51 protein-coding genes and 3 pseudogenes (2 of these 54 running past the window's edge) are annotated in these 57,671 nt (G+C 58.0%); 36 read left to right on the top strand and 18 right to left on the bottom strand.

Annotated elements, in window-relative coordinates; all coding sequences use genetic code 11:
* The 3 genes in view from recF to dnaA are tightly spaced (at most 39 nt apart) and all read right to left on the bottom strand, a layout consistent with a single transcriptional unit that may run on beyond the window.
* A protein-coding gene (gene recF, locus I5S59_RS02785) for a DNA replication/repair protein RecF (protein WP_128322021.1) crosses the window boundary here: on the bottom strand, positions 1-775 show its 5' portion. Its footprint begins 329 nt before the window's first position; 775 of the gene's 1,104 nt are visible here — the first part of the coding sequence; its start codon is at positions 773-775; its stop codon lies off the left edge, out of view.
* 19 nt (positions 776-794) lie between these two features.
* Complete coding sequence (gene dnaN, locus I5S59_RS02790) at positions 795-1,898, bottom strand: DNA polymerase III subunit beta (RefSeq protein WP_197875308.1); 1,104 nt, start codon at positions 1,896-1,898, stop codon at positions 795-797.
* Between the two features lie 39 nt (positions 1,899-1,937).
* A complete protein-coding gene (gene dnaA, locus I5S59_RS02795) occupies positions 1,938-3,443 on the bottom strand; it encodes a chromosomal replication initiator protein DnaA (protein WP_197875309.1) in 1,506 nt (501 codons plus the stop codon).
* Positions 3,444-4,023: 580 nt separating this feature from the next.
* Between dnaA and rpmH the strand changes: the two genes are divergently transcribed.
* The 21 genes from rpmH (at position 4,024) to glmS (ending at position 24,252) form a co-directional block, all read left to right on the top strand.
* Positions 4,024-4,158: a 50S ribosomal protein L34 gene (rpmH, locus tag I5S59_RS02800; RefSeq protein WP_002551315.1), complete on the top strand. Its 135-nt coding sequence runs from the start codon at positions 4,024-4,026 to the stop codon at positions 4,156-4,158.
* Positions 4,159-4,171: 13 nt separating this feature from the next.
* Positions 4,172-4,576, top strand: coding sequence for a ribonuclease P protein component (rnpA, locus tag I5S59_RS02805; protein ID WP_164897205.1), 405 nt, complete (start codon positions 4,172-4,174; stop codon positions 4,574-4,576).
* Positions 4,569-4,814, top strand: coding sequence for a membrane protein insertion efficiency factor YidD (gene yidD, locus I5S59_RS02810; protein WP_075226616.1), 246 nt, complete (start codon positions 4,569-4,571; stop codon positions 4,812-4,814). The genes rnpA and yidD overlap by 8 nt, the downstream gene beginning before the upstream one ends.
* Positions 4,815-4,816: 2 nt before the next feature.
* A complete protein-coding gene (yidC, locus tag I5S59_RS02815) occupies positions 4,817-6,499 on the top strand; it encodes a membrane protein insertase YidC (protein WP_197875310.1) in 1,683 nt (560 codons plus the stop codon).
* Between the two features lie 83 nt (positions 6,500-6,582).
* Entirely contained in the window at positions 6,583-7,953 is a 1,371-nt protein-coding gene (mnmE, locus tag I5S59_RS02820) for a tRNA uridine-5-carboxymethylaminomethyl(34) synthesis GTPase MnmE (RefSeq protein WP_197875311.1), read from the top strand.
* 516 nt (positions 7,954-8,469) lie between these two features.
* Positions 8,470-10,362 (top strand): tRNA uridine-5-carboxymethylaminomethyl(34) synthesis enzyme MnmG, encoded by a 1,893-nt coding sequence (mnmG, locus tag I5S59_RS02825; protein WP_197875312.1) that lies wholly within the window; start codon positions 8,470-8,472, stop codon positions 10,360-10,362.
* Positions 10,359-11,003 (top strand): 16S rRNA (guanine(527)-N(7))-methyltransferase RsmG, encoded by a 645-nt coding sequence (gene rsmG / locus I5S59_RS02830; protein WP_197875313.1) that lies wholly within the window; start codon positions 10,359-10,361, stop codon positions 11,001-11,003. Before mnmG ends, rsmG begins: the two co-directional genes overlap by 4 nt.
* Before the next feature lie 18 nt (positions 11,004-11,021).
* Positions 11,022-11,813, top strand: coding sequence for a ParA family protein (locus I5S59_RS02835; protein ID WP_128322013.1), 792 nt, complete (start codon positions 11,022-11,024; stop codon positions 11,811-11,813).
* A 9-nt stretch (positions 11,814-11,822) separates the two neighbouring features.
* A complete protein-coding gene (locus tag I5S59_RS02840; RefSeq protein WP_197875314.1) occupies positions 11,823-12,695 on the top strand; it encodes a ParB/RepB/Spo0J family partition protein in 873 nt (290 codons plus the stop codon).
* A gap of 149 nt (positions 12,696-12,844) precedes the next feature.
* Complete coding sequence (locus I5S59_RS02845) at positions 12,845-13,252, top strand: F0F1 ATP synthase subunit I (protein WP_128322011.1); 408 nt, start codon at positions 12,845-12,847, stop codon at positions 13,250-13,252.
* A 16-nt stretch (positions 13,253-13,268) separates the two neighbouring features.
* Positions 13,269-14,138 (top strand): F0F1 ATP synthase subunit A, encoded by an 870-nt coding sequence (gene atpB / locus I5S59_RS02850; RefSeq protein ID WP_128322010.1) that lies wholly within the window; start codon positions 13,269-13,271, stop codon positions 14,136-14,138.
* A 143-nt stretch (positions 14,139-14,281) separates the two neighbouring features.
* Positions 14,282-14,539 carry a F0F1 ATP synthase subunit C gene (atpE, locus tag I5S59_RS02855; protein WP_002555987.1) on the top strand — a complete coding sequence of 86 codons (258 nt, stop codon included), beginning with the start codon at positions 14,282-14,284 and terminating at the stop codon, positions 14,537-14,539.
* Positions 14,540-14,596: 57 nt separating this feature from the next.
* Positions 14,597-15,067, top strand: coding sequence for a F0F1 ATP synthase subunit B (locus tag I5S59_RS02860; protein ID WP_038616140.1), 471 nt, complete (start codon positions 14,597-14,599; stop codon positions 15,065-15,067).
* A gap of 12 nt (positions 15,068-15,079) precedes the next feature.
* Complete coding sequence (locus I5S59_RS02865; RefSeq protein ID WP_038616138.1) at positions 15,080-15,616, top strand: F0F1 ATP synthase subunit delta; 537 nt, start codon at positions 15,080-15,082, stop codon at positions 15,614-15,616.
* Positions 15,617-15,637: 21 nt separating this feature from the next.
* Complete coding sequence (gene atpA / locus I5S59_RS02870) at positions 15,638-17,182, top strand: F0F1 ATP synthase subunit alpha (protein WP_038616135.1); 1,545 nt, start codon at positions 15,638-15,640, stop codon at positions 17,180-17,182.
* 50 nt (positions 17,183-17,232) lie between these two features.
* A complete protein-coding gene (atpG, locus tag I5S59_RS02875) occupies positions 17,233-18,093 on the top strand; it encodes a F0F1 ATP synthase subunit gamma (RefSeq protein ID WP_107024412.1) in 861 nt (286 codons plus the stop codon).
* Between the two features lie 27 nt (positions 18,094-18,120).
* Complete coding sequence (gene atpD / locus I5S59_RS02880; RefSeq protein ID WP_128322009.1) at positions 18,121-19,497, top strand: F0F1 ATP synthase subunit beta; 1,377 nt, start codon at positions 18,121-18,123, stop codon at positions 19,495-19,497.
* 44 nt (positions 19,498-19,541) lie between these two features.
* Positions 19,542-19,958 carry a F0F1 ATP synthase subunit epsilon gene (locus I5S59_RS02885; RefSeq protein WP_128322008.1) on the top strand — a complete coding sequence of 139 codons (417 nt, stop codon included), beginning with the start codon at positions 19,542-19,544 and terminating at the stop codon, positions 19,956-19,958.
* 125 nt (positions 19,959-20,083) lie between these two features.
* Positions 20,084-21,451, top strand: coding sequence for a bifunctional UDP-N-acetylglucosamine diphosphorylase/glucosamine-1-phosphate N-acetyltransferase GlmU (gene glmU, locus I5S59_RS02890; protein WP_197875315.1), 1,368 nt, complete (start codon positions 20,084-20,086; stop codon positions 21,449-21,451).
* Positions 21,452-21,637: 186 nt separating this feature from the next.
* Positions 21,638-22,417 (top strand): DeoR/GlpR family DNA-binding transcription regulator, encoded by a 780-nt coding sequence (locus tag I5S59_RS02895; RefSeq protein ID WP_197875316.1) that lies wholly within the window; start codon positions 21,638-21,640, stop codon positions 22,415-22,417.
* A complete protein-coding gene (glmS, locus tag I5S59_RS02900) occupies positions 22,417-24,252 on the top strand; it encodes a glutamine--fructose-6-phosphate transaminase (isomerizing) (RefSeq protein WP_197875317.1) in 1,836 nt (611 codons plus the stop codon). The genes I5S59_RS02895 and glmS overlap by 1 nt, the downstream gene beginning before the upstream one ends.
* A gap of 338 nt (positions 24,253-24,590) precedes the next feature.
* Here the strand turns inward: glmS and I5S59_RS02905 are convergent, their stop codons facing one another.
* From I5S59_RS02905 to I5S59_RS02925, 5 genes are all read right to left on the bottom strand, one after another.
* The gene (locus I5S59_RS02905) at positions 24,591-25,913 is read right to left on the bottom strand and encodes a hypothetical protein (protein WP_197875318.1); all 1,323 of its coding nucleotides are present in this window, start codon (positions 25,911-25,913) and stop codon (positions 24,591-24,593) included.
* 190 nt (positions 25,914-26,103) lie between these two features.
* The gene (locus I5S59_RS02910) at positions 26,104-27,129 is read right to left on the bottom strand and encodes a phosphotransferase enzyme family protein (protein ID WP_197875319.1); all 1,026 of its coding nucleotides are present in this window, start codon (positions 27,127-27,129) and stop codon (positions 26,104-26,106) included.
* Positions 27,126-28,415: an aspartate aminotransferase family protein gene (locus tag I5S59_RS02915; RefSeq protein ID WP_197875320.1), complete on the bottom strand. Its 1,290-nt coding sequence runs from the start codon at positions 28,413-28,415 to the stop codon at positions 27,126-27,128. The genes I5S59_RS02910 and I5S59_RS02915 overlap by 4 nt, the downstream gene beginning before the upstream one ends.
* A complete protein-coding gene (locus tag I5S59_RS02920; RefSeq protein ID WP_197875321.1) occupies positions 28,408-29,718 on the bottom strand; it encodes an amino acid permease in 1,311 nt (436 codons plus the stop codon). The genes I5S59_RS02915 and I5S59_RS02920 overlap by 8 nt, the downstream gene beginning before the upstream one ends.
* A 123-nt stretch (positions 29,719-29,841) precedes the next feature.
* Positions 29,842-30,597 carry an SDR family NAD(P)-dependent oxidoreductase gene (locus I5S59_RS02925; protein ID WP_197875322.1) on the bottom strand — a complete coding sequence of 252 codons (756 nt, stop codon included), beginning with the start codon at positions 30,595-30,597 and terminating at the stop codon, positions 29,842-29,844.
* A gap of 156 nt (positions 30,598-30,753) precedes the next feature.
* Here I5S59_RS02925 and I5S59_RS02930 point away from each other — a divergent pair, with 156 nt between their 5' ends.
* The 5 genes from I5S59_RS02930 to I5S59_RS02950 all read left to right on the top strand — a co-directional run bounded on the left by I5S59_RS02930 (position 30,754) and on the right by I5S59_RS02950 (position 36,859).
* Complete coding sequence (locus I5S59_RS02930; protein ID WP_197875323.1) at positions 30,754-31,818, top strand: AraC family transcriptional regulator; 1,065 nt, start codon at positions 30,754-30,756, stop codon at positions 31,816-31,818.
* 444 nt (positions 31,819-32,262) lie between these two features.
* The gene (locus I5S59_RS02935; RefSeq protein ID WP_197875324.1) at positions 32,263-33,669 is read left to right on the top strand and encodes an NAD(P)/FAD-dependent oxidoreductase; all 1,407 of its coding nucleotides are present in this window, start codon (positions 32,263-32,265) and stop codon (positions 33,667-33,669) included.
* Between the two features lie 11 nt (positions 33,670-33,680).
* Complete coding sequence (locus tag I5S59_RS02940) at positions 33,681-34,028, top strand: cupin domain-containing protein (protein WP_197875325.1); 348 nt, start codon at positions 33,681-33,683, stop codon at positions 34,026-34,028.
* Between the two features lie 108 nt (positions 34,029-34,136).
* Positions 34,137-35,309, top strand: a complete 1,173-nt coding sequence (locus I5S59_RS02945; protein ID WP_232239574.1) for an amino acid permease — start codon at positions 34,137-34,139, stop codon at positions 35,307-35,309.
* A 62-nt stretch (positions 35,310-35,371) separates the two neighbouring features.
* On the top strand, positions 35,372-36,859 hold the full coding sequence (locus I5S59_RS02950; RefSeq protein WP_197875556.1) for a PucR family transcriptional regulator: 1,488 nt from the start codon (positions 35,372-35,374) through the stop codon (positions 36,857-36,859).
* Between the two features lie 279 nt (positions 36,860-37,138).
* Here the strand turns inward: I5S59_RS02950 and I5S59_RS02955 are convergent, their stop codons facing one another.
* The 6 genes from I5S59_RS02955 to I5S59_RS02980 all read right to left on the bottom strand — a co-directional run bounded on the left by I5S59_RS02955 (position 37,139) and on the right by I5S59_RS02980 (position 41,096).
* The gene (locus I5S59_RS02955; protein WP_197875327.1) at positions 37,139-37,699 is read right to left on the bottom strand and encodes a cytochrome P460 family protein; all 561 of its coding nucleotides are present in this window, start codon (positions 37,697-37,699) and stop codon (positions 37,139-37,141) included.
* A gap of 62 nt (positions 37,700-37,761) precedes the next feature.
* Positions 37,762-38,052 carry a DUF2790 domain-containing protein gene (locus tag I5S59_RS02960; RefSeq protein ID WP_197875328.1) on the bottom strand — a complete coding sequence of 97 codons (291 nt, stop codon included), beginning with the start codon at positions 38,050-38,052 and terminating at the stop codon, positions 37,762-37,764.
* A gap of 116 nt (positions 38,053-38,168) precedes the next feature.
* Positions 38,169-38,999 (bottom strand): AraC family transcriptional regulator, encoded by an 831-nt coding sequence (locus I5S59_RS02965; protein ID WP_197875329.1) that lies wholly within the window; start codon positions 38,997-38,999, stop codon positions 38,169-38,171.
* Between the two features lie 20 nt (positions 39,000-39,019).
* Positions 39,020-39,934, bottom strand: coding sequence for a YeeE/YedE thiosulfate transporter family protein (locus tag I5S59_RS02970; RefSeq protein ID WP_332262051.1), 915 nt, complete (start codon positions 39,932-39,934; stop codon positions 39,020-39,022).
* A gap of 21 nt (positions 39,935-39,955) precedes the next feature.
* The gene (locus I5S59_RS02975; RefSeq protein ID WP_197875330.1) at positions 39,956-40,450 is read right to left on the bottom strand and encodes a YkgB family protein; all 495 of its coding nucleotides are present in this window, start codon (positions 40,448-40,450) and stop codon (positions 39,956-39,958) included.
* A 130-nt stretch (positions 40,451-40,580) separates the two neighbouring features.
* A complete protein-coding gene (locus I5S59_RS02980; protein WP_197875331.1) occupies positions 40,581-41,096 on the bottom strand; it encodes a carboxymuconolactone decarboxylase family protein in 516 nt (171 codons plus the stop codon).
* Positions 41,097-41,259: 163 nt separating this feature from the next.
* Here I5S59_RS02980 and I5S59_RS26625 point away from each other — a divergent pair.
* Positions 41,260-41,473 (top strand): annotated as a pseudogene (locus I5S59_RS26625) (LysR family transcriptional regulator); the annotation flags it as partial.
* A gap of 100 nt (positions 41,474-41,573) precedes the next feature.
* Here the strand turns inward: I5S59_RS26625 and I5S59_RS26630 are convergent.
* Positions 41,574-41,729 (bottom strand): annotated as a pseudogene (locus tag I5S59_RS26630) (diguanylate cyclase); the annotation flags it as partial.
* 37 nt (positions 41,730-41,766) lie between these two features.
* Between I5S59_RS26630 and I5S59_RS02995 the strand changes: the two are divergent.
* The 5 genes and pseudogenes from I5S59_RS02995 to I5S59_RS03015 form a co-directional block, all read left to right on the top strand.
* Positions 41,767-41,991: pseudogene (locus I5S59_RS02995) on the top strand (IS30 family transposase); the annotation flags it as partial.
* Positions 41,992-42,529: 538 nt separating this feature from the next.
* Positions 42,530-43,684: a non-hydrolyzing UDP-N-acetylglucosamine 2-epimerase gene (gene wecB, locus I5S59_RS03000; RefSeq protein WP_197875334.1), complete on the top strand. Its 1,155-nt coding sequence runs from the start codon at positions 42,530-42,532 to the stop codon at positions 43,682-43,684.
* A complete protein-coding gene (gene nrfB, locus I5S59_RS03005; RefSeq protein ID WP_197875335.1) occupies positions 43,681-45,855 on the top strand; it encodes a cyclic di-3',5'-guanylate-activated glycosyltransferase NrfB in 2,175 nt (724 codons plus the stop codon). The genes wecB and nrfB overlap by 4 nt, the downstream gene beginning before the upstream one ends.
* A complete protein-coding gene (locus I5S59_RS03010) occupies positions 45,852-48,827 on the top strand; it encodes an NfrA family protein (RefSeq protein WP_197875336.1) in 2,976 nt (991 codons plus the stop codon). Before nrfB ends, I5S59_RS03010 begins: the two co-directional genes overlap by 4 nt.
* A complete protein-coding gene (locus I5S59_RS03015; protein ID WP_197875337.1) occupies positions 48,827-49,672 on the top strand; it encodes a DUF4434 family protein in 846 nt (281 codons plus the stop codon). Before I5S59_RS03010 ends, I5S59_RS03015 begins: the two co-directional genes overlap by 1 nt.
* 280 nt (positions 49,673-49,952) lie before the next feature.
* On the opposite strand, the gene I5S59_RS03020 is transcribed toward I5S59_RS03015, so the two are convergent.
* Entirely contained in the window at positions 49,953-51,857 is a 1,905-nt protein-coding gene (locus I5S59_RS03020) for a diguanylate cyclase (protein WP_197875338.1), read from the bottom strand.
* A gap of 385 nt (positions 51,858-52,242) precedes the next feature.
* Between I5S59_RS03020 and I5S59_RS03025 the strand changes: the two genes are divergently transcribed.
* The gene (locus I5S59_RS03025) at positions 52,243-53,181 is read left to right on the top strand and encodes an autotransporter domain-containing protein (RefSeq protein ID WP_232239550.1); all 939 of its coding nucleotides are present in this window, start codon (positions 52,243-52,245) and stop codon (positions 53,179-53,181) included.
* 56 nt (positions 53,182-53,237) lie between these two features.
* On the opposite strand, the gene I5S59_RS03030 is transcribed toward I5S59_RS03025, so the two are convergent.
* Both I5S59_RS03030 and I5S59_RS03035 read right to left on the bottom strand, forming a co-directional pair.
* The gene (locus I5S59_RS03030) at positions 53,238-54,293 is read right to left on the bottom strand and encodes a c-type cytochrome (protein WP_197875339.1); all 1,056 of its coding nucleotides are present in this window, start codon (positions 54,291-54,293) and stop codon (positions 53,238-53,240) included.
* A 10-nt stretch (positions 54,294-54,303) separates the two neighbouring features.
* Positions 54,304-54,909 carry a c-type cytochrome gene (locus tag I5S59_RS03035; RefSeq protein ID WP_232239551.1) on the bottom strand — a complete coding sequence of 202 codons (606 nt, stop codon included), beginning with the start codon at positions 54,907-54,909 and terminating at the stop codon, positions 54,304-54,306.
* 381 nt (positions 54,910-55,290) lie between these two features.
* Between I5S59_RS03035 and I5S59_RS03040 the strand changes: the two genes are divergently transcribed.
* The 3 genes from I5S59_RS03040 to I5S59_RS03050 all read left to right on the top strand — a co-directional run.
* Positions 55,291-56,562: an OmpP1/FadL family transporter gene (locus I5S59_RS03040; RefSeq protein ID WP_197875559.1), complete on the top strand. Its 1,272-nt coding sequence runs from the start codon at positions 55,291-55,293 to the stop codon at positions 56,560-56,562.
* 58 nt (positions 56,563-56,620) lie between these two features.
* Positions 56,621-57,289 carry a DUF3313 domain-containing protein gene (locus I5S59_RS03045; protein ID WP_197875340.1) on the top strand — a complete coding sequence of 223 codons (669 nt, stop codon included), beginning with the start codon at positions 56,621-56,623 and terminating at the stop codon, positions 57,287-57,289.
* Between the two features lie 121 nt (positions 57,290-57,410).
* On the top strand, positions 57,411-57,671 hold the beginning of the coding sequence (locus I5S59_RS03050) for an alkyl/aryl-sulfatase (RefSeq protein ID WP_128325714.1). The gene runs 1,761 nt beyond the window's last position; only the first 261 of its 2,022 coding nucleotides appear in the window; its start codon is at positions 57,411-57,413; the stop codon falls past the right edge of the window.

Here is a 57,671-nt window from a genome sequence, read left to right on the forward strand (position 1 = left end):
GCAAATCAGCGCGTTGAGGTCCGGCCTGGGTATGGCCCATGTGCTGATCACGTTGCAAGGAGGAGGCGAGTACTTCACTGAGTTCTCGATCCTTGTCCCAGCCACGGTAGTAACTCAGGGTCAGCCCTTCGAGTTCGACCAAATCGCTCAGGGTTTGCTCGAAGACTGGCTTCAAGGCCTTGATGTAATTTCGGCGGTATTCATCTATTTCAGCACTGGCCAGGCAGAGTTCCCGGTCCCAGGCCGCTTGTGAAACAGCGTCAAGTGTACCATGCCGCAACCATGAGTTCCGCTGCCGCAAAGCCTTCTGCAGGCGTTGCCATGTGGCCATAAAGCGTGGTTCCACGTGGAACACACCCCAATCCAGGAACTGTCGGCGAATTTTCGGCGCACCTTCGAGCAGCCGAAAGCTGTCCGGGTTGATCAATTGCAGTGGCAGAATCTCTGCCAATTGCGCAGCGCTGCGAGCATTCTGCCCGTCGATGCGAATGGTGAATTCACCTTGCCGGTCCCGCGAAATGCCCAGGTTGCTTGAACCACCTTCGCTGAGTTCGACCTGACCGAACACGGTACAAGCCAACTGCTCGTACTGGATTACGGGGGTGAGCCGAGTACTGCGAAAGGAACGGGCCAGGCCTAACAAATGAACAGCTTCCAGCACGCTGGTTTTGCCACTGCCGTTGGCGCCGTACAAGATATTGATGCGGGGGGAGGGAGAGAAGGTCACCGGGTGCAGGTTACGCACCGCGGTGACTGAAACACGACTGAGGGACATCTAGAGTCTGCTGGACAATTTACAGGCGCATCGGCATGACAACGTAAGCGGAGTCGTCATTGCCAGCTTCCTGCAGCAGCGCACTGCTGTTGGAATCCGACAGGATCAGGCGAACTTGCTCGGTAGTCATGACGCCCAGAACGTCCAGCAGGTAGCTGACGTTGAAGCCGATCTCCAGCGAACTACCGTTGTAGTCAACGCTGATTTCTTCTTCTGCTTCTTCCTGCTCAGGGTTGTTCGCCTGGATCTTCAGCTGGGCATTGGCCAACTGCAAACGAATACCGCGGTACTTCTCGTTCGACAGAATGGCGGTACGGCTGAATGCCTCACGCAGCGCCTGGCGATCACCCACTACCAACTTGTCACCACCTTTAGGCAGTACGCGCTCGTAGTCCGGGAACTTGCCGTCGACCAGCTTGGAAGTGAAGGTGAACTCACCAGTAGTCGCGCGAATGTGATGCTGGCCCAGTACGATGCTGACCATACCATCCGGCTCGGTGAGCAGGCGCGCCAGCTCCAGGATACCTTTGCGCGGCACGATGACCTGATGGCGATCGGCCTGGCCAATGTCGGCGCTCATCGAGCACATAGCCAGACGGTGACCGTCGGTGGCGACAGCACGCAGGGTGTTGGTGGACACTTCCAGCAGCATACCGTTGAGGTAGTAGCGCACGTCCTGCTGGGCCATGGCGAAGCTGGTGCGTTCGATCAGGCGACGCAGGCGGCTTTGCTCAAGGTTGCAGGTCAGCGAGCCCGGGCCTTCCTCAACCGTCGGGAAATCGTTGGCTGGCAGCGTAGACAGGGTGAAACGGCTACGACCGGCCTTTACCACGATCTTCTGTTCGTCGAGCTTGATGTCGATCAGCGCGTCGTTCGGCAAGCTCTTGCAGATATCCATCAGCTTGCGTGCAGGCACGGTGATCTCGCCTGGCTCGGCAGGCTCTTCCAGTTGAACACGGCCAACCAGTTCCACTTCCAGGTCAGTACCGGTAAGCGACAGTTGCTGGCCCTGAACAACCAACAGTACGTTGGAAAGTACCGGCAAGGTCTGGCGGCGCTCAACGACGCCTGCGACCAGTTGCAGGGGTTTCAACAAGGCTTCGCGTTGAATGGTGAAATGCATGGTCTAGTCCCTTGCCTTAATAAGCTGCGCTGACGTTAATCACGTCGTCAGCGTCCGCAGCAGGTTCTTGTAGTCCTCGCGGATATCCGCGTCGGATTCCTTGAGTTCGTTGATCTTACGGCACGCGTGCAACACGGTAGTGTGGTCGCGGCCGCCAAAGACATCACCAATTTCCGGCAGGCTGTGGTTGGTCAGCTCTTTGGAGAGTGCCATGGCCACTTGTCGAGGCCGTGCCACTGAACGCGAGCGACGCTTGGACAGCAGGTCGGAAATCTTGATCTTGTAGTACTCGGCAACGGTGCGCTGGATGTTATCCACACTCACCAGCTTGTCCTGAAGTGCCAGAAGATCCTTGAGCGATTCACGAATCAGCTCGATGGTGATGTCGCGTCCCATGAAGTGAGAGTGCGCGATGACACGTTTCAATGCGCCTTCAAGTTCACGGACGTTGGAGCGAATACGCTGGGCAATAAAGAACGCGGCGTCATGAGGCAGATCGACCTTCGCCTGGTCGGCCTTCTTCATCAGGATCGCAACGCGTGTTTCCAGTTCGGGTGGCTCGACCGCCACGGTCAGGCCCCAACCGAAACGCGATTTCAGTCGTTCTTCCAGACCTTCGATCTCTTTCGGGTAACGGTCACTGGTAAGAATGACCTGCTGACCGCCTTCGAGCAGGGCGTTGAAGGTGTGGAAAAACTCTTCCTGCGAACGCTCTTTGCGGGCGAAGAACTGAATGTCATCGATGAGCAGCGCGTCCACCGAACGGTAGAAACGCTTGAACTCGTTGATAGCGTTCAGCTGTAGCGCCTTGACCATGTCGGCAACGAAACGCTCGGAATGCAGGTAAACCACTTTTGCATTCGGGTTCTTCTTGAGCAGGTGGTTACCCACAGCGTGCATCAAGTGCGTTTTACCCAAGCCTACACCGCCATAAAGGAACAGCGGGTTATAGCCATGCTTGGGGTTGTCGGCAACCTGCCAGGCAGCCGCGCGGGCCAACTGGTTGGATTTACCCTCGACGAAGTTCTCGAAGGTAAAGGTACGGTTCAGGTAGCTGGTGTGCTTGAGCGCACCTTCGACCTGCACGGTACGTTGTTCGGTACGACCACTGGGTGCCGGCGCAGGCGCGGACTCGCCCATCGAATCGAAGCTGTCCCGCGAAGGCGCTTGCTCGACTTCAGCTGCGACGGGCGCAGCCACGGGAGCGGCAACCGGCTCGTTGACCACCGCCGCCTGTGCCTGGGATGCAGCAACAGCGGCAGCCAGCGGTGCGTTAGGGGCGGCACGGGGAGCCGAGCTGCGTCGACTGCCTATTAATAAGGAAAGGGCGGGCGCGATGCCGTTGCCATGTTCCCCGAGCAGCTCGAGCAAACGGCTGAGGTATTTTTCATTGACCCAATCGAGAACGAAACGGTTGGGCGCATAGACGCGCAACTCGTCGCCTTCGGCTTCGACCTGTAGCGGACGGATCCAGGTGTTGAATTGCTGGGCAGGCAGTTCATCGCGCAGAAGCTCCACGCACTGCTGCCAAAGTTCCACTGACACGGATATCCCCTGAGTTGAAAGCCGGTGAGGCAAAAACAAGCCCCCATTGTACCGAGCAGCCGCGCAGTTATCCACATGCAGGTGCGTTGAGGGTGGCGATAAATCAGCAGCTTAGTGACCAAAATGACCTTGCTGTGCTGTGAATAAGCTCTGTGGATAACCACGCCTGAGGTCTTTGCACAACTGGGGGTCGAAATCGGTGGATAACCGACCTGTGGATAACCATCGATTTGATCCACAGCTTTTCCGAGGCTTCGACACAGCCAGAGCACCTCTTCTCGACAACCTTTCAGTTCTCTGTACATTACGTGAATAAAGGCCTGTAGCGTTTTATCCACAGATATCTGCTGCTTAAGTTTTATAAGTTTTACAGAAAAGCTTTAAATAATTCCTCTCTCTTTTTTTATGTTTAAGCGTGTGATGGTCCTCCGCCGTGAGGCCCCAACCTGAAACGGCGAGTTTCCCGTCTATAAGGAAAAGCTGGTTGGAAATTGACCTATGGCTGCGCTTTCTCTAGAATCGCCGGTCTCTTAAAACGGGGGCCATTCCGGCCCGTTGTCGACGAACCAGGTAACACGCCATGAAACGTACTTTCCAACCAAGCACCATCAAGCGCGCTCGCACTCACGGTTTCCGTGCCCGTATGGCCACCAAGAACGGTCGTGCCGTTCTGTCGCGTCGCCGTGCCAAAGGCCGTAAGCGTCTGGCAGTTTGATTTTTCGGCACTGGTGGTGAGTCAGGACTTCAGTCGGGAAAAGCGTCTGCTTGTTCCCCGACACTTCAAAGCGGTCTTCGACTCCCCAACCGGCAAGGTCCCAGGGAAAAACCTGCTGCTCCTTGCCCGCGAGAACGGTCTTGATCACCCCCGCCTGGGGCTTGTGATCGGGAAAAAGAGCGTCAAGCTCTCCGTTCAACGCAATCGCCTGAAACGCCTGATGCGCGATTCGTTTCGCCTGAACCAGCACTTGCTTGCAGGTTGGGATATCGTGATCGTCGCGCGCAAAGGGTTGGGCGAGATTGAAAACCCAGAATTGCACCAACATTTTGGCAAGCTCTGGAAGCGCCTCGCACGCAGTCGGCCCGCTCCAGTGGTGAACACCGACTCTGTGGGGGTAGACAGTCAAGATGCGTAAACTGGCACTCGTTCCGATCCAGTTTTACCGTTACGCCATTAGTCCACTGATGGCCAATCACTGTCGTTTCTACCCCAGTTGCTCCTGTTACGCATTGGAAGCCATCGAAAATCATGGCCTACTGCGTGGTGGGTGGCTAACCGTTCGTCGCCTGGGGCGTTGTCATCCGTGGAATGCCGGCGGTTTTGACCCGGTTCCGCCAGCTCCCTCTTCCCGTTCTTCTTCGATAGCCGAGTAATCATGGATATTAAACGCACGATCCTGATCGTCGCCCTGGCAATCGTGTCCTACGTCATGGTCCTTAACTGGAACCAGGACTACGGCCAGGCTGCCCTGCCGACTCAGAATACTGCTGCCAGCAACGTTAGCCCGGCATTGCCGGACACCGCGCAGGCCGGCAACACTGGCGCCAGCGCCGATGTGCCGAGCGCCAACGCTGAATCCAGCCCAGCCGAACTGGCTCCGGTTGCCGTCAGCAAGGACCTGATTCGGGTCAAAACTGACGTTCTCGACCTGGCTATCGATCCAAACGGTGGTGACATCGCCCAGCTGATGCTGCCCAAGTACCCACGCCGTCAGGATCATCCGGACATTCCGTTCCAGCTGTTCGACAACGGAAACGAGCGTACTTACCTGGCGCAAAGCGGCCTGACCGGTACCAACGGTCCGGATGCACGGTCGGCCGGTCGCCCGCTGTACGCCGCCGATCAGAAAAGTTATCAACTGGCTGATGGTCAGGACCAACTGGTCGTCGACCTCAAGTTCAGCGACAACGGCGTCAACTACATCAAGCGCTTCAGCTTCAAGCGCGGTGAGTACGACCTGACCGTTACCTACCTGATCGACAACCAGAGTGCACAGCCGTGGACCGGTAACCTGTTCGCGCAACTCAAGCGCGATGCAAGCTCCGATCCTTCCTCGAGCACTGCTACAGGTACCGCGACTTACCTGGGCGCCGCCCTGTGGACAAGTTCAGAACCCTACAAAAAAGTGTCGATGAAAGACATCGACAAGGGAAATCTGAAAGAAAATGTTTCCGGTGGTTGGGTAGCCTGGCTGCAGCACTACTTCGTTACCGCCTGGATTCCAAACAAGTCTGACAACAACATTGTCCAGACCCGTAAGGACAGCCAGGGTAACTACATCATCGGTTTCACTGGCCCGGCGCTGAACGTAGCCGCTGGTGCCAAAGGCGAAACCAGTGCCATGCTGTACGCCGGTCCGAAGATCCAGGACAAGCTCAAAGAGTTGTCCCCAGGCCTGGAACTGACTGTCGACTACGGCATTCTGTGGTTCATCGCCCAGCCGATTTTCTGGCTGCTGCAACATATCCACAGCCTGCTCGGCAACTGGGGCTGGTCGATCATCGTCCTGACCATGCTGATCAAGCTGCTGTTCTTCCCGCTGTCTGCCGCCAGCTACAAGTCGATGGCGCGCATGCGTGCCGTGGCACCGAAACTGGCAGCCCTGAAAGAACAGCATGGCGATGACCGGCAGAAAATGTCGCAAGCCATGATGGAGCTGTACAAGAAAGAGAAGATCAACCCACTGGGCGGCTGCCTGCCGATCCTGGTGCAGATGCCGGTCTTCCTCTCGCTGTACTGGGTGTTGCTGGAAAGCGTCGAGATGCGCCAGGCGCCATGGATGTTCTGGATCACCGACCTGTCGATCAAGGATCCGTTCTTCATCCTGCCGATCATTATGGGCGCGACCATGTTCATTCAGCAGCGTCTGAACCCGACACCGCCGGATCCGATGCAGGCCAAGGTGATGAAGCTGATGCCGATCATCTTCACCTTCTTCTTCCTGTGGTTCCCGGCTGGTCTGGTGCTGTACTGGGTTGTGAACAACTGCCTGTCGATCGCACAGCAGTGGTACATCACCAACAGCATCGAAAAGGCTGCCAAGAAAGCCGCTGCATAACGGGTTAGCCAGCTAACCTGTGGATAAACGCCCCCTCGTGGGGCGTTTTGCTATCTGTCGTTTTTGTCGTGAGGCTTCCGAGCATGAACACTGTGCGTGAAACCATTGCCGCCATCGCTACCGCCCAGGGACGTGGGGGCGTGGGGATCGTGCGGCTTTCCGGTCCCCTGGCCGCGCAAGCCGGGTTGGCCATCTGTGGAAAAGCGCTGACACCGCGGCATGCCCATTACGGGCCGTTCCGTGCCGATGACGGCCTGGTGCTCGATGAAGGCATTGCGCTGTTTTTCCCTGGGCCAAACTCCTTCACCGGTGAAGATGTGCTCGAGCTGCAGGGCCACGGAGGACCGGTGGTGCTGGATATGCTCCTGCAGCGCTGTGTACAACTTGGCTGCCGTCTGGCGCGGCCGGGCGAATTCAGTGAGCGCGCATTCCTCAATGACAAGCTCGACCTGGCGCAGGCCGAAGCAATCGCCGACCTGATCGAAGCCAGTTCGGCACAAGCGGCGCGCAATGCCTTGCGCTCGCTCCAGGGCGAATTTTCCCGCCGTGTGGATAACCTCACCGAAAAACTGATCAGCCTGCGGATCTACGTGGAAGCGGCAATCGACTTCCCCGAGGAAGAAATCGACTTTCTCGCCGATGGTCACGTGTTGAGCATGCTCGATGATGTCCGCAGCAATCTATCCACAGTGCAGCGTGAAGCCGGGCAGGGTGCGTTGTTGCGCGATGGCATGACAGTTGTGATCGCCGGTCGGCCGAATGCCGGCAAATCGAGTCTGCTCAATGTACTGGCCGGGCGTGAGGCTGCCATAGTCACTGATATCGCCGGCACCACCCGGGACATCCTGCGTGAACATATCCACATCGATGGCATGCCGTTGCACGTTGTCGACACTGCCGGCCTGCGCGATACCGACGACCATGTGGAAAAGATTGGCGTGGAGCGCGCGCTCAAGGCCATCAACGAAGCTGACCGGGTGTTGCTGGTGGTTGATTCGACGGCGCCGGAGGCCAGCGATCCCTTTGCACTGTGGCCGGAGTTTCTCGATCTGCGCCCGGATCCTGCCAAAGTTACGCTGATTCGTAACAAGGCCGACCTCAGTGGTGAGACGGTCGCCATGGAGCAAAGTGCAGATGGCCACGTCACCATTACCCTCAGTGCCAAGGATGCCGACATGGGCCTTGAGCTGTTGCGCGAGCACCTGAAGGCCTGCATGGGTTACGAACAGACCGCTGAAAGCAGCTTCAGCGCGCGCAGGCGCCACCTGGAGGCATTGCGCCAGGCCAGCACGCACCTCGAGCACGGTCGAGCGCAATTGACCCTGGCAGGTGCCGGTGAACTCCTTGCCGAAGACCTGCGTCAGGCTCAGCAAGCCTTGGGCGAAATTACCGGCGCCTTTAGTTCCGACGACTTGCTGGGTCGGATCTTCTCCAGCTTCTGCATCGGCAAGTAAGCGTCTTTATCCACAGCCAGGTCTGCAATGGACCTGGCTGCTGCCCTTTCCCCTGAGTTTTTCTCCCCCTGCCAGGACAACCCACGCGTTGATCCTGCGTACCCGCCTGCGCGTCTGTCCACAATTCTGTGAAATAAGCCCTGTGGAAAACCTGGCTTCAGCTCCGTTGATAACTAACCCTCAAAGCTGGAGATAAACTCGGCTGTGGGTAAGTAGGCATTTCATCCACAGGCTTAAAGCGCTTATCCAGAACGCTCATGGCCGGTAGACCACAGGGTTTTGAACCTCTGTACATACCGTAGATAAAGGCCTGTAGAGCTTTATCCACAGAAAGGTAGGTGCATAAGAATAAACATAAAAACAAAGCTTTAATAAATTTCTCTCTTTTAATTTCTATTGCTCACCACTCATCCACAGGCTGGTTAAATTTTGTGCAAAAGGTTCCTATAGAGGGGGGTAAGTCCCTATACTGGTGCGTTATCCCTATCTATTCCCGAAACAGGCACGAGGTGCGTGGTGGATTTCCCTTCCCGTTTTGAAGTGATCGTCATCGGCGGCGGCCATGCCGGTACCGAGGCTGCGCTTGCGTCTGCTCGCATGGGCGTAAAAACCCTGCTGCTGACCCATAACGTGGAAACCCTCGGTCATATGAGTTGCAACCCGGCTATCGGTGGCATCGGCAAGAGCCATCTGGTCAAGGAGATCGATGCGCTCGGCGGCGCCATGGCGCTGGCTACTGACAAGAGCGGTATCCAATTCCGTGTTTTGAACAACCGCAAAGGCCCGGCAGTGCGCGCTACCCGCGCCCAGGCCGACCGCGCCATCTACAAGGCGGTTGTGCGTGAAATTCTCGAGAACCAGCCCAACCTGTGGATATTCCAGCAGTCCTGCGATGACCTGATCGTCGAGCAGGACCAGGTACGCGGTGTGGTGACTCAAATGGGTCTGCGTTTCTTCGCCGACTCCGTGGTACTGACCACCGGTACTTTCCTCGCTGGACTTATCCACATCGGTTTGCAGAATTACTCCGGCGGTCGCGCCGGTGATCCGCCCGCGATCGCCCTGGCCCATCGTCTGCGAGAATTGCCGCTGCGCGTAGGCCGTCTGAAAACCGGTACGCCGCCGCGTATCGATGGGCGCTCTGTGGATTTCTCGGTCATGACCGAGCAGCCGGGCGATACCCCGATTCCGGTGATGTCGTTCATGGGTGACAAAGCCATGCACCCGCGGCAGGTCAGTTGCTGGATTACCCACACCAACGCGCGTACCCACGAGATCATCGCGTCGAACCTGGATCGTTCACCGATGTACTCCGGGGTTATCGAAGGTATCGGCCCGCGCTACTGCCCGTCGATCGAAGACAAGATCCATCGCTTTGCCGACAAGGAAAGCCACCAGGTGTTCATCGAGCCGGAAGGCCTGAACACTCACGAGCTGTACCCGAACGGGATATCCACATCCTTGCCGTTCGATGTGCAGCTGCAGATCGTCCGTTCGATTCGCGGCATGGAAAACGCGCACATCGTGCGCCCGGGCTACGCCATCGAGTACGACTACTTCGACCCGCGTGACCTCAAGTACAGCCTGGAAACCAAAGTGATCGGCGGGCTGTTCTTCGCCGGCCAGATCAACGGCACCACCGGCTACGAAGAGGCCGGTGCGCAAGGTTTGCTCGCCGGTACCAACGCCGCACTGCGTGCGCAGGGCCGCGAAAGCTGGTGCCCCCGCCGCGATGAGGCGTACATCGGCGTGCTGGTCGACGACCTGATTACCCTCGGTACCCAAGAGCCGTACCGGATGTTCACTTCGCGCGCCGAATACCGGCTGATCCTGCGTGAAGACAACGCCGATTTGCGCTTGACCGAAAAAGGCCGTGAGCTGGGCCTGATCGACGACGAACGCTGGGCGGCGTTCAGCGCCAAGCGCGAAGGCATTGCCCTGGAAGAGCAACGGCTGAAATCCACCTGGGTTCGTCCGGACACCGCACAAGGCCAGGCGATTGCCGAGAAATTCGGCACGCCGTTGAGCCATGAATACAATTTGCTCAACCTGCTGACCCGTCCGGAAATCGACTACGCTGGCCTGATGGAAGTGACCGGCGGTGCCGAAATCAATCCACAGGTCGCCGAACAGGTCGAGATCAAGACCAAGTACGCCGGTTACATCGACCGGCAACAGGACGAAATCGCTCGCCTGCGTGCCAGCGAAGACACTCGCCTGCCTGAAGACATCGACTACAGCGGTATTTCCGGCCTGTCCAAGGAAATCCAGAGCAAACTGGGTCAGACCCGGCCCGAGACCCTGGGCCAGGCTTCGCGTATTCCCGGCGTGACCCCGGCAGCGATTTCCCTGCTGCTGATTCATCTGAAAAAACGCGGCGCTGGCCGCGAGTTGGAGCAAAGCGCTTGAGTTCTATGGTCACCCCTCAACACGCCGAAGAGTTGTCCACAGGTGCCCGCCAGCTGGGTGTTGAGCTGAGCGAGGCGCAACACGCGCAATTGCTGGCGTACCTTGCCCTGTTGATAAAGTGGAACAAGGCTTACAACCTGACCGCGGTGCGCAATCCGGACGAAATGGTCTCCCGTCATCTGCTCGACAGTTTGAGCGTGATGCCGTTTATCCACAGCGCGCGCTGGCTGGATGTCGGCAGCGGTGGCGGTATGCCGGGTATTCCCCTGGCCATCCTGCATCCGGAAAAGCAAGTCACCGTGCTTGACAGCAATGGCAAGAAAACCCGCTTCCTCACGCAGGTAAAGCTTGAACTGAAACTGGACAACCTGACAGTTATCCACAAGCGGGTCGAAGAGTTCCAACCTGAGCTGCCGTTTACCGGAATTGTTTCCCGGGCTTTCAGCAGCATGGAGAACTTCACCAACGGGACGCGCCACCTTGGCGACGAGCAGACGCAGTGGCTGGCAATGAAAGGGCTGCATCCTGCCGACGAGCTGGTAGCATTGCCGGCAGATTTCAGAGTAGATAGCGAGCAGGCCTTGACCGTTCCGGGTTGCCAAGGCCAGCGCCATCTGCTGATACTGCGCCGCACGGCATGATTGGGAACACAAGCAAGAATGGCTAAGGTATTCGCTATCGCGAACCAGAAAGGTGGTGTGGGCAAGACCACCACCTGTATCAACCTCGCAGCATCGCTGGTTGCGACCAAGCGACGCGTGCTGCTGATCGATCTCGATCCACAGGGCAACGCCACCATGGGTAGCGGTGTGGATAAACACGTCCTGGAGCATTCGGTCTACGACCTGCTGATCGGTGAATGCGATCTGACCCAGGCCATGCACGTCTCCGAGCACGGTGGTTATCAACTGCTGCCGGCCAACCGCGACCTGACGGCGGCTGAAGTGGTGCTGCTGGAAATGCAGATGAAGGAGAGCCGTCTGCGCACGGCACTGGCGCCGATCCGGGAAAGTTACGACTACATCCTGATCGACTGCCCGCCGTCGCTGTCGATGCTGACCCTCAACGCCCTGGTGGCTGCCGATGGCGTCATCATTCCGATGCAGTGCGAGTACTTTGCACTGGAAGGCTTGAGTGACCTTGTGGATAACATCAAGCGCATCGGTGAGCGCCTGAACCCTCAGCTGAAGGTCGAAGGCCTGCTGCGGACCATGTACGACCCGCGCTTGAGCCTGATCAACGATGTTTCTGCGCAACTCAAGGAACACTTCGGCGACCAGCTGTACGACACCGTGATCCCACGCAACATCCGCCTGGCCGAGGCACCGAGTTTCGGCATGCCGGCACTGGCGTATGACAAGCAATCGCGTGGCGCTCTGGCTTATCTGGCCCTGGCCGGGGAACTCGTACGCCGTCAGCGCCGTCCATCACGCACTGCACAAACAACTTAAGGAATCCGTATGGCCGTTAAGAAACGGGGTCTCGGACGTGGGTTGGATGCACTGCTCAGTGGTCCTACCGTCAGCGCGCTCGAAGAGCAGGCTGTGAAGGTCGACCAGAAAGAACTGCAACACCTCCCGCTCGACCTGATCGAGCGCGGCAAGTACCAGCCACGTCGGGACATGGACCCGCAAGCGCTGGAAGAGCTGGCTCACTCGATCAAGAATCAGGGCGTGATGCAGCCGATCGTGGTCCGCCCGGTTGGCGAGAACCGCTTTGAGATCATCGCCGGTGAACGCCGCTGGCGCGCGAGCCAGCAGGCGGGCATGGAAACCATCCCGGCCATGGTCCGCGATGTGCCCGATGAGGCTGCCATTGCCATGGCTCTGATCGAGAACATTCAGCGCGAAGACCTCAACCCGGTGGAAGAGGCGATCGCCCTGCAGCGTTTGCAGCAGGAGTTCCAGCTCACTCAGCAGCAGGTTGCCGATGCTGTGGGTAAGTCGCGGGTGACCGTGGCCAACCTGCTGCGCCTGATTTCATTGCCGGAAGTGATCAAGACCATGCTGTCGCATGGCGATCTGGAGATGGGCCACGCCCGGGCACTGCTTGGCCTGCCGGATGAGCAGCAGGTGGAAGGGGCGCGTCATGTTGTCGCACGTGGTCTCACCGTGCGCCAAACCGAAGCACTGGTTCGCCAGTGGCTCAATGGCAAGCCGGAACCGGTCGAACCAGCCAAACCCGATCCGGACATCACCCGCCTTGAACAGCGGCTGGCAGAGCGTTTGGGCTCGTCAGTACAGATACGCCACGGCAACAAGGGCAAGGGTCAGTTAGTTATCCGCTACAACTCGTTAGATGAGTTGCAAGGCGTGCTTGCTCACATCCGCTGAAACAATTGCTTTTGTAGCGCGCAGTCGGAAATCACTACCCGGCAGTTGAATAGGGGTTAATCCGCCCCTATACTCTGCGCGCATTTTGTCGGCACAAATTATGCCAAGTCATAGCTGACTGGTTGGTCGACTTTCGAGGAGCAGTTTTGATGGAAACCCGCACGCCAAACCGCTTGCCTTTCCATCGCTGGGCAGTTTTCCCAGTACTGCTGGCTCAGTGTGTTGTGTTTTTGCTCGCAACTTTGGTGGTGTGGCAGTGGCACGGGGCGGTCAGTGGATATTCAGCACTCTGCGGAGGGTTGATTGCCTGGCTGCCTAATGTGTATTTCGCCTGGAAGGCGTTCCGTTACACGGGGGCCAGGGCGGCGCAGGCTATCGTCAAGTCGTTTTACGCTGGCGAAGCAGGCAAATTGATTTTGACGGCAGTGCTGTTTGCACTGACGTTTGCAGGAGTGAAGCCATTGGCGCCGCTAGCAGTATTCGGCGTCTTTCTGCTGACCCAGTTGGTCAGCTGGTTCGCGCCCCTGCTGATGAATATAAGACTTTCGAGACCTTAGGGCGTTTGAGGCAACCATGGCAGCAGAAACCGCTTCGGGCTATATCCAGCACCACTTGCAGAACTTGACCTTCGGTCAACTACCAGACGGCGGTTGGGGCTTTGCCCATTCCGCAGCAGAAGCCAAAGCAATGGGCTTCTGGGCTTTCCACCTGGATACCCTGGGTTGGTCGGTCGCATTGGGTCTGCTTTTCGTATTCCTGTTCCGTATGGCAGCAAAAAAGGCGACCTCCGGTCAGCCTGGCGGCCTGCAGAACTTCGTTGAAGTGCTGGTTGAGTTCGTTGACGGCAGCGTCAAGGACAGCTTCCACGGTCGCAGCCCGGTGATCGCCCCACTGGCGCTGACCATTTTCGTCTGGGTCTTCCTGATGAACGCCGTCGACCTGATCCCGGTCGACTGGATTCCTCAGCTGGCCATCCTGATCTCCGGTGATCCGCACATTCCGTTCCGCGCGGTCTCGACCACCGACCCGAACGCGACCCTGGCCATGGCCTTCAGCGTGTTCGCCCTGATCATTTTCTACAGCATCAAGGTCAAGGGTATCGGCGGTTTCATCGGCGAACTGACCCTGCACCCGTTCGGCAGCAAGAACATCTTCGTTCAGATCCTGCTGATTCCGGTCAACTTCCTGCTTGAATTCGTCACCCTGATCGCCAAGCCAATCTCGCTGGCACTGCGTCTGTTCGGCAACATGTATGCCGGCGAACTGGTGTTCATCCTGATTGCCGTGATGTTCGGCAGCGGTCTGCTGTGGCTGAGCGGCCTGGGTGTGGTGCTGCAATGGGCGTGGGCTGTGTTCCACATCCTGATCATCACCCTGCAAGCGTTCATCTTCATGATGCTTACCATCGTCTACCTGTCGATGGCTCACGAAGATAACCATTAAGACCGCCTGGCGTGTCTGATGACCCTTTCGCAGGTACTGGGGAGGGTCGAAAAAGTCCGCAAGGGCAGCTGTACCAAACGATTTTGTTTTACCGCTTCAAACTAAAAAACCTAACCAATACGACGTAAAAGTCGGGAGGAAAGATGGAAACTGTAGTTGGTCTTACCGCTATCGCTGTTGCTCTGCTGATCGGCCTGGGTGCCCTGGGTACCGCCATTGGTTTCGGCCTGCTGGGCGGCAAGTTCCTGGAAGGCGCTGCTCGCCAGCCAGAGATGGTTCCAATGCTGCAAGTTAAAATGTTCATCGTTGCCGGTCTGCTCGACGCCGTAACCATGATCGGTGTTGGTATCGCTCTGTTCTTCACCTTCGCTAATCCTTTCGTTGGTCAACTCGCTGGCTAATCACTCGGATTTCCGAGTGGTTTGGTGTGTTGGACAAAGAACGAGCGAGGTGTTGGCGTGAACATTAATGCAACCCTGATTGGCCAGTCCGTTGCGTTCTTCATCTTTGTACTGTTCTGCATGAAGTTCGTGTGGCCTCCGGTCATCGCGGCATTGCAAGAACGTCAGAAGAAGATCGCGGATGGACTGGACGCTGCCAACCGAGCAGCTCGCGACCTGGAGTTGGCCCAAGATAAAGTGGGTCAGCAACTGCGCGAAGCGAAGGCTCAGGCAGCTGAAATCATTGAGCAAGCCAAGAAACGCGGTGCTCAGATCGTCGAGGAAGCCCGTGATCAGGCCCGCGTCGAAGCTGACCGTGTGAAGGCTCAGGCTCAGGCCGAGATCGAACAGGAAATTAACGGTGTCAAAGACGCGCTGCGCGCCCAAGTGGGTAGCCTGGCCGTTGACGGTGCTGAAAAGATCCTTGGCGCCACAATCGATCAAAACGCGCATGCGGAGCTGGTTAACAAACTGGCCGCTGAAATTTAAGCGAGGGCGATCATGGCAGAACTGACCACGTTGGCCCGACCTTACGCTAAGGCTGCCTTTGAGCATGCCCAGGCCCATCAGCAACTGGCCAATTGGTCAGCCATGCTCGGCCTGGCTGCTGCGGTGTCGCAAGACGACACCATGCAGCGCCTGCTCAAGGCCCCGCGACTGACGAGCGCAGAAAAGGCCGCCACTTTTGTTGAAGTGTGCGGTGACAAGTTTGATGCACAGGCAAAGAGTTTCATCCAAGTTGCCGCGGAAAACGAACGTCTCCTGCTGTTGCCGGAGATTTCGGCGTTGTTCGAGCTGTACAAGGCCGAACAAGAGAAATCCGTGGACGTGGAAGTCACCAGTGCTTTTGCGTTGAACCAAGAACAGCAAGACAAACTCGCCAAGGTTCTCAGTGCACGGCTCGACCGGGAAGTGCGCCTGCAAGTGTCGGAGGATGCCAGCCTGATCGGTGGCGTCGTAATCCGCGCCGGCGACCTGGTTATCGATGGCTCAGTCCGCGGCAAAATCGCGAAACTGGCCGAAGCATTGAAATCTTGAGTTTGAAGGGGCAGCAGAGCAATGCAGCAACTCAATCCTTCCGAAATTAGTGAAATCATCAAGGGCCGCATCGAGAATCTCGATGTAGCCTCTCAAGCTCGCAACGAAGGTACTGTCGTCAGCGTTTCTGACGGCATCGTGCGGATTTACGGTCTGGCCGACGTCATGTACGGCGAAATGATCGAATTTCCAGGCGGCGTCTACGGTATGGCCCTCAACCTGGAGCAAGACTCCGTTGGTGCGGTAGTACTGGGCGCTTACGACACCCTCGCTGAAGGCATGAGCGCCAAGTGCACCGGCCGCATCCTCGAAGTTCCAGTTGGTAAGGAACTGCTGGGTCGCGTTGTCGACGCACTGGGTAACCCAATCGACGGCAAAGGCCCGCTGGGCAACACCGAGACCGACGCGGTCGAGAAAGTTGCTCCGGGCGTGATCTGGCGTAAGTCGGTAGACCAGCCTGTACAGACTGGCTACAAATCCGTCGACGCCATGATCCCAGTCGGCCGTGGTCAGCGTGAGCTGATCATCGGTGACCGTCAGATCGGTAAGACCGCCATGGCGATCGACGCCATCATCAACCAGAAAGACTCCGGTATTTTCTGTGTTTATGTTGCTGTCGGCCAAAAGCGTTCCACCGTTGCCAACATCGTTCGCAAGCTGGAAGAAAACGGCGCCCTGGCCAACACCATCGTGGTTGTTGCCAGTGCTTCGGAATCCGCCGCACTGCAATTCCTGGCGCCATACGCCGGTTGCACCATGGGCGAGTTCTTCCGTGACCGCGGTGAAGACGCGCTGATCGTATACGATGACCTGTCCAAGCAGGCCGTTGCCTACCGTCAGATCTCCCTGCTGCTGCGCCGTCCACCAGGACGTGAAGCGTACCCAGGTGACGTGTTCTATCTCCACTCCCGTCTGCTGGAGCGTGCATCGCGCGTTTCCGAAGAGTACGTCGAGAAGTTCACCAACGGTGCTGTAACTGGCAAGACCGGTTCCCTGACCGCACTGCCGATCATCGAAACCCAGGCTGGCGACGTTTCCGCGTTCGTTCCGACCAACGTGATTTCCATCACCGACGGTCAGATCTTCCTGGAATCGGCCATGTTCAACTCGGGCATCCGCCCTGCAGTTAACGCCGGTGTTTCGGTATCCCGTGTGGGTGGTGCCGCTCAGACCAAGATCATCAAGAAGCTCTCCGGTGGTATCCGTACCGCTCTGGCTCAGTACCGTGAACTGGCAGCATTCGCCCAGTTCGCTTCTGACCTGGACGAAGCCACCCGTAAGCAACTCGAACACGGTCAACGTGTAACCGAGCTGATGAAGCAGAAGCAATACGCTCCAATGTCCATCGCGGACATGGCGCTGTCGCTGTATGCCGCTGAGCGTGGGTTCCTGACCGACGTTGAAATCGCCAAAGTCGGCAGCTTTGAACAAGCGCTGATTTCCTACTTCAACCGTGATCACGCCGAACTGATGGCGAAGATCAACGTGAAGGGTGACTTCAACGACGAAATCGACGCTGGCATCAAAGCCGGTATCGAGAAGTTCAAGGCCACCCAAACCTGGTAAGCCGCAGCGGGGGCTTTGCAGCCCCCGCTTGCTAACCTGATAGGTGTTACATGGCAGGCGCAAAAGAGATTCGCAGTAAGATTGCGAGCATCAAAAGCACGCAAAAAATTACCAGCGCCATGGAAAAAGTGGCGGTCAGCAAAATGCGCAAGGCTCAAATGCGCATGGCTGCTAGCCGTCCTTATGCGGAGCGTATCCGCCAGGTTATTGGTCATCTGGCCAACGCCAACCCGGAATACCGCCACCCGTTCATGATCGATCGCCCTGTAAAGCGCGTCGGTTATGTTGTGGTGAGCAGTGACCGTGGTCTGTGTGGTGGCTTGAACACCAACCTGTTCAAGGCCCTGGTCAAGGACATGGCGGCCAACCGCGAGCAAGGGATCGAGATCGATCTCTGCGTAGTTGGTAGCAAGGGTGCGGCGTTTTTCCGCAGCTTCGGCGGCAACGTCGTTGCAGCAATCAGCCACCTGGGCGAAGAGCCGTCGATCAATGATCTGATCGGCAGCGTCAAGGTTATGCTGGATGCTTACCTGGACGGTCGTATCGATCGTCTGTCCGTGGTATCGAACAAGTTCATCAATACCATGACTCAAACTCCAACGGTCGAGCAGTTGATTCCGTTGGTGGCAACCCCGGATCAAGAACTCAAGCACCACTGGGACTACCTCTACGAACCTGACGCCAAAGAGCTGCTGGACGGCCTGATGGTGCGTTACGTGGAGTCGCAGGTCTACCAGGCGGTGGTCGAGAACAACGCAGCTGAACAAGCTGCCCGGATGATCGCGATGAAGAACGCCACCGACAACGCCGGTGATTTGATCAGCGAATTGCAGCTGATCTACAACAAGGCGCGTCAGGCTGCGATCACCCAAGAGATCTCGGAAATCGTCGGCGGCGCTGCCGCGGTTTAACGGTTCAAATATTCAGAGGATCCAGCTATGAGTAGCGGACGTATCGTTCAAATCATCGGCGCCGTCATCGACGTGGAATTTCCACGTGACAGCGTACCGAGTGTCTATAACGCGCTGAAAGTAGTTGGCGCGGAAACCACCCTGGAAGTTCAGCAGCAGCTGGGCGACGGCGTGGTTCGTACCATTGCGATGGGTTCCACCGAAGGCCTGAAACGCGGCCTGGACGTAAACGACACTGGCGCAGCGATCTCGGTACCGGTCGGTAAAGCGACCCTGGGCCGTATCATGGACGTCCTGGGTAACCCAATCGACGAAGCCGGCCCGATCGGTGAAGAAGAGCGCTGGGGCATCCACCGTGATGCACCTTCGTTCGCTGACCAGGCAGGCGGCAACGACCTGCTGGAAACCGGCATCAAGGTTATCGACCTGGTTTGCCCGTTCGCCAAGGGTGGTAAAGTCGGTCTGTTCGGTGGTGCCGGTGTAGGCAAAACCGTAAACATGATGGAACTGATCCGTAACATCGCCATCGAGCACAGCGGTTATTCCGTGTTCGCCGGTGTGGGTGAGCGTACTCGTGAGGGTAACGACTTCTACCACGAGATGAAGGATTCCAACGTACTGGACAAGGTTGCTCTGGTATACGGCCAAATGAACGAGCCACCAGGAAACCGTCTGCGCGTAGCGCTGACCGGCCTGACCATGGCTGAGAAGTTCCGTGACGAAGGTAACGACGTTCTGCTGTTCGTCGACAACATCTATCGTTACACCCTGGCCGGTACTGAAGTATCCGCACTGCTGGGCCGTATGCCTTCGGCAGTAGGTTACCAGCCGACTCTGGCCGAAGAGATGGGCGTTCTGCAAGAGCGTATCACTTCGACCAAAGAAGGTTCGATCACCTCGATCCAGGCCGTATACGTACCTGCGGACGACCTGACCGACCCGTCGCCAGCGACCACCTTCGCCCACTTGGACGCCACCGTCGTACTGTCCCGTGACATCGCCTCCCTGGGTATCTACCCAGCGGTCGATCCACTGGACTCGACTTCGCGCCAGCTGGACCCGAACGTCATCGGCAACGAGCACTACGACACCGCCCGCGGCGTTCAGTACGTGCTGCAGCGCTACAAAGAGCTGAAGGACATCATTGCGATTCTGGGTATGGACGAACTGTCCGAAGCAGACAAGCAGCTGGTATCCCGTGCTCGTAAGATCCAGCGCTTCCTGTCCCAGCCGTTCTTCGTGGCAGAAGTCTTCACTGGTTCCCCAGGTAAATACGTTTCCCTGAAAGACACCATTGCTGGCTTCAGCGGCATCCTCAAAGGTGACTACGACCACCTGCCAGAACAAGCGTTCTACATGGTCGGCGGCATCGAAGAAGCGGTCGAGAAAGCCAAGAAACTGTAATCCCGGCGCCCCGAAAGGGGCGCTAATCAGGTTGAGGCAAGCAGATGGCTATGACAGTCCATTGCGATATCGTCAGCGCGGAAGGAGAGATTTTCTCCGGTCTGGTCGAGATGGTGGTTGCGCACGGTAACCTGGGTGATCTTGGTATCGCTCCAGGCCACGCGCCGCTGATCACTAATCTGAAGCCAGGTCCGATCACGCTGACCAAGCAGGGTGGCGCCCAAGAGGTGTTCTACATCTCTGGTGGTTTCCTCGAGGTCCAGCCGAACATGGTCAAGGTGCTTGCCGATACCGTGCAACGTGCTGCCGACCTGGACGAGGCCCAGGCTCAGGATGCCGTCAAGGCAGCTGAGCAAGCCCTGCACGAAAAGAGCGCGGATTTCGACTACAGTGCCGCCGCTGCACGTCTGGCCGAGGCCGCAGCTCAGCTGCGTACCGTCCAGCAAATGCGCAAGAAGTAATACGGTTTTCGAACCTGTCACTTTTAGCATGATTGAGTTAAAGGGTAGCCTCGGCTACCCTTTTTCTTTTTCTGCGATTTATATTCTGGTCACCTCACTGACCTTCCAGGATTGGTAGCCCGTCAATGTCTCTCGATATCGTTATTCTCGCCGCAGGCCAAGGTACCCGCATGCGCTCCGCGCTGCCCAAGGTGCTGCACCCGGTCGCCGGCGATTCCATGCTTGGCCATGTTATCCACAGCGCCCGTCAGCTACAGCCGCAAGGTATCCACGTAGTGATTGGGCACGGCGCCGAGCTGGTGCGTGAGCGTCTGGCGGCTGACGACCTTAGTTTTGTATTGCAAGACAAGCAGCTGGGTACTGGCCATGCGGTAGCGCAGGCGTTGCCAGCGCTGACAGCCGACACCGTGCTGATTCTCTACGGCGATGTGCCGCTGATCGAAGTCGACACCCTCAAGCGCCTGCTGGCAAAAGTTAGCGCCGAGCAGTTGGGCCTGTTGACGGTCAACCTCGCCGACCCAACGGGCTACGGGCGTATCGTCCGTGATGCCCAGGGGCAGGTGGCGGCGATCGTTGAGCACAAGGATGCCAGCGACGCGCAAAAAGCCATCAACGAAGGCAACACCGGCATTCTCGCCGTCCCAGGCGCTCGCCTGGCGCAGTGGCTGGGGCGTCTGTCGAACAACAACGCCCAGGGTGAGTACTACCTGACCGACGTCATTGCCATGGCCGTTGCCGATGGCCTGGTGGTTGCCACCGAACAGCCGCATGACCCGATGGAAGTGCAGGGCGCCAACGACCGTCGCCAACTGGCCGAGCTTGAGCGGCACTATCAGTTGCGTGAAGGCCGCCGACTGATGGCCCAGGGCGTAACCCTGCGTGACCCGGCACGTTTCGACGTGCGTGGCGAGGTTACCGTTGGCCGCGATGTGCTGATCGACATCAACGTCATTCTTGAAGGCCGGGTCGTCATTGAAGACGATGTGGTCATCGGCCCGAACTGCGTGATCAAGAACAGCACCTTGCGCAAAGGTGTGGTGATCAAGGCCAACAGCCACCTTGAAGGCGCAATCATGGGCGAAGGTAGCGATGCCGGCCCGTTCGCACGTTTGCGTCCAGGTAGCGAGTTGGGCGCCCGTGCCCATGTGGGTAACTTTGTCGAACTGAAGAACGCCCGCCTGGGTGAAGGCGCCAAAGCCGGCCACCTGGCCTACCTGGGCGATGCCGAGATCGGTGCACGCACCAATATTGGTGCCGGTACCATCACCTGCAACTACGATGGCGCGAACAAGTTCAAGACCACCCTCGGTGAGGACGTGTTCATCGGCTCGAACAACTCGCTGGTAGCGCCTGTGGATATCCTGGATGGCGCTACCACTGCCGCCGGTTCGACCATCACCCAGAATGTAGAAGCGGGCCAACTCGCTGTTGGTCGCGCGCGTCAGCGCAACATCGACGGCTGGAAGCGGCCGGAGAAAATCAAGAAGAGCTGAGTTATCCACAAATGTAAAAAAGGCCGACTGTACAGTGTATAAGTCGGCCTTTTTTCATTCTGCGGATAAATTGTCTTCGCGGAGTAAGTTATGCACAGATGGGTTTTCGTCGGATCTGCTTGACGCATTTAACGCTTTAGGTTTTGATTGGCATCATTAACTTTCGAAACGAAACTTAAAGACGCCATGTCGAAACGTAACACCCCCCAGCGCCGCCACAACATCCTCGCCTTGCTCAATGAGCAGGGGGAGGTGAGCGTTGATGCGCTGGCCAAGCGTTTCGAAACCTCAGAGGTGACCATCCGCAAGGATCTCGCCGCCCTCGAAGCCAACGGCTTGCTGCTGCGTCGCTACGGTGGCGCGGTGACCCTGCCGCAGGAACTGATCGCCGATCAGGCGCAACCGGTCTCGCTGTACAAGCAGGCGATCGCCAAGGCTGCTGTCGGGCGCATTCGTGAACACGCGCGCATCATCATCGACAGTGGCAGCACCACGGCAGCGATGATTCCCGAGCTGGGCCATCAGCCGGGCCTGGTGGTGATGACCAACTCGCTGAATGTAGCCCGCGCCCTGAGTGAACTGGAGCACGAGCCGGTGCTGTTGATGACCGGCGGTACCTGGGACCCGCATTCCGAATCCTTCCAGGGACAGGTCGCCGAGCAGGTATTGCGCTCCTACGATTTTGACCAGTTGTTCATTGGTGCCGATGGCATCGATCTGACCCGCGGCACCACCACCTTCAATGAGCTGCTGGGGTTGAGCCGGGTGATGGCGGAAGTGGCGCGTGAAGTGATTGTGATGGTCGAGTCCGACAAGGTCGGGCGCAAGATCCCCAACCTCGAACTGCCCTGGGGCAGCGTCAACACCCTGATTACCGATGAGCGCCTGCCTGTAGCGGCGCGTGAACAAATTGAAGCCCGCGGCGTCCATGTGATCTGTGCCGCACTCTCCAAGGAGCATGACTAATGTGTGGAATCGTTGGCGCCGTCGCCGAGCGTAATATCACGACCATCCTGATCGAAGGCCTCAAGCGCCTGGAATACCGCGGCTACGACAGCGCAGGCCTCGCCGTTTACACCCAGCAAGGCAACCTGGAGCGTCGCCGTCGTATCGGTAAGGTCAGCGAGCTTGAAGCGGCCGTTGCCGCGGATCCGCTGGCTGGGAATCTGGGCATTGCTCACACCCGCTGGGCCACCCACGGTGCGCCCACCGAGCACAATGCCCACCCGCATTTTTCCGATCAGGAACTGGCGGTGGTGCACAACGGCATCATCGAGAACCACGAAGAACTGCGTGAACAGCTCAAAGGCCTTGGCTACCTGTTCAGCTCCGAAACCGACACCGAAGTCATCGTCCACCTGTTGCACCACACCCTGAAAACTGTTCCGGACCTCGCCGATGCCCTCAAGGCTGCCGTCAAGCAACTGCACGGCGCCTATGGCCTGGCGGTAATCAGTGTGCACCAGCCTGACCGCCTGCTGGCCGCCCGCAGTGGCAGCCCGCTGGTGATTGGCCTGGGCCATGGCGAAAACTTCCTGGCTTCGGACCAACTGGCGCTGCGTCAGGTGACTGACCGCTTCATGTACCTGGAAGAAGGTGACATCGCTGAAATTCGTCGCGATCAGGTAGCGATCTGGGATGTAACCGGAACCAAGGTTCAGCGCGAGACCGTGCAGTACCACGAAGGTGCCGAAGCGGCTGACAAGGGCGAGTATCGCCACTTCATGCTCAAGGAAATCCACGAGCAACCGGCTGTGGTTCAGCGCACCCTGGAAGGCCGGCTGGGCAAGGACCATGTACTGGTCCAGGCCTTCGGTCCACAAGCGGCCGACCTGTTCGCCAAAGTGCGCAATGTGCAGATTGTCGCCTGTGGTACCAGCTATCATGCCGGTATGGTTGCGCGTTACTGGCTTGAAGAGCTGGCCGGCATTCCGTGCCAGGTGGAAGTGGCCAGCGAGTTCCGATACCGCAAGGTTGTGGTTCAGCCAGATACCCTGTTCGTGTCGATTTCGCAATCCGGTGAAACTGCAGACACCCTGGCTGCTCTGCGCAATGCCAAACAACTGGGCTTCCTTGGTAGCCTGGCGATCTGCAACGTCGGCATCAGCTCGCTGGTTCGCGAGTCCGACCTGACCCTGCTGACCCAGGCCGGTCCGGAAATCGGTGTGGCGTCGACCAAGGCGTTCACCACGCAACTGGTATCGCTGATGCTGCTGACCCTGTCGTTGGGTCAGGTGCGTGGCACCCTGGCAGCCGGTGTGGAAGCCGAACTGGTCGAAGAACTGCGTCGTCTGCCGACTCGCCTGGGCGAAGCCTTGGCCATGGACGCGGTAGTCGAGAAGACCGCCGAGCTGTTCGCCGACAAGCACCACACCCTGTTCCTGGGCCGCGGCGCACAGTTCCCGGTAGCGATGGAAGGCGCGCTGAAGCTCAAGGAAATTTCCTATATCCACGCCGAAGCCTACCCCGCGGGTGAACTCAAGCATGGCCCGCTGGCTTTGGTCGACAGTGACATGCCGGTGGTCACCGTGGCGCCAAACAACGAACTGCTGGAGAAGCTCAAGTCCAACCTGCAGGAAGTGCGCGCCCGTGGCGGTCAACTGATTGTCTTCGCCGACGAGGCCGCTGGCATGAGCAACGGTGAAGGTACTCACGTGATTGCCGTGCCGCATATCATCGATGCCCTGGCACCGATCCTTTACACCATTCCGTTGCAATTGCTGTCGTACTACGTGGCGGTGCTCAAAGGTACCGACGTCGACCAGCCGCGTAACCTGGCCAAGTCGGTCACTGTAGAGTAACCATCTCTACGGTTAACAACATATGGATTTAGAGAATAAAAACTGTCGCAGATGGGTCCCGTCTTCCGTGGCTTGCAGCCTCTTGGAGAGAAAACGCAAAACTGTCGCAATAGCGCAAAACGCCGGTTCGGACTGATGAGCTAGAGAATAAAAACTGTCGCAGCCAGGGACGACAAGGCTTTGGGGTGGTTTTACAGCACCGGCGGCTGGCAATGATTCATAGACGAAGGATTAAGTAGGCAACGAGACTGATGGTCATGAACCAGACGTGTTCCAGCTTGGGAACAAACGGTGCGGCCCCAGTCGGCGACCGCCCCGTAAACGATGTACAAAATGACTCAGAATGAAACTCCCAGTATCAGCTGGCTGTAAAGATTGCGGTCATTATTGCCAAGCTGGGTGCCGCCTTCCTCGGCACTCTTGTCCGGCTGGTAGAGACCTAACAGCGGCATCAGGATCACGTTAGGCGTGATGCACCACTGGGCGTATAGATCGATCTCTTTGCCATCGGTGTTGCCCATGCCTTTGTCCACTGTATTGAAGTCATACCACAGCAGACCGAGGTTCACCGTCTCCAGTGGCGAGGCCTTGAAGCCAATTTGCTGGATTACGCTGTTGCTGTTGAACGGCCCGGCATAGTTGGCGGCCACCTCACCCTGGAACCAGGTACCGTAACCCCGCACCTGGCCGAAGAATAGGGTGTCGTAACCTTGCGAAAAGCGGCTGTAGCGATAGCTGGCGCCCGGCGACCAGGGTGTGTCCTTGAACGTCCAGCCGGCCTCCAGGTACCAGCCGCTTTCGTTGTCTGCATCACGCTTGTCCTGCCAGGCGTATTCGCCGGAAAGGAACAGGTTCTCCACGCCGGCATTGCCTTGCGCACGCAGGCTGTAGGTCTTCATGTCCTTGCGGTCGAGCTGGAGCGGCGTGGCGAATGCCTCGTCCACATCGGTGACATCTATGTAGGTCAGGCCAATGGTGCCTGCATCGGCCACATGTTCCAGGGTGCCGACATGCAGTTCGGACTTGGCCTGGGCCGGGTTGTCCGACTTCAGCCACATCAGGTCACCGCGCCAGCCTTGCTTGCCACCCAGTCGCAGCACAGCTGTCTCGTCGAAATTCTTGCGAGGCGCGAGATAGTAGGCGCCACCCCGGTTGAGCTCGCCGTCGGCGACTCGCTTGCCCATGTTCAACGCATCACCGCCAATCAGGAAGGCATCGCCGACCGTGACGTTCTGCCGACCGAAGGACACATCCACACCATCTTCGCCAAGCGCTGGAACCAATGTGTCTGAGCGCCAGCCCAGGGAGGCATCCTCAATCTTGGTGGTGCGCTCGGTGCCGTCACTGATCCCTGCGGCATCGCCGTCGCCCCAGGAGGCGCTGCTGAGGAAACCGAATGCGCCATAGACGGTACCGGCGCCAGTCAGGCCCTGGTCAAAGCTCAGGCCGTACTTGATGTAGCCTTCCTGCCAGGCTGAAGAACCTTCGTCCAGGGTACCCGCTGTTGCGTAGTTCTCCTGGCTGTGGAACAGGGCATAGACTGCTTCCAAGTTGGCGCTCAGGTGGGTGTCTTCGTCGGTATAGACTTCATGGGCGCCGGCATTGGCGGCGCTGATCAGCAATGCGAGAGTAGACAGGCGAAGTAGAGGCGACTTGCTCATGGAGAGGCATCCGTTCTTGTTAGTGTCGGCGGGCTTGCTTGATTTCATGTTTCGGATCCACGCCGCGACCCCTGATGGCCCCTGCACTGGCTGACCACCGGCTGTTTGTCGTTGAAGTTGATCGGCGAAGAGTTGCCCGTAAACGCGCCGACCGCCCGGCCTTGCTCCGGTACAGTCGGCGGCGGGAGGATCAGTTGAGGGTGCTGTCCAGGAACTCCCGAGCCAGCTGGCAGGTTCGCTCCACCACCAACGGACCGAGCTCGGCGTTGATTTCAGCGTTCTGCCGGGTGTGCAGCCAGCCAAGGTAGGTCATGCCGCGCAACGCTAGGAAGAGCGGCAGTGCGGCGCGATCGGCAGTCGTCAGCGGCTTGACCGAGTGGTAGCCATCGAGCAGCGCAGCCTCGATCTGGGCGAAGCGTGGGTCATCCAGGCAGAAGAACAATGCAGTGGCCAGCTCGAACATGTGCCAGCCGAAGCCAGAGTCGTCGAAGTCGATTAACTGCAGGCGCGTACCGTCGAGCATCAGATTTTCCGGGATGAAGTCGGCATGGATCATGCCGAAGTTGTCCAGTGTGCGGCCGTACCGGCGCAGCGCCAGGCGCGCTTCCAGGCGGACCTCTTGGATCAGCTGGCGCTGGTGCGGATCAAGCATCTCGAAATCCCAGAAACGACCCCATAGCGGATCGGCACCGACCAGTCCTTCTTCGTCCCAGGCATGGCGGGTGAACTCGTTGGGCTGGCGCCATTTTGCCGACTGCAGGTGGATGCGTGCCGCCACCGCGCCGGCCTCAAAAAACAGCGCTCCGACATCGGCATCCGCCCGAATGCCCTGTTCGGCCGAACCCATGGTGCTGCCGGCAAGCCAGCCGAGCATGTCCACATGGCGCGACTCGGCAAGCTCTTCACTGTGCACATGGGCCAGATGGTCGCCTTCACGGGTGCGAATGATCTGCGGCACGCCGATACCACCGGCAGCGAGTTGCTCCATCCAAGTCAGCTCCGAGCGCAGAGATGCCTCGCAGTGGTAACCGGCGCGATGTACGCGCAGAGCACTACGTACACCGTCGGCGCGGGTAGCGCAGAACACGGCATTCTCGCGGTACTTGATCAGCTCCAGGCTGACGAAATCGCCTTCCCAGTGGGCCAGTGCGCGCTGCGCCAGACGTTGCAGGCTGGCGACCTGCTGGTCGTGATCGAGGGTGGAAAAGACGCTCATTGCTGTGCTCCTTGGGCATTGCCCAGGACACTGTCCAGGGTTTCGAGGAAGAACTCGCAGTTGGCAGTGCTGAACACCAGCGGCGGGCGAACCTTGAGGATATTGTCGCCCGCGCCGATCTTGCTGATCAGCACGCCGCGCCGGCGCATTTCATTGACGATGCGGCGCGCCTCGGCGCCTGCCGGCTCACGGGTACGCCGGTCGCGGACCAGTTCCACTGCGTAGAACAGACCCTTGCCACGCACATCACCGATGACCGGGTAGCGTGAGGCTAGCTGCTGCAGACCGGCCTGCAGTTGTGCACCGACCCGCCGGGCGTTCTCCAGCAGCCCTTCGTCCCGAATGACATTGAGTACGGCCAAGCCGACGGCGGCGGCCACGGGTGATCCGCCAAAGGTGTTGAAGTACATATTGCTCTGGCCGAACGACTCGACCAGCTCGCGCCGCGCCACAACGCCCGCCAGGGGGAAACCGTTGCCCATAGGTTTGCCCAAAGTGACGATGTCGGGCACCAGCGGGTGGGCCTGGTGGCCCCACATATGATCCCCGGTGCGGGCGAAACCGGCCTGGACTTCGTCGGCAATCAGCAAACCACCGGCATCACGCACCAGCGTTGCAACGCGCTGCAAATAGCCGTCTGGCAAGCGAGGAATACCTTCGTTGGCAAACAGAGTATCGATGAGCATGGCTGCCACGCCGACGCCCGCCGCCTGTAGTGAAGCGATGGCTTCGGCGACCTTGGCGACATAGCGCTCAGCAACCTGCTCTTCGCTGCCCTCTGCGTGGTAAAGGCAGGGAATCGGTACAGCACGGGCATGCGCCGCGAAAGGCTCGGAACCGGAAATGGCAGTGGTCACTTCGGCCAGGCTGGTGGTGTTGCCATGGTAGTTGTAGTCCGTGACGATCACCCCTTTGTTGCCGCTGGCAAAGCGTGCCATCCGCAGCGCCACTTCATTGGACTCGCTGCCGGTACAGGTAAACATCACGCTGTTCAACGGCTCGGCGAACGTCGCGGTGAGGCGTTCGGCATAGTTCACGATGAGTTCGTTGAGGTAGCGGGTATGGATGTTCAACGTCGCAGCCTGCCCGGCCATGGCCTCCACCACCCTGGGGTGGCAGTGGCCGACACTAGGAACATTGTTGTAGACGTCCAGGTAGCGTTTACCGTCGCGATCGATCAGCCAGACCCCTTCGCCCTTAACCAGCTCCAATGGTTCGTCATAGAACAGCGGCGATGCGCTGCCCATGACCTGGTGCCGACGATGCAGCAAAGTTGCTTCAGACATATTTTGAAACCTCCAGGGTCTTACCGGCGTTTTTGCTTCGCAGCAGGTAGTTGAGAACCAGGACCACGACCACCAGGGCCAGGGCGGTGAGAAGGAAGAGTTCCAGCTGGAAGCACGCAGTGATCACCACAAGAGTCAGCAGCATGCCGACTGTCGCCACCACCGGCCCGCCGCGCAGGCGAAATGGCCGAGCGAGTTGCGATTGGCTGCGGCGCAGGCGCAGGTAGGCGGCGAACAGCACCAGGTAGCAACTGCACATCAGCAGCACCAAACCGAGCATCATTTGCTCCGGTGGCACCACGGTAAGCGGCAGGCCGATCAGGGTCAGCACAAGCAGCGCGACATAAGGCGAACCGCGGCGGTTGGTGCGTGTCAGCACTGCCGGGAAATAGCCGTCCCGGGCCAGGGCGTAGATTTGCCGGGAGGCGGAGTAGACCAGCGAGAAGAGTGTCGCCAGCAGCCCGCATACGGCGCCGGAACCGACCAGTAGTGGCAGCCAGTCCTGCTCGGTGTACAGCCCACCGTGGGTCATCGCAGCATACAGCGGATCGGCAGCAGCACTAACCGTATCCAGGCCTGCCACACCCGGCGCGGCGACCGCAACAGTCAGCGCGGTCACCAACAATGTGAGCATGGCAGCGATGATACCCCGGGGCATAGTGCGAGCCGGCTCAGCCGCTTCTTCGGCTGCAGAACTCACCTGCTCCACGCAGAAGAACATCCAGATGGCGAAGGGCACGCAGGCAAACACCCCGGCCAGGCTCAGGCTCTCAGCCAGTCCGCTGGCGGGCAACAGATTGCTCCATTGCAGGTGCGGCAACATGGTCCCGCCGAACGCCAACAGCGCGACGGCAGCCACCACGCCACCCAGCAAGGTAAGGCCCAGAGCTTCGCCGACACCTATGATGTGAATGCCAATGATCAGCACGAACAGGCCGATACGTACCGGCCAGCCACCGAAACCAAACACCGAGTCCATGTACGCGGTGAGAAAGTTGGCAACCGTGCCGGTACCGATTGACAGTGCCAAAGCGCAACTGGCGCCGACCATGTAGCCAACGAAGGGGCCGAAGGCCAGTTGCGCATAGGCGAACACCCCACCAGCGTGCGGTTGGGCGGTGGAAAGTTCGGCAACGCACAGTGCCAGGCCTCCGCAGAGCACAGCCATCAGCAGCATGGCCATCAGCATGTTGGGCCAGCCATTGGCCAGCCCGTAGTTCCAGCCGGAGAACTGCCCGGCAATCACCAGAGAAATGCCAAGCCCGGCAATCTGGGGCCAGCGAAGAACACCTTGTTTGAGCATGGTGGCGAACCCTTCTTATGTTCTTGTATAGGGAATAAATTCACGACAAGGCAGCCTGGGCCCACAGCAGTAAGCCGGGCGCCTGGAAATCAGCTCATTTGGATGCAGCTGGGCTGGTCTGCCCTAGGCCATCAGTTTTTCTAGCAGCGGGTAACCGAAGCCGGCGCTCAAGCCGCCGTCCAAGGGGATGGCCGCGCCGTTGAGGTAGCGGCAATCGTCACTGGCCAAGAAGTGCACCAGGGCCGCCACTTCCTCGGGCTCACCGATGCGCTGTTGGGGGCACAGGGTTTTGACGATATCCACCTCGGGATGATCGGCTGGAAGCATCTCGGACCAGATCGATCCAGGGCAAATGGCATTCACCCGGATCCCGCGCGGCGCCAGCTCCAGCGCGGCGGTACGGGTAAGGGAAATGACACCCGCCTTCATCGCCGAATACTGCGAATAACCGGGCAATTGAATCAGCCCGGCGACCGATGCCGTGTTGATGATGGAGCCACCGTCGCGCATGCGCGAGGGGGCATGGTGCAACAGTGCATAGGGCGCTTTCAGGTCGCAATCGAACAAGACTTGAAATGCAGACGCCGGCGCTTCTTCGATGGTAGGACCGGTATTCTCGATGCCTGCGTTGTTCAGCAGAATGTCAATCTTTCCCAGGGCTTGGACAGCAGCATCCAGCGCCGTGACAATATTGCGCTCATCCAGCACATCCAGCCTGTGGAACAGCGCGCCGATCTCGTCGGCGATCCGGACACCTTCCTCCCGCCGACCGACGATCATGACCCGAACACCGGCCGCGATGAGGCGTTTGGCACACGCCAAGCCGATACCCGCTGTGCCACCGGTGATGAAAGCGGTTTTGCCTTTCAAGCTGAACATTTGCCGACTCCTTTATTGTTGTTTGGGTGCAAAGGCATATGTGCTGGCTCGGATGCTAATCAAACTTTGCGAGCCAATGGTGTCGAATTCGGAAAGACAAGGGGTTATATTCGGAAGCTCTTTATCTAACGGACCAACAGGGCGACAGGCATCCCCATGGCACGTGACCAAGGCTCCCTTCCACCACGCGTTGTAGATGCGCCGCAGCAGGCCTGGATGGTTCCCGCCATCAACGTCCTACTCGTGCGGGATATGCTGAAAGCCGAAAATGTCAGCGAGCTGGAGCTGTTGAGAGGCACCGGGACGTCCCCACGGGACATTCAGAGCAACGATGCGCTACTCACCTTCGATCAAGTGACGTCGATTATGGCCAACGCCGCCCGGCTGACTCGCACACCAGGGCTGGGGCTGATCATAGGCAGTCACGAATCCCTTTCGGACTGGGGCACGCTAGGCTATGCCCTGCTCAGTTGCGTGAGCATTGGCGAAGCCATCAGAACTATATTGAAGTTCCATCAAACCGCCGCTAGCATGGTCGAAATCTTCCTGATCCAGGAGGGTAGTCTGGCGATCCTGGACCTTAGCCCTCCCAAACCGCTCCATACGGCGCTGCCCTTGATTCTCGAGGAACACCTAGTAGCGACGAAGAAGTTGCTCGAATTGTTGGCAGAAAAGGCCATGCCCATGGTGCAGTTGAACCTGGGTTACGACCGACCGAACTACCATCGCCTTTATCAGCGTTATTTTGATTGCCCGGTGCTCTTTGCATCTTCGCGCAATCAGCTGATTTTCGAGGCAAGCTTCCTTGAGCAGCCCATTTCCCGCAGCAACCCCTTCGGTGCCAAGCTTGCTCAGCAGGTCTGCAATGAACAACTGGCGCGGCAGATTTGCGTTACGGAATTCCTCACTCAAGTGCGTAACCTGATCCTGCTATCGGGAAATGATTTCCCGAGTGCAGAACAAATAGCGGCCAAGCTGAACATCACGTCGAGAACCCTTCGCAATCGCTTGAAGCACCATGGCACCTCTTTCCAATCACTACTCGACGCCACGCGCAAGCAGTTGTCCTGCAGCTACCTCAGTTCGACACGAATACCCATAGACGACATAGCCAGACTGCTGAATTTCTCGGACCGCAGTAATTTTCGCAGAGCATTCAAAGCGTGGGTCGGTGTAACGCCCAGCGAGTATCGTCAACAGCAGATGCGTCAGCGCGGCTGAGGATGCCATGGGTTCGCGTGTTTCGAGTCTAGGGAACAGGCGCAGTGCCCAACCCACGTCCATGTTGTTTCAGCGTGCACCATGAATCAGGTATCGAAGTATTTAAAGTAACTATCAGACTACCCGAACAGCTGGCTCATCAGGACGTGGAGCCATATCTCTACAGTTTGTCTTGAATATCCGCATTGCTTCGATTGTGCCCGCCACAATAAGCAGCTATCGGCTAATTGATGACCCTTCGTGAAGGGCTAAGTTCGACCCATTGCAACCCGTCGCATCAGGCATAAGCGGCCAAAGTGGTCATTAGCCCAGGGTTAATAGAATTAGGGGTGATTCACTTGTACGATCGTACGAACGTACGACATGCATTCCTAATTGCGTCTAATTGTCGCCCCCTTCATGCCCATTGAAACTGGCCAGCATTCCACTAGCCAGGGGCTCACAATGAAGCTAACTATTACCCCGCCATTAAAGCCCAGCCACTGGATGGCCGCGACTGACTTGGCCGACCGCGCAACGCTGCCTCTCAAGGGCGACCATGCTGTCGATGTTGTCATCATCGGTGGTGGCTTTGTTGGGCTCTGGACTGCCATAACGATCAAGGAGCAGGAGCCTGACGCCCGCGTCATGGTGCTTGAGCAGCACGTGTGCGGGGGTGGCGCTTCGGGTCGCAACGGTGGTTTTGTCATGTCCTGGTGGCCGAAGATTGGCACCCTGCGCGGTTTCTGCAATGAAGAACAAGCCCTGTTCCTGGGCAACAGTGCTGAGTACGCGATCACGGAGTTGGGCGAATTTTGTGAGCGTCATCGCATCGATGCCCACTTCCAGCAAAGCGGCTGGCTGTGGACCGCAACAACCCCTCAACACGTCGACACCTGGAATGGCACTCTTGCCGCCTGCGAGCGTTTGGGTGTGCATCCGTTCGAGCGTCTTGATGCCCGTGAAGTGGCCCGGCGCACTGGTTCAGCAGTACACCTGGCGGGGGTTTTCGAGCGCAGTAATGCTACCGTACAACCCGCGCTCTTGGTTGAGGGCATGCGTCGGGTGGCGTTGGCCAGTGGCGTTGAGATTCATGAAGGCACAGGAGTGACCGACGTCGAGCCGGGTCAACCTGCCCTGGTGAAAACCCCTCAGGCTAACATTCGTGCGCGCTCTGTCGTACTAGCGGTCAATGCTTGGGCCGCAGCAATGCCAGCGTTGGCGAGGCTCATCGTGCCGGTCAACAGTTCAATCGTAGCCACCGAAGCCATCCCGCAACACCTCGCACAAATCGGCTGGACCGGAGGCGAATCCATTACCGACTCGCAACTGATGGTGGATTACTACCGCACCACGCGCGACGGTCGAATCGCTTTCGGCAAAGGCACTGGCGCTTTGAGCTTCGGTTCGAAAATCGGCGATGTGTTCAGCGAGGATGCGCAGAGCCTGGCGTTAACCGAAGCCGACTTGCGTCGTACCTATCCCATGCTCGGCAATGCACGCATCGCGGCGCAGTGGTCTGGTCCGATTGACCGAACCTACGACAGCCTGCCGGTGTTTGGCCGGCTTAGCGGCCAGGACAATATTCACTACGGTATAGGCTGGAGCGGCAACGGCGTGGGCCCGAGTCGACTGGGCGGGCGTATTCTCGCCAGTTTGACTCTGGGACGTAAAGACGCCTGGAGCACGTGCCCGCTGGTGGAGCGCAACTGTCGCACATTCCCTCCCGAGCCAATTCGCTATTGGGGCGGCTCTCTCGTCCGTAATGCCGTGATGCGCAAAGAACGCTCGGAACTGGCCGGACATACGCCATCCGTGATGGACCTTTTTCTGGCCCGCTTCGCGCCGGCCGGACTCGAAGACAAAGTCTGAGGAATCAAACCATGTCGATTGTTCGTATCCCCGCCAGTGCACCACTTACCTTCGGCGAAGCCACTCCACTCGGAAATCCACAGCAGCAAGCCGTTGCGCAGGCACGCACCGCTGCGCACCAGGAGTTGCCGGACGCCCGTGGCTCTACCGGTGTTTGGGAATGCAGCCCTGGCAGTTTCCGCCGCCAGGTGGCCAAGGCCGAGTACAGCTACATCGTCAGCGGCGCTGGCAGCTTTACACCGGATGCAGGCGAGCCTGTCGATTTCACCGCAGGTGACGCGCTGTACTTCCCGGCCAATACCCAAGGCACCTGGACTATTCATCAGAGCGTGCGCAAGACCTACCTGATTCTCGAGTGAGTCGTTAGTCGGCCGCTCCTCCCACATAACAAGACGAGGTAACAAGAAGTGGGTACACAACAACACATTGAAGCGCCTTCGGGGTTGAAGGCTCATGCCCTTGGCCGGATGGAAACCATTGGCATCATCATTGGCACCAACATCGGTGCAGGCGTGCTCAGCATGGCCTACGCCGCGCGTAAGGTCGGCTATGTACCGCTGCTAGTGTGCCTGGCGATCACCTGCTTGTTCTGCATCATTACCATGTTGTATGTCGCCGAAGCGTGCCTGCGGACCAGTGAAAACAAACAGCTCAGTGGCTTGTCACGTAAATACCTTGGCCGTTTCGGCGGTTGGTTGATTTTCATCGCCGTTGCCGCCAACAGCTATGGCGCGCTGGTCGCGTATATGACCGGCAGCGGCAACATTCTTACTGACTTTTTCGGCCAGTTCGGACTGAGTCGGCAGATGGGTAGTTTGATCTTCTTCGTGCCCTCGGCGCTGGTGCTATATCTGGGGCTCAAGGCGCTGGGCGTGGCGGAAAAGTTGATCAGCGCCGGCATGGTGATGATCGTCTGCTTGCTGATCGGTGCAACCGTAGTCCATGACGACACCCGTCTCATGCACCTTTGGCAGAGCCAGTGGCAATACGTGGTGCCGGTATTCAACCTCGCGGTATTCGTTTTCGGTGCCCAGTTTCTCGTACCAGAATTGGTGCGCGGCAATTTGAACACACCCAAGCGCCTGCCCCGCCTGATCATCGGCGGCATGCTGCTGACCTTCGTTTTGGTGGCCGCCATTCCTGCCTCGGTGATCGCCCTAGTCGGCACAGAAAACCTGAGTGAAGTCGCCACACTTAGCTGGGGCCGGTCGCTGGGACAGTGGGCCTATTATGTTGCCAACACCTTTGCCTTGATGGCGATGTTGACCTCGTACTGGGGACTGGGCGGATGTCTGTTCACCAATATATTCGACCACTTCCGGCTCGGTGACGAAAGCCATCGTGGCAAGCGTCTCGCGGTACTGGCTGTTGTGGCGATCCCGCCGTTCATCTTGGCTTATTCGGGCATCAGCGGTTTCGTTAATGCGCTGTACTTTGCCGGGACCTTCGGCGGCGTGCTTATGGGCATCATTCCAATCCTATTACTCAATGCCGCACGCAAGTATGGCGATAAGGAACCGGCATTCATTTGTGGCTGGTATGCTCATCCACTCATTCAGGCCGGTATCGTCCTCATCTTCGCCTCGAGTGGCGTCTATGCAGTGCTGTCGGCCATTGGGATGCTCCCTGCCAGTTGGTGATGACTCGACGAGAAGGCAGGATGAGCCTGGAAACCCGCGTCATCCCCTGGAGCAGCCCGCGCATGTCACTTCATGTTCGTGACTTGATTGCCCTCACCGAACTCCGCTCACGCCTATTGAGCGGTGCCGAAGGCCTTGATCGTGAAGTGCGCTGGGCGCATGTCTGCGAGTTGCCTGATCCCACCGAATGGCTGGGAGAGGCTGATGTACTGATGACCACCGGCCTTGGCATTCCTGCTGATCCGCAGCAGCAACGCGACTATGTGCATCGCCTGGCAGAAGCAGGTCTGGCCGGAATGATGATCGGTGAACACATGCACGCGCCGGCCAACCTCGATGCGCTCGCCAAACGTGCCGAACAACTGAATTTTCCGGTAATCCTCACCGAATACGGCGTGCCTTTCGCGGCAGTGACGCGGGCCATCATCGACGCAAGCCAGAAGGAAGAGTACCAGCGCCGTAATGCGCTGGTGCGGGTGTATGAAAGCGCCAGGCTGAGCATATCCGGTCTGAGTCTGGCGGCATTGGTACAGCGCTTGGAGGCCGACATCCAATGTCGCCTGCATGTGCTCCTGTTGGAAACACTGGAGCCTTGGGCGGAGGATCTCGCACCGCTGCCCGAGGCCGTCCGCACGGCACTGTTAGCCAGTCGTCGCAAACCGGGAGAGCAGCAGCCCATGCTGCGTCGCCTCGCGTTGCCGGATGGCGAAGCGCTAAGCATTGAACTGCATACCGAACAGAACTGCTTACTGGTTGTGACCGGCGAGCGACTGCCTGATTATGGCCTGCTGCACCACCTCACTGCGGTACTTGGATTAGAAATCCAGCGACGCCAAGCGGAGCGTGAACGTCGTTTACGGCTCGGATCGGAGTTGCTGGACGACCTGCTGCAGCAACGTTTGAGCGCTGAACAGGCCAACCAGCGCCTGCACAGTCAGTTGCCTGGCTTGGACCTTGAGAGTGTCGTCATTTCTGTGGCGCGAGGGTCCGGGCTACGAGGGAAAACCGAGGTGCTGCTGAGGCTATTAGACGACAGCGTGCTAGCGCGAATCCAGGGTGACGAACTCATCCTGCTACACGCCGATGGGCTACAGCCATTGCTCGGTCAGCAGCTAGACACCAACCTGGGTTCAAGCGCGCCACTGCATACACTACAGCGCAGTCCAGAAGCGCTCCGCGAAGCACTTCTGGCCAGCGCCCACACCCATGCACAGCGGCGCATCTGTCGTTATGCAGAACTGGAAACCGACACACCTTGGTTGCCCAGAACTCCGGACGAAGCGGCTCGCGCCTTCCGCACGGTGCTGGGTGCGATTCATGACTATGACCAAACCCAAGGTACAACCTTGCTGCAGACGTTGCAGGTGTTTCTCGAAGAGAACCGCTCGTGGCTGCATGCGGCGAAGCGCCTGCATGTGCACAAGCAAACCCTGGTTTATCGCATTCGTCGGATCGAAGAGATCAGTGGACGTTCTATGGACAGCACCGCCGATGTGGCGACACTGTGGTTTGCACTGCAAAGCCGCTGTGTGGTGTTGTTTCCCAGCTAAGAGACAACTAACTAATCTGTTAAAGCTTAGACGTAGTCGCCTAATCAGCCGGATCAGTGGTTGACGACCTCATTTGGGCGCTATCGACTTCGGATCAGGGGGTAGTCATCCGGACGGAAGCGGAATTACTGAACGCATCTTCCCCCATTCGTGCTTGTGCTTATGTTGGTGCTTGCGGCTGGACTTATGATTGTCGTGATGGTGGTCAAGGCACTTATTACAGGTGATGAGGCATTCGAGGCATCACGTACCCACCGCTCATGTGAGCGGCTGCATCCGTCATTGCGGTACGTTCAACAGCGTGGGATACCCGCGGGAAAATACCCAATCCGACGCTTTGGCAGGTACATGGCAACCCAGGCACGTCGTCTGGAAGCCTTTCGAGACATTGGTCTTGGGTGCCTTGGCTTCAAACAGCGCCCAGCCCCACCCTTCGGCCCAATGGGTATTGCCCTGGAAACGCTGCTGGCGATCTTTGACCATCACGAACCACACCGAATTCTGTCCGGCCCACTGCGCCAAACCTGTCGTTTGAGCGCCTTGCTCTACGCTACGAATCTCTTTGACCAGTACCGCCCCATCCGGAAACTCACCGGTTGCGCGGTAAGCTTCGACAGCCTCGGGCTGTGTGTAGACATCGTGGAAGCCAAAGCCAGGTGCCTGTTTGTCTCCCACTACCCAAGAACCAAGGTGACTCCAGGTCTTGCGAAAGTCGACCGGCAAACTGATTTTCCCTTTGTCGTCCACATAGTGGCTATAGGTGTCTTCGGCGAGGCTCATGGCGTTGGCCTGGGCGTTGAGGGTCAGCAGCAATGTGCTGGCAAGTGTCATGCGTCTCATGGTGCGTCTCCTGCATCGTCATTTCAGACAAAATCCGCCAAAGGCCAGGTCAAATTCGGCTATCAGCCGCCATTGCAGCCAGATCCCCATACCAGGTACTCGACCGTGTGTTGTTGGCCTTGGGAGTCTTCGTAGTCCAGGCGTGTGGGAACGATGCCGCATTGGCCGGAGACGTCTGTGCTGGACAGGACGCGAGCAATATCGAGGTCGTCGCCATAGCGGTAGTGCTTGGCCTGCTCAGCGATAGCCTGGGCGTGGTACGCACGAAGGTGCTCGGCACCGTCTTCAGCGAAAGCAGTCGCCGTGACAGTGCCGGCAATTAATAAGGCTGTAGCCTTTAATAGGCGTTGCATGATGGTACTCCCCAATTCAGTGAATGCCCTGTTTCACAGGCATGGCGCAATTCTAGGGAGCCACGTTGCTGTCTCGGCGGCAGTGCGTCTGCAATGCGCAACAGTACGTCCAGTTCTCACGCCTGGTTGATTACCTGCTGTAGCCATTGGCTGGGACTGCTGCCTACTTTGCGCCGAAATGCCCTGGCCAACGCCGATGGACTCTCGTAGCCGACCTCATCGGCGATCAAGGCAATCGGCCGACCTTCACGCAAGCGCTTTTGCGCCAGGCTCACACGCCACTCCAGCAGGTAGTCCGCTGGGGAAAACCCCACTATTTTACGAAAATGCGCTGCGAAGCTGGCTCGCGACATACCCGCGATGTTGGCAAGAGCCGCAACCGACCAGCTTTGCTGGGGGGCTTCGTGGATCTGGTTGAGGGCGCGGGACAGGCGGATGTCTGCCAAGCCCGCCATCAATCCGCTAGGCAGCTCGCGCCGGGTCATGATGTGGCGCAGCAATTGAATGACCATCAGCTCGAACAAGCGATTGAGCACCAGCTCGCGCGCCGCCTCCTGGCCTGTGGCCTCCTGGAATATCCAGTCAAGGCAACCACTCAGGCTCGGGAGCTCGCGTAACGGCCTGATGATGTAGTCCGGGAGGGCGCGGGACAACGGATTGTCGATGCCGCCGTCAAACTGCAGGGTCGCGCAGACCAGTTCAGCCCCGCCGTCTTGTAACGCGCTAAGCCGATAGGCATTGGGCCGCACAATCAGCATCAACCCGGGCTCTTCGAGGTGGAATACCCGTCTGGCTTTATCCTCGAAGGTGACACGCCCTGCCCGCAGCAAATGGATATACCCGCACGGTACCTGACCGCTGTACGCTGACGTACCGCAAAAGCCACCTTGATGGTAGGTGGCCGCGTGAAGGTTGAAATGATTCAGCACGATGTCGAGATTGCTCATAAAGCTCCTCGTTGCACAGTTCAAGTGGGGGGGCGACAACAACGCCTGACACCCAGGGCTGCAAGGATGCCCACGACAATCGCCAATAAAGGCAAGCTCGAAACAGCGTTGAGGGTCGGAAATACCAGCAGCATCTGTGAATCGTTACCCCCCAGCATCATGGAGGCGCCACCGCCCATCAGTACCCCCGACAGCAAATGTCGACTCGACGCGGCCAACCGGATCGCTTGCCACCTGAAGGTCTTGCGGTACACAGTAAAACCAAGCATGCCCAGCAGCAGTGCCGCAAACACCGCCAGGCGCTGGCCACTGATCAACCATTGACCTGGCATCCACACCCATTGCGCCAGATCGTAGAAAAAAACACTGGGTGTCCATAAAGGTTCAAGGCTGTAAAGCGCACGGGTCAATGTACCCAGCAGCATGCTGGCCAACACCAGGCGTCGATCGCCGTGAGCCCGCGCCAGCACCAGCAATATCAACAGCACGATACCCAGGGTCAGCCCGTAATGAAGGCTGGAGATCTCCGGCAAGCGATCGATCTTGTATTCAGGCTGCCGATTGAGGCGGTGCCATAACAGGATACCGAGCACCCAGCCGACAATGGTCAGCGTCAGGTTGAGGTCACCGCGGGTAATTCGAGTCAAGGTGCCGAGGCTGCAGCCGCCGTTCAAGACCGAGGCGACACCGAACAGCAGGCCGCCAGTCAGCAGCGGCCAATAGCCGATACCCGGCGAGAACAAAGGCTGGCTGATGCCGAGCCGCTCATACAGCGGTGCAAGCAGCAGCCCGAACAGACCGCACGACAGCAGTGCAACAAATAATGTCGGCCGCCCTTGCAGCAACAGCTCGCAGGCTCTGACCAGGCACAACCCCATGCGCTGTGCTGTCCAGCCAATCAGCAGCGCCAGAATCAAGGCAAATAGCAGAGTCACCTCACCAGCCCGTTCAACGGCTCAAGCGACAGCCGGGGCGTGCTGCGGCATCCGAATAACGCGCAGCAGGCTGTGTTTGAGGAGCACCAGTGAAGCAGCCAGCAACACCACATCCTTGAGCAGGAAACCCGTCGCGCCGCCCATGGCAGGAAAACCGCCCGCCGACGCCTCCCAGGCACCGGGCGTGGAGAAAATCAGGGTAAGGGTAGTCAAGTACGTCGCCACGGACCCCGCCGATGCAAGCACTGAAATCCTTGCAAACCAGGCACCGAGCACCAGGCCCAGCCCTATCGACCACTCCGCAACGCCCAGTGCGTAGCTGGCACCTTGAACACCGAACACGGTGTGCATCCATCCCAGGATCGGGCTGTTGCCAATCAAGGGCTGCAGCGCTTGTGCCTCGTAGGGGAACCATTTGGCGTAGCCGAACAGGGCAAAAATCACAACGAGTGCCCAACGGGTGAACTTGATTTCAATGTCGCTGCGCAGCAGGCCAGCAAGTGCGGACTGGGTCATAGTAAATTCCTGGATTGCAAAGGAGGATCAACTGACTGAGTGGGTATGCATGGGTTTGTTACAGCACAGCGGTATGGCCACTGCGAAATTCCAGTGGCCAACGCCTGCCGTGGTTTGGCTGCCAGGCGCATCAATCCACGGCGGGAAAGTCCAGTTCAGTGTTTGCCACGTTGTTGAGATAGTTGGTGAAGGTTGTAGTGGCGACATGGGCAATGACGTCGACGATCTTGCCGTCGCTCAAACCTGCCTCGCGGGCGTCATGCAAATCACATTCGGTGATGCGCCCGCGGTGTTCGACAACCCGGCGAGCCAGCGCCACGACCGCATTGAGAGTACCTTCACGGGCAAGTCTGATGTCGCTCGCATCCAAGCCGGCTTTACCGGCAAACAAAACGTGCGCCGCCAGGCAGTAGTCGCAGCCATTGACTTGCGAGACGGTCAAGGCAACGGCCTCTCGTTCACGGGCAGTCAATGAGGACTTCTGCAGCGCTTGGGAAAGGGCGAGGTAACCACCCAGCGCTGCGGGCGAGTGAGCCATCGTGGCGAACACGTTCGGCACAACACCGAAAGCTTTGTGCAGGCCTTCCAAATCGCGACGAGAGGCCTCAGGAGCCTGTTCCGAGTTCAGGGCAGTAATACGCGTCATGGTGAGTCTCCGGTAAGTTGATTGGGGCTTGATCAACCCTGGAGACATAGTGGACGCTGCCATGAGCGTCTTGGGATCTGATCGTCAACGTTATCGTGCAGATCGTCCAAATATGCAGGCGTGACCCCGATGCGACGTACTTGGCGGGTCTTACTTCAGTGCAGGACAGCTCGACCTAGTTGATGGGCCGCTTTCATGAAGTGCTGGCGCTCTTTGCCCGGCGCCTCTGGCACCGGGAAATCCTGCTAGTGGTGCTGCGCCAAGAGCAGCCACAGGTCACTGGCGCGCTGGACCTGGAGACCTTTCTCCGTCTGCGTCACCTCTGGGTGCACCGCTGCCAGACCCGCGGCATGGTCGATCAATGGCTAGGGGAACAAAGCTTTATCTACATATTGATGATCGGATTGATCACTGGCAAAGGTTTCGAACACGCAGACCCGCGGCGAAGAAACGTCCACTTAGGTTCAGATAACAAGATCAGCATTCAGCACTGAACAGTACCACCTCGTTTCTGCCTCGCTGCTTGGCTTCGTACATGGCTTGATCAGCGGCCTTTATAAGGCTGTCGGAATCTCCCGCATGATGTGGGTACAGGGCGACGCCGATGCTGGGGGTCACAAAGTCGATCTGCACTGTATCGAGCACCACAGGTTGCCCCAAGGTAGTCCGTATCCAGGTCTACTTCTGTGATCCTCAGAATCCCTGGCAACGTGGCTCAAACGAAAACACTAACGGCCTGCTGCGGCAGTACTTTCCCAAGGGCACCGACATTTCGGTCTACACGCAAGACCAGCTCAATGCGGTTGCGAGGACGCTGAATGAGCGCCCTCGAAAGACACTAAACTTCGAAACACCGGCGGACAGGTTCAGCCAATGTGTTGCATCGACCGGTTGAATCCACAGTCGAAAGCGGTCAATCGCGACCAGCTGCTTTCAACCCCTAGCTGCCAGTTTCAATAGCCAGACATTGATCGCCAAGATTAATACCCAAGTTAAGAGGGATTATGGCGGGACGCCTGCTTGTCCCTGCTAAAACCCGTCTCCTGAAACGCTGACAATACTAAAGTAAAAAATAAGGTTATTTGTCAGTGCAACGATAGCAATTGGCTACCCTTCAAGGAGGGTAATTTATGAGCCAGCGTCCACCGCTGCTCGATATCAATTTCATCATCGTCTTTTTGCTTTCGGGTGTAATGCTGTGGGTATTGGTGGGTCTTCACGGTCTGCTGTGAATCAGGCCCACAACATTCTGAATGATGTGCACAACCTGTAGGGTGGATGAGTGGCAGTATTCGCGATTACACCGTCAGCAAGCTCAGTCCCACGAAGCGCCAGTGATTGGACAACGCCCCTATCTACTGCTTGTATCTAACTCCTACAACACCATCGGTTCGTAAAACTTCGCTCAACAGGATGGAACGAGGATCGCGACAATGGCCTTCACAGTCATGATGGTTTTTGGCACACGCCCCGAAGCAATCAAGATGGCGCCCCTTGCCCAGGTACTACGCAAGTGGCCAGGCGTAGATCTGAACATCTGCTCCACCGGCCAGCACCGGGAAATGCTGGAGCAGGTGCTGAAGGACTTTTGCCTGAGTGTGGACGAAGATCTGCAGGTGATGGTCCAGAACCAGACCCTTAATGGCCTGTCGAAACAGCTGCTTGAGCAACTGGACGACACCTATGCCCGCATCCAACCCGATATCGTCTTGGTCCACGGTGACACTACCACCAGCTTTATTGCCTCGCTTGCCGCCTTCAACCGACAAATTCCAATCGGCCATGTCGAAGCAGGGCTGCGTACAGGAAACCTCAAGGCGCCCTGGCCTGAGGAAGCCAACCGGCGCCTGACCGGGGTGATAGCCGACCTTCACTTCCCGCCCACCAACCGCGCCCGCGACAACCTACTGCGTGAAGGCGTGGTACTGGAAAACATCGAAGTCACCGGCAACACAGTGATCGATGCGCTTCTGTGGATGCGCGAAAACCTCAACAAAAACCAGTGGAAACCCGCCCCTGAATCGCCCCTCGCGCAATTACGCGACGATCAGCGCATGGTGCTGATCACCGGCCACCGGCGGGAGAACTTCGGTCAGGGTTTCGAGCGCATCTGCCTGGCATTGGCTGAACTTGCCCTGCGTTACCCCAACGTGCAGTTCGTCTATCCCGTACACCTCAACCCACAGGTACAAAAGGCCGTCTACAGCGTGCTCTCGCATCAAACGAACATCCTCCTGGTACCACCCCAGGATTATCGGCACTTTGTATGGCTGATGGATCGCGCCTACCTGATCCTCACCGACTCCGGTGGCGTGCAGGAAGAGGCCCCAGCGCTGGGCAAGCCGCTGCTGGTGTTACGCAAGGTCACCGAACGCCCTTCGGTACTTGAGGGCGGCACCGTGAAGCTGGTGGGAACCGTGACCGAACGGATCGTCAAGGAAACCAGCCTGCTGCTCGATGATGCCGAGGTCTACAAACGTATGAGTCGGGTGTTCAGCCCCTACGGAGATGGCCACGCTAGCGAGCGCATCGCCGAACGACTGAGCCGGTGGCTCGAGGAAAACGCTCGCAGGCGCGACGACTCATGAGTCTGGCGTTCATCGATTTCCTCACTTATCTACTGTTCGGTCTCAAGCTGCTGGCTATCACCTTAGCAGCGCTGATGTTCCTGCTCGGCTTGGACGACTTGTTCATTGATGTCGTCTATTGGAGCCGCAAAATGATACGTCGCTTTCGCATATACGACAAATACGAAAAAGCAGACGAAAAACGCCTGTTCGAAGCTGCGGAAAAACCCCTGGCAATCATGGTCCCGGCCTGGAATGAGGTAGGGGTGGTAGGCGAGATGGCGCGTCTAGCCGCCTCGACCATCGACTACGAGAACTATCAGATTTTTGTTGGGACATACCCCAACGACCCACAAACCCAAGCCGATGTGGATGCTGTGTGCCTGCACTACCCCAATGTGCACAAGGTGGTCTGCGCTCGTCCCGGGCCCACGAGCAAAGCGGACTGCCTGAACAACATCATCGACACCATCCTGCGTTTTCAGAGCGATGCCAAGATAGAGTTTGCCGGTTTCATCCTGCATGACGCCGAAGACGTCATCTCGCCCATGGAGCTGCGTCTGTTCAACTACCTACTGCCCAACAAGGACATGATCCAGATTCCGGTGTACCCGTTTGCACCGGAATGGAAAGGCTTCACGGCCGGCCACTATGTCGATGAGTTCGCTGAGAACCATGGCAAGGACGTGATCGTACGCGAAGCACTCACAGGCCAGGTGCCCAGCGCAGGGGTCGGCACCTGCTTCAGTCGCCGAGCGATCAGTGCGTTGCTCGAAGATGGTGATGGCATCGCCTTTGACGTGCAGAGTCTTACCGAAGACTACGACATTGGCTTTCGCCTCAAGCAAAAAGGCATGAAGTGCATCTTCGCCCGCTACTCCATGACTGACCCGCAACTGGCCCTGGCGCGGGACTGGAGGTGGGGCATGAGCCGCGAGTTCGCTCAAGTGATCTGCGTACGCGAACATTTCCCGCGAGACTGGCAACATGCAATCCGACAAAAATCCCGCTGGATCGTCGGAATCGTATTCCAGGGCACCAGCAATCTGGGCTGGAGCTCCAAGGGTGCACTCAACTACTTTCTCTGGCGCGACCGTCGCGGCCTGATTGCCTACCTGCTGAGCTTTCTGGTCAACCTGCTATTCCTAGTGCTGCTGGTCATGTGGCTGGTCACAGTGGTCGCACCCGACAGCTGGCGATTCCAGTCGATCCTGGCCGATAGCCCGCCCCTCACCCTGCTGCTCTGGCTCAACGGTCTGATGCTGATCAACCGTCTGTTCCAGCGCGGCTTCTTCGTCACCCGCTACTACGGCATTGTCGAAGGGCTGTTGTCGGCGCCGCGGATGATGTGGAGCAACTTCGTCAACTTCTTCGCCAACTTGCGGGCCCTGCGTCAGGTCATGGAGATGGGCGACTCGCGGCGTGTGGCCTGGGACAAGACTACCCATGAGTTCCCGTCGCTGACCTCGCCCATGCGCACGCCCCTAGGCCAGCGCCTCGTGGACAAAGGCTTGATAAGCGATGAGCAACTGCAAGCAGCAATTACTAACCCGGTACGCCGGCGTCTTGGCCGTGAACTGCTGCTGCGTGGTCTGCTCAACAGCGAGCAACTGGTTCAAGCCCTAGCCGAGCAACTGGACTTGCCTTGGGCGCCGCTGAACCCTTTCAAGCTCGACAAACAGCTAATTGCCCAGTTGCCCCGCGCTCTGGCCGTGCACTACGGCGTGCTGCCCGTAGCCGAGGATGGCGATACTTTGGTTCTGGCAAGCGAAACCCCGGTCAGCCAGGTGTCGCTGGGAGTCATTAGTCGTCACCTCAAACGGTCTGTCAGCTGTCGGCTAGCCCCTCAGGGTCGAGTCACCCTGGGTATTCGCTACAACTACCCCAGCCCTTGGCAAAAAGAGGAAGTGCGCACAATGCTCGCGGTGCTGGAACGGCATCAGGACGATGCCGACCTGCTGGAGCGGGTTAGCCGCCACCAGATCATGCTCGGCAACCTTCTACAGGTGCGCGGCGTGGTCCCGCCCACTCTATTCAACCAGGCCCTGATCGATTTCAACCCCGAACATATGAGCCTGGGCGAACACCTGATTGCCCGCGGCATCATCACTGAAAAGGTACTGCAAGACGCCCTGGCCGATCAGATTCGCGAACAGCAAGCCGCCTATGACCTGACCCGGGAGGTGGCATGAGTTTGCCGGTACCACTGAGAATCGCCGGTTTGCTGTTATCAATCTATGCCGTGCAAACCGTGGCCGTCCCCTTGAGTGATTTCGAACGTTTCCGCAGCTACCCCTACATGGAACGCAGCTACCGCGAAGCGAAAAAAGACAACTGGCGGGAAGTCGAACGCCTGACCCGTCATTTGCTCGAACGAGTGCCGAATAACGATGAGGCCAGGGTCCTGTTGATCCAGGCCCTGGCCCACCAGCGCCGCTACCGCGACGCCGAGCAGCTGGCCGAGCAGACAATGGCCAGCGACTCCGACGCCTTGCTCGAACTACGCTTGACCTGGATCGAGCAGGACCCTCCGGCCACCAACCAGGTGGAGGACTGGATCGCCCATAGTTCGCTGAACCATAGGGTTCGCCTGTGGCAGGCCTACAGCCTGAGCCTGGCCAAATATAGCGGCGCAGCCAAGGCCTTGGAGTGGCTAAACCAGCTGCCGGCCAAAGGTGACGACAATATCCTACGCCTGGCCCGCGCCAACTGGGCCGAGCAATTGCACGACTGGAGCCAGACCATCGACGCCCTGGCGCCACTGGCCACCCGTGGCCAGTTGCCTGCTCAGGACTGGCAGCGCCTGGCCAACGCCTACGTGCAGCGCTTGGACGAGGCGCCGTTGCAGCAACTGCTGAACAACCCGCCCTCGGCCGATATCGCCCGCCAGACCCGCCTGTCGATGGCCAATCGGGCCATCGCCATGGGCCAGAATCAGCTAGCCCAACGCTGGCTGCAATCGCTGCCGGAAGACGACCTGCGACTGCCACAGCAACGCCAGCAATTGTGGGAACTGGCCCGTCAGGGAAACGACAGTGCGCTAGTAAGGCGCCTCTCCACCGAGCTGGACCGGCCCTGTCTGGAGACCGCCGAATGGCTGTCGCGCCATGACCCTGACCTAGCCCGTCAACAAATCAAGCAATGCCGCGCCGAAGATGATCCGAAAACCTGGCTGGTGCTCAATCAGCGCCTGCACAATGGTGAAAGCGGCCCTCGTTCAGCGCAAATGTGGGAAGACCTGTATCGCCAGACCGCCGACCTGGGCGCCCTGGAGCAGGCCACCTACCTGCAACTCAAGGAAGGTCGCGACGCACAAGTACGCCAGTTGCTGGAGCAAGCCTATGACCGCCGTCAGGGCCGGCTGTCGGCATCCTTGCTACAGCGCCTGGCCGGGCTCTATAGCCAGGCTGACGCACCGCTGGCGGTGCAACGCATGAGTAGTCTGATCCCACAGGTCGACCCGGCTAATCGTGCTTTGCTGCTGGCGCGTCTGGCCGAAAACGGCGAGTGCGCCGCAGTGCACCAGGTGATTCCGGCGAGCCCGACCGAGGTCGGCCAGTTGCGCGCCTTGGGCCGTTGCGCCATGCCGGATCGTCCCGGTGAGGCAGTTGTTTACTATCAGGCAGCTGAACGACTGGGCGATACAGGCAGCCGCCTGCCCCTGGCTTATGCTCTGGAAGCTGCGGGCGATTCCCAGGCCGCGCAACCGATCTGGAACAGCCTGGCCGACGACCAGTGGACCGACAATGCGCGCCTGACCGCCGCGCGCAGTGCCCTCAATGCCAACGACCCCACCCGCGCGCGCCAGCACTGGGACAAAGCGCCCCACCGCAGTGCCGACGATTTCGCCCTGGGCGCGGCCATTGCCCAGCGCCAGGGCGATCCCGCTGCAGCCCTAGCGTTCCAACGTCAGGCCTTGCAACACCAGCCCCGGGCCGACCACTACTACGCCGCCTCGGTTACCGCGCAGCAGGCCGGCGACCTGGCGCAGAGCACTGCCTGGCTGGCCGAGGCGGTACACCTGGATCCGAACAACCCTCGATTTCGTGCAGACTACGGCATGCGCCTGGCTGGTTCCCCTGACCCAGAGGTGCGCCGCCAGTCGATCCCGTACCTGAAGCGTTCAACACGCGACCTGCCCGAAGATTACCGCCTAGGCGAGACCCTCGCCTTACGGTACATCGAAGTAGAGAACAGCGCCGCAGCACGAAAGGAGCTGCGCCGGGTGCTGGATGTAGAACAGGATCTAGTCGATGAAGGAGACGAGTATGGCAGCCTGGAGGCGCGCAAGTATCGACAGCGTCGCGCCCATGAAGCCTTGTCGCGGCGCGACAGTATCACCCTGGCCAGCACCTGGTCGCCCGCCGGCATCTCGACCAACGACAACTTCCGTGACAACCGCCAGGAGCGCCGCGCCGCCTCCCAGAATGTACAACTGGCAATGTGGGATCACGCCTTGGGCGAGGAGCCCAGCCGCAACGGCAGCACTCTGTCAGTGTATGGCCGGGTGTTGTTTGGTGGCCAAAGCCGCACCGACTATGCCCAGAGCATGGGCACCGGCGTTGGCCTGCGCTACAAGCCATTCGGCCAAGCTAACCTGAACCTGTATGCCGAGCTTTATCACCAACGCCAGATCGATGATGAACATTACAACGGCCTGAGCCTGGGCCAGTTGCTCAGCCCGAGTAAAGTCGGCGACAACTGGGGTGACCTGCGCGGCAATGCCGAGTCGAGCAACGATCTGCTGCTACGCGCCACCTCTTCGTTCCTGGACCAGGGCAACTGGCGCAACGACTGGCGCGTCGATGAGGACCAATGGAACGAGCGCTTCCTTTACCTAGATGCCGCCTGGTGGACCCGTGCCGGCGACCACCAATGGCTGTCGCGCTATCAGCAAGGCCACACTTGGAAACTGCACAGCGACTCACCGCAAACCCTGATGCCCTACGGCTTTCTAGAGTTCTCTAGCCAGGACCCGAGCAACGACTGGCGCCAGGACCTGCGCACCGGCGTCGGCCTACGCTGGCAATGGTGGTTCGATAACGATCGCTACAACGCCTATCGCGGATCGCTCAAAGTACGCGCCGAATACCAGCAATCTTTGGGTGGCAACCTGTATGAGCGTGCCAATGGCATGTTGCTTGGCGTGGAGATGAACTTCTGATGCGCCGACTGATCACCTTTATGCTGCTCGCCCTTTGCCTGCATGCCAGCGCCGATGAACAGGTGTTCTATCAACCGCTCAACCGCGACGCACAACTGAGCCAAGCGCAATGGCGCACGTTGTGGAAAGCCACCCGGGCCCAGGGCGGCAAGACCCTGATCGTACAATGGACCGCCTACAGCGACAGCGAATTTGGCGGCGCCGACGGCTGGCTCGCCAAAAGTTTGCGCAGCGCCCACGAACAAGGACTGCAACTGGTGCTGGGGTTGTACATGGACGCAGCCTACTACCAGCGCATCAATGAGGTCGACAGCGCGGGGCTGAGCGCTTACTGGAAAGTACTGCTGAAGCGTTCCTTGTCCCAACAGCGCAGCGTGAGCCAGGACTGGAAGCTGCCAGTGGCAGGCTGGTACCTGCCCATGGAGTTGGACGACCTGCACTTTCAGGACCCACTGCGGCGCCAGGCCTTATTCACGCAGTTGCAAAACTTCAATCACCGCCTAGATGCGCCCCTACACATTAGTACCTTCAGTGCCGGACACTTGAGTCCTGGGGCCAATGCCAAGTGGCTGGAAGAACTGGCCGGATTGAAAATCCAGGTGTGGTGGCAGGATGGTGCAGGTACCGGCCGCCTGCCGCTACTAGTGCGTGAGCAATATTTAGCAGCGCTGCCCTGCGCCATAGGCATCGTGCGCGAAGCATTTCGCCAAACCAGCCGTGAAGGCCAGCCCTTCACCGCGGTGGCCGCCCCGCCGGCCAGCGACAAAGGATGCCATCCAACGGCCGTATTCTCGTTGCGCTATCGGCCCTGGGCTCAGGGTTTACTAACCTTGAGCGGCAACTGAGACGAATTACAGCAAGGCCACCACATACCAGACCATCGAACCACAAATGCGCCGGAACTACTCCAGGAGTTCGGTCAACGGGTCGTCGAGAACCCATATTCATTCTGCCTCCGGATCTACTGCGTCAGCCTCAGGAACTGGATACCCTACGAACTGATCGTCAGCTATCAGGGTGGGCAAAGCTTTATCTACATGTTGATGAGCGGATTCACCGCTGGTACCGGTTTCGAACACGCAGACCTGCGGCGAATAAACGTCCACCTAGGTTCAGATAACAAGATCAGCATTCAGCACTGAAAAGTACCACCTCGTTTCTGCCTCGCTGCTTGGCTTCGTACATGGCTTGATCAGCGGCCTTGATAAGGCTGTCGGAATCTTCCGCATGATGTGGGTACAGGGCGACGCCGATGCTGGGGGTCACAAAGTCAATCTGCACGGTATCGAGCACCACAGGTTGCCCCAGGGTAGTCCGTAGCCGTTGCGCCAGACTTAATGCATCCTCGACATCAGCAGACATGATTAAAGTGAACTCATCCCCCCCTAAACGATAAGCCTGATCAGGTTTGCGAACAGCGCTGCGCAACCGTTGTGCCATGTGGACGAGCAGCGCATCACCGACGTCGTGGCCAAAGCCGTCGTTAACCTGTTTGAAGCGGTCCAAATCTATGAACAGCAGCGCCAGAGGACCTGACGCCTCATTAAGCCTTTGATGCAAGTGTTCGTAAAAGGCCTTACGGTTGCCAAGACCCGTCAGGGCGTCCCTATATGCGATGTCGAGTAGCTGACTTTGGTATTCCACATGGCTGCTCACGTCATGGAGGATGCCGCGATAGCCGCAGACACAGCCCTTGGCATCGAGAATGGTCGATACCCGTGTTTCATAGTGACCTAAGCTGCCGTCTTTTCTGCGCAACTTCCCAGAAAACATCGGTGCACTGTTGTGTTCGAGATTTTTGAGGAGGGTGAGAAACTGCTCATGTGTGTACTCATCTTGCAAGCTCTGTACGTGCAACCCCACCAGGTATTCTGATTCATAGCCGAGATGCTCACTGAGCGCTCGGTTCACTGAGCGAATTTCGCCATGGATATCCAATTCGAAATAACCTTCCTGGATAGCATCAAGGATCGCCCGGTCCCGCGCTTCACTTTGTTCAAGACGTTCGAGGGTCTGATTTGCTTCATGAGCCAGGTAGCTCAATTCGTCTTGCCCACTTTCGCTCAAGCGTAATCCACTGGCGTCTGGGCCGATTCTGGCGAACTCATCGTGCATACGTGAAACACGTCGCAGCAGTAGGAATTCCAGGCCAATGTAGATCAGTAGCCACGCAAGCAGTGCTATGGCAGTCGAAATCGCCATAAATAGGTTAATTGCCTTGCGTCCTTCGTTGTAGAGACGGCGCTCACGGGTGAGTTCCAGCACCAACTGTGGATCATCAGCTCGTTGGCTGAATAACAAGGCTATTTGCTGCTGGTGATCACCAAGCAAACGCCGCGTGCTGATTGCCACCTGGCTGTTATCCAATACGCTTGAATTAGTTTGGGGCGCACTTTTAGCGACGTACTGATCAGAAGATAAGACCCGCAAAGTACCGTTGAGTTGAGATTGCAACTCGCTAGCCCGACTGGAGTTGAGCAAATGGCCGGCGATCAATAATCGGCGCGGTTCCCCCCCATGCGACGGTATTAAGACACTGGCTAGGATGATCGGGACACCTTCGACTACCACGAGCCCAACCTGGGACTCTTTTCCTTTTTTATGCGTGCCCAATTGCGCTGCTCGCCTGTGGACGCCTGCTCGAAAACTGGCGAAGTCGATCGACCCATTTGTTGGCAGCAGAGGCTGATTCAGAAGATCGACCGGAAGCCATTGCTCCGCCTGCAACCCACCTGCGGTGTCCAGTTGCAGCAAGAAACTGAAACTCAATTGACGAAGTGCTTCCGGGTCGATGGTTTGACTTCCAGGCTTATCGCTCATTCGCTCAGCGAAGCTCTGCAACCGGTCTAAATCAAGCGCGAAGATGCTGGTCATGAGGGCTTGAATACGCCGAGCTTCGTTGGCAAGCAACAAGTCATCCTCTTGATCAAGTCGATCAAGCATGATGGTTTGCGAGAGGATGTAGACGACCAACAGTACGAATGTCAGAGGAAGAACAAATAGCCAAAGCAGTTTTTTTCGAAGGGTCATGCAATTAGGTCCCATATAACTGGCAGTGACGCCCGTGAGAATTTGAACACGATGTACCTACACGTGCATGCCACGGCTGGGTGCCAAGGATCGAAAGCTGCTGGCCGATATCGACCCCATAAAGCCATGTTAGGCCGCCAGCGCTGTCGGGGATGTGGTGGTGGCTTTGCTAAAGGGCCGCCTTCAATCCGCGCCTACTGCCGATAAAGTACTGTCCAGCATCCGTGATGAACAGCAACACCAATCCCCCAAAATTCGACATGCCCCCGAATCCTCTTGCCTATACAAACAAGGCACAGCTTTGGTACTCCCCCTCGAACTGTCTACGCTTTCCTAACTCGCGTTGAATGTCAGCTGATGACAACAATGAGCCAGGAGACCACAGATGTCCAAATCGCGTTTTGCCGTGCAAATACTGGGTATATGCATGGCAGCCGGTGCAAATGCCGAAGACACCCTGCGCTTGCGGAACGTCAACCTGGAGGACCGGGCCAATGGAATGTTAGCCCTAATGTCATATGCCATGACCCCCGATCTCACCTCAAGCTCCCTGAGTATCAATGACAACAGCGCCGGCAACCCTAGCCTCACACTGACCCAGGCGGGTGGCGGTGCCACGTTAAGCAAGGAAACGCCGCTCTATCTGGAGGGCGCGCTTGCCTACAGCCGTTATGATCCGCGCTTTGTTGCAACGGATGGTGAACAAACCCAAACCATTCCAGTTAAATGGAACTCAATTTCCGCTACTGGTGGTGTGGGGTGGGATTTCTCGCTAACGGACGAATTGGCGCTACGTCCGATCTTCAACTTTGCAGCGGGCTATTTGACCAGCGATATCAATGCCGCACGCTTGTTCATCAACCGTCGTTTTGATCGTGATATAGAGTTTCTCGACAACGGTCATATGACTGCCGTAGGCCTGGGCGGTGCGCTGATGCTGGATCTTGAGCGCGTACGTCCCAATTACGAACTCGATGTCGAATTGCGTTACAGCTACATGAATCTGCAGAACGTCGGAGGAAAAAACGATATCGATGGGCAAGCTATTGCTGACTCCCTCAACCTTTACACGCGGTGGCGCGCACCCACCGGCTTGATAGCTTTGCAGCGTCCGCTTCGCTATGTGGTGGAGGTTTCTCACTCAGAATATTTGGGGGATCAACGTGGCGTGTTGGGGTTTGATCGACTTTCAACGATAGGGCTGGGCCTTGAATTGGATTCCAGCGCTTACAACGTCTTTGTCACCCGCACACGGCTTGTGGTCAGGCATGTGATGGGCGACCACGTTTCGGGAGTTTCGGTGGGATTGGCATGTAGCTTTTGAGCATACCAATCCACATTGACCGATGATTTAGCTATGAATGACCCGCCTTTGACCCACTAAGGTTGAATCCCGGACGGAAACGCCTGACTTCCTAGTGCTTTACCATCCACGGTCTTGCCGTAGTAGCCTTGATCCGCGCCATGGAATGCTTTTGCGGTACTGTTCAAGTCGCCATTGAAGCGTGGATCTTGTGGACGTTCGCGGCTGTTGATAAAGGCTGCTACATCCCATGCCTCCTGGACACTCAGTTGCACCCCTTTTCCTAGTGGCATGTTCTCGAAGATGAAAGTGGCGGCCGTATTGACGCGATGCATCCCCGCCCCCCAATTGTAAGACTGCGCTCCCCACAGCGCCGGGAGCACAGGCACGTCAGCCATTTCGCGTCCCTGACCCTGATCTCCATGGCATACCGCACAGTATTGGCTGTAGACCTGTTGGCCACGTGACGGCGAGGCGTCCTCGGGTGGCTGCGCCAAGGTAGCGAATGCGCGGCCCGGCATGTGTTCGCGCCCGGTCATCTTGACGCGACCAGCCAATGGCCCGGGCAAGACAAAAGCCTCATCGTTTCCGCCGAGCTGCAGTTGTTTATCGTCAAGCTCTGGCACCGGCTTATCTTGCATGCCAAACATATCCAGCAAGCCGCCCATCAGCAGCCAATACGAATAGGCAGACATGGCAACCAACTCCGGTGAGTCCAGGGCTGGCGCCTTTCCATTCATCGAGTAGTTGAAACAACCTTGGATGCGCTCGGCAAAGTTGTTCACTCGATTATCTTTTTTGCGAAACGCGGGGTAAGCCAGGTAAGCGGCCCACATGGGCGCGGCGTAGGCTTTGGTACCGGCGTCCAAGTGGCAGTTGGTGCAATTGAGGGTGTTGCCCACATAGCGCCCTTTGAGTTGCTGGGTATTAACGAACAGCTCATAACCTTTGCGTACTTTGTCACCAAAGGCACCACTCGGGATACGTGATAGGTCACGGGGCGTGAAGTAGTGCTCGTCAGCTGCCTTGGGCTGCGTGGCGATCTCTTCTTGCATGTCCGGATAGACCGCCTGCGCCAGGTTCGGTAGTGCGCACCAGAGCAATATCATCGGCCAGATTCTGTTCGATCTCATGTCTGCTTCCTCACTGAATCGCAGCCAAGTAACGGCCAAGCGCCTGGATATCTTCTGCACTCAGTCGTTTTGCGATAGCGGCCATCATGTTGCCGGGGTCGCCTTTGCGCTCACCTTTCTGCCAAGCCAGCAACTGCGCACTGACATAATCCGCCTGCTGGCCGGCCAAGCGTGGGAAAGGCCCGCCCCCTACGGCCGACGGACCGTGGCAGCTGTAACAAGCGGGAATCCCTCGCGTTATGTCGCCTTGATAATAAAGTCGCTCAGCTGCAGACCCGGCTTGAAGCTGGCCGCGCACGTGCAGCTCAGGCAGTTTGCCTTGGGACGCAAAATAGGTAGCGACGGGTCTGCGCAATTGCAGGTCGGTATAAGCTTGCGCCATCGGTGTCATCAGCGGATTGCTGCGTTGTCCGGAAATGAAGTGGTCGATCTGAGCCTCGATGTACTGCGTCGACAATCCGGCAAGCATGGGGCCCTGGGTGGTGCCCTGACCACGCTCCCCATGGCAAGCGAAACAAGGCTGCGCTTCACGTGGAGCTTGTTCCTGTGCCCAAACCATGCCTGCGAGCCCCGCGTCCAGCACCATTAGCGCTGCGGCCATTCTCACACTGCGCATCGAGCACCTCCCAGATCATCCATTCGATCAAGACTGCCAATAGCATAGGCGAGTAATCCGGAGCGGCTAGCCACTGCGCAGGGCTGGTTACTCGTTAAATTTTTGTCTGCAAATTAGGTCCGGAGACGATCTATCAAACTCCGAATTGCTGTCATGAAATGAGAAATGAAACGCATATTCCTCACACAAAAGTGGAACTCACCGCGATAGCTACTAGGCTGTTTTTAGTCATAGCCGGGCTGGGCGCACCTTTACACGGCTGTTCTTGAGTATTTCGAGACGATACCTAAAACCATTGGGCGCCCATGAACTGGAAGTTCTGTGATTTTTACACTTAGCAGGGGATGCTTGATGGGTAACATTTGTGCACGAACCGCGCGGATGTGGTGTGCGGCCATTTTCAGCTCAGGGCTTGGGCTGTTAAGTCCTGACTCGAACGCCGGTGGTCTCTTCATCTACGAAGCCGGCCAGGAAGGCGCCGGACTAGCTAATGCGGGCTCTGCCGCACTCGCAACCGATCCCAGTGTACTAATGAGCAACCCAGCTGGAATTACCGAACTCAAGGGCACACAGGTCAGTGCCAATGCCCAGGTGATCCTCGGCCACATGCGTTTTTCTCGTGACGACAGCAACCAGTTCGACGGCAACGAGGGCGGTAATGCCCTACAGTGGCTGCCGGGCGCGAGCTTGTTCATCAGCCACCAGATCGACGATCGTTCGGCCGTCGGCTTTGGCATGTACGGTAACTTTGGCCTGGCGCTGAACTACGACGATGACTGGGCTGGCCGTTACTTCAGCCAAGAGACAGCCGTTATCGGGGTTTCCTTTCAGCCAACCATCGCCCATCAGTTCACCGACCAACTTTCAGTCGGTATCGGCCCACGTATTCTCTACGGTTATTACCGAACTGAAGTGGCCATCAACAACAACTTGCTCGGTCTGCGTGATAGTCCGGACGGGCAACTGGAATACAAAGACACTGATGTAGGCACCGGGATCAACCTCGGCTTGCTCTACAAGTTGGATGAGAGCACCAAAATAGGTTTGGCGTACACCAGCAAGGTGAAGTTGGAGTTTGAAGATAGCCCTGACGTACGCAAAGTCAGCAACCCGATCATCAATGCCGCTCTGCGTCGACTGGATGCCGACTCGTTGGAGCTGGACATGAATGTCCCCCAGACTGTGCTGCTTAGCGTGGCACATCAGCTCGACCCGCAATGGAAGCTACTAGGCAGCCTGGGCTGGCAAGACTGGAGCGACTTCGGCGAGATAGGCGTGGAAGTGGATGCCAATGCCGGCGGCGTAGATCGCACCATTGACCGCCAGTACAAAGACACTTGGCATGCATCGATCGGTGCGCAGTATCAAGCCACTAAGCAAATTCGCTGGAGTATGGGTCTAGGCTACGACAGCTCTGCGGTAGACGACAAAGATCGCACCGTCGACAACCCCATGGGCGAAGCTTGGCGCTTCGCGACGGGGGTCAATTACCAGCTTGAAGAAGGTCTCGATCTGCACTTGGCTTATACCCTCGTGTGGTTGGGTGACATGGACGACGAACAGACTAAGTCGCGTTCGGGGACCACACTCTCCGGAACATACAAGGATGCCGCCCTACATATCGTAGGCGGCGGTGCGACTTGGCGCTTTTGACTCGGACCACCGTGTCACGACCTGAAGCTGAACTGAATTGACCACAAGGAGTTCCACCATGAAGTTGAAGCCGCTAGCGGTCGTATTGTGCCTGGCCACTGTAGGGATTACGGGGTGCACCAGCAAATACGTAGCGCCCGAGGAATACTCGGGCTTCCTCAAAAATTATCAAGCGCTCAAGGAAGAGAAGTCGCCCACTGGTGGGGCGGTGATGCGCTGGATCAAGCCGGGGGTGAACGCAAACCAGTTCACCAGCATCTATGTTGAACCAAGCCAGCTCTATCCAAAACCACAACCAACCGAGAAGGTGCCGCAAAAAACATTAAACGGCATCACCACTTACTACGATCAAGTGCTTCAAACACAGTTTGCCAAAGAGTTGCCGCTTGCCAGCGGCCCCGGCCCAAAAGTGCTGGTAGTACGTCCGGCAATCACTGCGGTAAGCGCCAAAACCAAAGGCCTGCAACCTTATGAAGTGATCCCAATTGCCCTGGTAGCCGCCGGTGTCAGCTATGCAACCGGTATCCGCGATCAGGACACCAGCCTCGCCACCGAAGCGGCTTTCATAGATGGCAGCAATAACGAAGTGGTCGCCCAAGTGGTACGAAAAGGCGCAGGCGCCGAGTTGGACAACTCCTCCCAAGTCATGACAGCCAACGATGCCAAAGCTGTACTCGATGGCTGGGCACGCGACATGGCGAAGTCTTTTGAGATGCTTAAGAAGTAGATATCTATTGCTGGCCGTCGCAGGCCGCCAATATCTACTTCAGGATGAATAGCACGTTGGAATGCATAACGCTGGAAGTTACCCCGATGGGTACAGCAAATTGATCAAGAAGGAGTTTGAAATGAAAGCGATTGCTCAAACCTCGTCCCTCAAAGCTGATGGTGCATCAGCGGGAATTTGGAAGCTCAGCACGTCGGTCCTGCTCGCCGCAGCCATTGCCGTGAGCACCCATGCCTGGGCTGCTGAATCGCCAAAACCCGCCACCGAGGCCACCAAAGCGGCCAACGATGCGCTGCTCAAAGAGCTGCCGTTCAACGACAAGACTTCGTTCGAACTGGCGCACAAAGGCTTCATCGCCCCGCTGCCGTCCGAGCCGGTCAAA

Source organism: Pseudomonas alkylphenolica (assembly GCF_016009175.1).
In the GTDB taxonomy this organism is placed as follows: Bacteria; Pseudomonadota; Gammaproteobacteria; order Pseudomonadales; family Pseudomonadaceae; genus Aquipseudomonas; species Aquipseudomonas alkylphenolica_B.

Excerpts from the sequence above, each read along its gene's own strand:
- I5S59_RS02835 (WP_128322013.1), top strand. The coding sequence starts at position 11,022 with ATGGCTAAGGTATTCGCTATCGCGAACCAGAAAGGTGGTGTGGGCAAG.
- atpD (WP_128322009.1), top strand. The coding sequence starts at position 18,121 with ATGAGTAGCGGACGTATCGTTCAAATCATCGGCGCCGTCATCGACGTG.
- glmS (WP_197875317.1), top strand. The coding sequence starts at position 22,417 with ATGTGTGGAATCGTTGGCGCCGTCGCCGAGCGTAATATCACGACCATC.
- I5S59_RS02840 (WP_197875314.1), top strand. The coding sequence starts at position 11,823 with ATGGCCGTTAAGAAACGGGGTCTCGGACGTGGGTTGGATGCACTGCTC.
- I5S59_RS02910 (WP_197875319.1), bottom strand. The coding sequence starts at position 27,129 with ATGAGCGTCTTTTCCACCCTCGATCACGACCAGCAGGTCGCCAGCCTG.
- glmU (WP_197875315.1), top strand. The coding sequence starts at position 20,084 with ATGTCTCTCGATATCGTTATTCTCGCCGCAGGCCAAGGTACCCGCATG.
- I5S59_RS02865 (WP_038616138.1), top strand. The coding sequence starts at position 15,080 with ATGGCAGAACTGACCACGTTGGCCCGACCTTACGCTAAGGCTGCCTTT.
- I5S59_RS02975 (WP_197875330.1), bottom strand. The coding sequence starts at position 40,450 with ATGACCCAGTCCGCACTTGCTGGCCTGCTGCGCAGCGACATTGAAATC.
- I5S59_RS03045 (WP_197875340.1), top strand. The coding sequence starts at position 56,621 with ATGAAGTTGAAGCCGCTAGCGGTCGTATTGTGCCTGGCCACTGTAGGG.
- mnmE (WP_197875311.1), top strand. The coding sequence starts at position 6,583 with ATGAACACTGTGCGTGAAACCATTGCCGCCATCGCTACCGCCCAGGGA.
- rpmH (WP_002551315.1), top strand. The coding sequence starts at position 4,024 with ATGAAACGTACTTTCCAACCAAGCACCATCAAGCGCGCTCGCACTCAC.
- atpG (WP_107024412.1), top strand. The coding sequence starts at position 17,233 with ATGGCAGGCGCAAAAGAGATTCGCAGTAAGATTGCGAGCATCAAAAGC.
- dnaN (WP_197875308.1), bottom strand. The coding sequence starts at position 1,898 with ATGCATTTCACCATTCAACGCGAAGCCTTGTTGAAACCCCTGCAACTG.
- I5S59_RS02915 (WP_197875320.1), bottom strand. The coding sequence starts at position 28,415 with ATGTCTGAAGCAACTTTGCTGCATCGTCGGCACCAGGTCATGGGCAGC.
- I5S59_RS03015 (WP_197875337.1), top strand. The coding sequence starts at position 48,827 with ATGCGCCGACTGATCACCTTTATGCTGCTCGCCCTTTGCCTGCATGCC.
- atpE (WP_002555987.1), top strand. The coding sequence starts at position 14,282 with ATGGAAACTGTAGTTGGTCTTACCGCTATCGCTGTTGCTCTGCTGATC.
- I5S59_RS02980 (WP_197875331.1), bottom strand. The coding sequence starts at position 41,096 with ATGACGCGTATTACTGCCCTGAACTCGGAACAGGCTCCTGAGGCCTCT.
- I5S59_RS02930 (WP_197875323.1), top strand. The coding sequence starts at position 30,754 with ATGGCACGTGACCAAGGCTCCCTTCCACCACGCGTTGTAGATGCGCCG.
- I5S59_RS02940 (WP_197875325.1), top strand. The coding sequence starts at position 33,681 with ATGTCGATTGTTCGTATCCCCGCCAGTGCACCACTTACCTTCGGCGAA.
- atpA (WP_038616135.1), top strand. The coding sequence starts at position 15,638 with ATGCAGCAACTCAATCCTTCCGAAATTAGTGAAATCATCAAGGGCCGC.
- wecB (WP_197875334.1), top strand. The coding sequence starts at position 42,530 with ATGGCCTTCACAGTCATGATGGTTTTTGGCACACGCCCCGAAGCAATC.
- nrfB (WP_197875335.1), top strand. The coding sequence starts at position 43,681 with ATGAGTCTGGCGTTCATCGATTTCCTCACTTATCTACTGTTCGGTCTC.
- yidD (WP_075226616.1), top strand. The coding sequence starts at position 4,569 with ATGCGTAAACTGGCACTCGTTCCGATCCAGTTTTACCGTTACGCCATT.
- I5S59_RS02905 (WP_197875318.1), bottom strand. The coding sequence starts at position 25,913 with ATGAGCAAGTCGCCTCTACTTCGCCTGTCTACTCTCGCATTGCTGATC.
- I5S59_RS02965 (WP_197875329.1), bottom strand. The coding sequence starts at position 38,999 with ATGAGCAATCTCGACATCGTGCTGAATCATTTCAACCTTCACGCGGCC.
- yidC (WP_197875310.1), top strand. The coding sequence starts at position 4,817 with ATGGATATTAAACGCACGATCCTGATCGTCGCCCTGGCAATCGTGTCC.
- I5S59_RS02935 (WP_197875324.1), top strand. The coding sequence starts at position 32,263 with ATGAAGCTAACTATTACCCCGCCATTAAAGCCCAGCCACTGGATGGCC.
- I5S59_RS02960 (WP_197875328.1), bottom strand. The coding sequence starts at position 38,052 with ATGCAACGCCTATTAAAGGCTACAGCCTTATTAATTGCCGGCACTGTC.
- I5S59_RS02895 (WP_197875316.1), top strand. The coding sequence starts at position 21,638 with ATGTCGAAACGTAACACCCCCCAGCGCCGCCACAACATCCTCGCCTTG.
- I5S59_RS03020 (WP_197875338.1), bottom strand. The coding sequence starts at position 51,857 with ATGACCCTTCGAAAAAAACTGCTTTGGCTATTTGTTCTTCCTCTGACA.
- I5S59_RS02955 (WP_197875327.1), bottom strand. The coding sequence starts at position 37,699 with ATGAGACGCATGACACTTGCCAGCACATTGCTGCTGACCCTCAACGCC.
- I5S59_RS03025 (WP_232239550.1), top strand. The coding sequence starts at position 52,243 with ATGTCCAAATCGCGTTTTGCCGTGCAAATACTGGGTATATGCATGGCA.
- I5S59_RS03035 (WP_232239551.1), bottom strand. The coding sequence starts at position 54,909 with ATGCGCAGTGTGAGAATGGCCGCAGCGCTAATGGTGCTGGACGCGGGG.
- I5S59_RS02950 (WP_197875556.1), top strand. The coding sequence starts at position 35,372 with ATGTCACTTCATGTTCGTGACTTGATTGCCCTCACCGAACTCCGCTCA.
- I5S59_RS02920 (WP_197875321.1), bottom strand. The coding sequence starts at position 29,718 with ATGCTCAAACAAGGTGTTCTTCGCTGGCCCCAGATTGCCGGGCTTGGC.
- atpB (WP_128322010.1), top strand. The coding sequence starts at position 13,269 with ATGGCAGCAGAAACCGCTTCGGGCTATATCCAGCACCACTTGCAGAAC.
- I5S59_RS03030 (WP_197875339.1), bottom strand. The coding sequence starts at position 54,293 with ATGAGATCGAACAGAATCTGGCCGATGATATTGCTCTGGTGCGCACTA.
- I5S59_RS02925 (WP_197875322.1), bottom strand. The coding sequence starts at position 30,597 with ATGTTCAGCTTGAAAGGCAAAACCGCTTTCATCACCGGTGGCACAGCG.
- I5S59_RS03040 (WP_197875559.1), top strand. The coding sequence starts at position 55,291 with ATGTGGTGTGCGGCCATTTTCAGCTCAGGGCTTGGGCTGTTAAGTCCT.
- I5S59_RS03010 (WP_197875336.1), top strand. The coding sequence starts at position 45,852 with ATGAGTTTGCCGGTACCACTGAGAATCGCCGGTTTGCTGTTATCAATC.
- I5S59_RS02885 (WP_128322008.1), top strand. The coding sequence starts at position 19,542 with ATGGCTATGACAGTCCATTGCGATATCGTCAGCGCGGAAGGAGAGATT.
- I5S59_RS02845 (WP_128322011.1), top strand. The coding sequence starts at position 12,845 with ATGGAAACCCGCACGCCAAACCGCTTGCCTTTCCATCGCTGGGCAGTT.
- I5S59_RS02945 (WP_232239574.1), top strand. The coding sequence starts at position 34,137 with ATGGAAACCATTGGCATCATCATTGGCACCAACATCGGTGCAGGCGTG.